This is a genomic window from Stenotrophomonas sp. GZD-301 (assembly GCF_049310345.1).
Taxonomy (GTDB): Bacteria; Pseudomonadota; Gammaproteobacteria; order Xanthomonadales; family Xanthomonadaceae; genus Stenotrophomonas.
Window position 1 is genome coordinate 57021 of sequence record NZ_JBMOWY010000029.1, and the last position, 49424, is coordinate 106444.

Genomic DNA, 49424 nt, shown 5'->3' on the forward strand with positions numbered 1-49424 from the left:
TCGACCGAGACATTGGTGACGTTGCCGTTGGCATCGACATCAATGATCAGGATGACTTCACCCTGGATACCTGCGCGGAACGCGGCCGGCGGGTAGCGCGGGGGGTTCATGTTCTTCGACGAGATGTCGACGCTTGCCTCGATCGACGTCGGCGGAGCCGGCGGCGAGGGGGGCGACGGCGGCGTGACGATGTCGTTCGGACGCGGTTCCGGGACGTCGACCACAGGCGCCTGCGGCGGCGGCGGCACCGGCGAGGGCTTCGGCGGCGACAGGTTCTTCACCGGCGGCGGCGGCGTATCCTGCGGCGGCGGCGGCGGCGGCGGCGGTGGGGGCGGCGGCGGAGCGTCGACCAAGGTCACCATGATGTTGCGTTCTTTCTCCGCAGCGGCCTTGGGAGCCACAGCCGGGATCAGAAGCATCATGAAGGCGGCGAGATGCAGTGCGATTACAAAAGCGATACCCACGATCCGCGGCCAGCTGAAGCCGGTGTCATCGCGTTGTTCGTACCTGTGAACGACTAGTTGTTCCGTCATGCGCCAAGAGCTCATTAGTGGGGCCGGGATACCCGGGGACAGGTAGCCCATGATCAGCGGTGCATGACACCGCAGGAACCTCCAAGCTTATACCAATCCTGAGCGCCTGCGCATCAATCGCGCGGGCGTTCAGGCGTTATTCCTACTTACTTCAGGTTGATGATTTTCTTGGCATCCGCCTGGTTCTTCACACCCTTCGCCAGCGCCTGCTGGGCGGCCTGCTTGGCCTCCGGGATGCGACCTTCACTGTGCAAAACGCGTGCCAGATTCAGGTAGGTTTCACCGTCCTTGGAAAGCGGGGCGGCCTTCTGCCACGCCTCGATGGCCTGCGGCACCTGGTCGGAGTAGTAGTAGGACTGGGCCAGCGCCAGGTAGACCTGGTAGTCCGGCTTCAGGATGCCCTTCTGCAACCCTTCGTTGATGACCGCGATGACATCCTTTTCCTTGTGTTCGGTGTTGGCATAGATCGAGTACAGCTGCTTGTACTCGCGCTCTTCGGTGAGCTGGCCAGAGGCGCGCAGCTTGTCCATCACCGAGGCGGCCTTGTCCATCTGGTCGGCCTGCATGTACATGCTGGCCAGGTTCAGCTGGGCTTTCTTGTCGTTCGGGTTGCGCGCAGCCAGACCTTCGGCCTGCTTGACCGCTTCACCGGTCTGACCGGCTTCGGACATGGCGGCCATCAGCAGCTGGTTCCAGCTGTCCTTCGGTTCGGTGGCGCCGGCGATGGCCTGCTGCAGCACCGGGATGGCATCGGCGTAGCGCTGCTGCTGGTACAGGGCCTGGCCCTTGATCACCAGTTCTTCCGGCTTGGCCGACTTGCTCTCGGCGAAGTACTTGTCCAGCGTGGCCAGGCCTTCCTGGAGCTGGTCGTCCTGCAGCTGCAGCTGGCCGAGCATCAGCATCGACTGGAAGTAGCCGTTGTTGTCCAGGCCGTTGAAGTCCAGCGCCTGCTGCAGGTACTTCTTGGCCGCGGCGTTGTCTTCGGTCTGGTAGGCGGCCTGCGAGGCCAGCTGGGCGGCCAGCGACTTGTCGTAGGCATTGGCGTCGGCGTTGGCGAGGATCTCGTCAGCCAGAGCGCGCGTTTCCGGGAACTTCTGCTTGTTGTAGTTGTCTACCAGCTTCTGCAGCTTGCTGCCCATCTTGGCGGAGGCCTTGACGGTCGGCTCCTGACGGGTCGCGTTCGGGAAAAGCACTTCGGCCTTGGCCTGCTTTCCACCGCGGCGATCACTGGAACGATCGGTCGAACGCGTCTGGGCGACGGCATCGGTGACGACCACGCCACCGAGTGCGGTCGCGATGAGGACGGAAAGCACGGCTTGCTTGTGGTTGCTGAAAATCATCTTTCACCTCGATCGGAACCGCCGTGGCGGCATCAAAACGGACTGTCAGAAAAATCTGAGCCGCCAAACGTATCAGAAACCGATGGCGTGAGAAATCGTTTCCGATGCTGCAATACAGCATCCTTTAGTCGAATCATCCGCACCGTGGACGCCGCCCGGCCGCCTGGGCCTGCTGGTACACGCCTGCGAGGGCGGGCGCATCGCGCTGCAGTTCCCGGATCCGGTTGCTGGGATCGGGGTGGGTGGACATCCACTGCGGCGAGCGCCCACTGCTGGCCGCCATCATGTTCTGCCACAGATTGACCGCCTGCGCCGGGTCGAACCCGGCCTCGGCCATCAGGCGCTGGCCCAGCACGTCCGCCTCGGACTCCTGGGTGCGGGAGCCGGGCAGCAGGAAGGCGGTCTGCGCGGTCATGCCGCCAAGCTGGTTGACCGTACTGGCGGCCGCGTCGCCGTATGCAGCGCCGGCCAGCATGCCGAGCACGCTCAGGCCGGTCTGCGCGCCCATCTGGCGGGTGATGCGCTCCTCGTGGTGGCGGGCGATCACATGCCCGATCTCGTGGCCGATGACGGCGGCGAGCTGGTCCTGGTTCTTGGCCACGGTGAGGATGCCCGAGTTCACCCCGACCTTGCCGCCCGGCAGGGCAAACGCGTTGGGCTCGTTGTCGACGAACACCGCCGTTTCCCACCGTACGCCACGGTACTGAGGCGGCAACTGCGCGACCAGCGCATCGACCACGCACTGCACGTAGCCATTCTGCCGGCCGTCGGTGCTGACTTTTTCCTTCTGCTTGGTCTGGGCGAACGCCTGGGCGCCGAGCTGGTCCAGCTCGGCCTGGGACACGCCGCCCACCATCTGACGCCGACCGGTCGGCGAGGTGGTGGTCGCGCACGCGCTGACCAGCAGCGCGATCGCAAGTCCCAACAGAACTGGTTTCATCAAAGCGTCCCCCGTGTTCATGTCCGCAGTGTCGTATGCGACGGCTTAATTTTTCGTCAATCGGCCCAGCGGTTTCAATGCACGCCCAGGAATACCAGCGCGGCCAGGGCGATCGCGTTGTTCAAACCGTGCGCGACGATCGGTGCCCACAGGGTGCCGGTCCGCTGGTACAGCCAGGCGAACGCCGCGCCCATGCCACCGTAGACCAGCCACAGCTGCGCGATCTCCAGCGGACCGTTGGCGCTGGTGCCGGGAATCTCATGGACCAGGGCGAAGGCCAGGCTGCTCAGCACCATGCCGAGCAGCGGCCGGCCCGCCTGCCACAGGCGCCCGAACAGCACCCGGCGGAACAGCAGTTCTTCATAGGCCGGCGCAAGCACGACGGCGAACAGCGCCAGGAACATCGGGAAGCGCGACAGCGCCTGTTCCATCAAGCCGAGGTTGGTCGGGACCGGTTCGATGCCGGCCTGCTTGGCCAGGAAGGCGATGCCGTTGCTGCCGATCACCACGCCGGCGGCAACCAGGACGGTCCAGCCCCAGGTGCCGGGGCGGCGGGCGGCGCTACGGGAGGCGGCCTGTTCCACGGGGGTGGCGCGACGGCGCCAGAAGTACAGCAGCAGGGCGGCACCGCCGGTGGCGATGAGCGCCATCAGAATCTGCGCGAGTGCGCCGGGTTGGCCCAGCTGTGCGGTGAGGTCGGCGGCAGAACCAACGGTGTCGCCGCTCTTGGCGGCGGTATAGCCGACCTCGATGCCGCGGTACACGCCCCAAGCCAGGCCGGCCATCAGGCTCAACCCGAACAGTACGACCGCGGCGATGCCCAGGTCGATGAAGAAGCCGGCCAACGGCGAGCCGGGCTTGCTGGCCACCGGCGGAACCGGCGGCGGCAGGGGAGGCGTCATGGACGCCGGGGCGGTAGCGGACATCGGATTCCTGGCATCGGGAGACGATGGCCGGCCAGGGTGCAGGTCGCACCCGGCCGGCCTTGCCCCGATTGTGTCAGATATCCAGGTTGGCGACCTTCAGCGCGTTGTCTTCGATGAAGTCACGGCGCGGCTCGACCACATCGCCCATCAGGGTGCTGAAGATCTGGTCGGCGGCGACCGCGTCTTCGATGCGGACCTGCAGCAGGCGACGGGTATCCGGATTGACCGTGGTATCCCACAGCTGTTCCGGATTCATTTCGCCCAGGCCCTTGAAGCGCTGGATCTGGCGACCCTTCTTGGCTTCGTCCAGCAGCCAGTCGCGTGCCTGCGAGAAGCTCTCGACCTCCACCGACTTGGCGCCACGGCTGATCTTCGCACCGGCACGGACCAGGCCGTGCAGCAGCAGCGAGGACTGGTGCAGCGCACGCAGTTCGCCGGTTTCGAAAGCACTCAACGGCAGCACCTGGATCAGCTCTTCGCCCATGTGGCGACGCGTGACCAGCACGGCGGCCGGACGCTCGTCGGTGGGTTCCTGCAGCAGCAGGCTGTACCGCGGCGAGCCCAGGCTGCCCTGGTTGAGGCGGGTGGCCAGCGCGGCCAGGCCTTCATCGGCACCGGCCTTGCGCAGGTGTTCCAGGTCCATCGGGGTGAAATCGATCAGTGCTTCGAGCAGCTGGCGATCGTAGCGATGGGCATTGCGGCTGATCGCTTCCTGCGCCGAGGCGTAGGTGAGCAGCAGCTTTTCCAGGCCCAGCCCTTCGATGCCCGGCTCACCATCGGCCGGTACCAGCGACGCGTTTTCCACGGCGCTGCTGGCCAGGTAGGCGTCCAGCGCGGGATCGTCCTTCAGGTACAGCTCCTGCTTGCCCTGCTTGATCTTGTACAGCGGCGGCAGGCCGATGTAGACGTGCCCACGCTCGATCAGCTCCGGCATCTGACGGTAGAAGAACGTCAGCAGCAGGGTGCGGATGTGCGCGCCGTCGACGTCGGCGTCGGTCATGATGATGATGCGGTGGTAACGCAGCTTGTCCGGGTTGTACTCGTCGCGGCCAATGCCGGTGCCCAGCGCGGTGATCAGCGTGCCGACCTGGTCGGACGCGAGCATGCGGTCGAAGCGGGCGCGTTCCACGTTGAGGATCTTGCCGCGCAGCGGCAGCACCGCCTGGTTCTTGCGGTTGCGGCCCTGCTTGGCCGAGCCACCTGCCGAGTCACCCTCGACGATGAACAGTTCGGACAGCGCCGGGTCCTTTTCCTGGCAGTCGGCCAGCTTGCCCGGCAGGCCGGCGATGTCCAGCGCGCCCTTGCGGCGGGTCAGATCGCGCGCCTTGCGGGCGGCTTCGCGCGCACGGGCGGCGTCGACGATCTTGCCGGCGATCGCCTTGGCTTCGTTCGGGTTTTCCTGCAGGAATTCTTCCAGCCGCTGGCCGAAGGCACTTTCCACGGCCGGACGCACATCCGAACTGACCAGCTTTTCCTTGGTCTGGCTGGAGAAGCTCGGATCGGGCACCTTCACCGACAGCACCGCGATCATGCCTTCGCGCATGTCGTCGCCGGTCAGGTTGATCTTGGCCTGCTTGGCGATGCCGTTCTGCTCGATGTAGTTGTTGAGCACACGGGTCAGCGCACCGCGGAAACCGGCCAGGTGGGTACCACCGTCCTTCTGCGGAATGTTGTTGGTGAAGCAGTACATCGTTTCCTGGTAGGAATCGGTCCACTGCAGCGCCACTTCCACGGTGATGCCGTTGGACTCGCCGGTCACCGAGATCACGTTCGGGTGCAGCGGGGTCTTCAACTGGGCCAGATGCTCCACGAAGCTGCGGATGCCGCCTTCGTAGTGGAAGTCGTCGCGACGGCCATCGCCGCGCTCATCGATCAGGACGATCTTGACGCCGGAGTTAAGGAACGAGAGTTCGCGCAGGCGACGGGCCAGGATCTCGTAGTGGAATTCCACGTTGTCGTGGAACGCCTTCACCGACGGCCAGAACCGCAGAGTGGTGCCGCGCTTGCTGCTGGGCTCCACCTGGGTGAGCGGGACCAGCGCCGCACCGTCGCTGTATTCCTGCTGGTAGTGGAAGCCGCCCTGGTAGATGTCCAGCAGCAGCTTCTGCGACAGCGCGTTGACCACGCTGACACCGACGCCGTGCAGGCCGCCGGAAACCTTGTAGCTGTTGTCGTCGAACTTGCCGCCGGCGTGCAGCACGGTCATCACGACTTCGGCCGCAGAGACCTCGCGATCGAGCTTCTTGCTCATCTGCTCGTGCTTGCCGGTCGGGATGCCGCGGCCGTTGTCGGACACCGAGACCGACCCGTCGGCGTGAATCGTCACCGCCACGTGGTCGGCATGGCCGGCCAAGGCTTCGTCGATCGAGTTGTCGACAACCTCGAACACCATGTGGTGCAGACCGGTGCCGTCATGGACGTCACCGATGTACATGCCGGGACGCTTGCGAACCGCCTCCAGGCCTTCCAGGGCGGTGATGCTGTTGGCGTCGTAGTTGCCGGTAGTTGCCGGGGTGTTCTGTTCTTCAGTCATTGCGCTTGCCGTAGGCTCCGCAGGTCGGGCCGCCACCGTGAGGCGGGGCGCCGAGAGATAAGGGGTTGCAACAGCAATTATACCAGTCGGGGGACGGGCCCCCTTGCCGACCACTATGGCACAGGCTGGACCTGCCCATGTTCCACGTGGAACCGGGCGATGTCCGCAACGTCCGCAAGCGCCGCCGGCGTCTCCGTTGCGGTGATGAAGATCTGCGCCGGGCCGGCGCGCAGACGATCGAGCACCCGTGCCTGGTGGGTCCGATCCAGCTCGGATGCCAGATCGTCCAGGGCGATCACCGGCCACTCGCCGCGCTGCTCGGCGTAGTCCTCGGCCTGCGCCAACAGGCAGGTGAGGGCGGTGAGCTTGGCCTGACCGCGCGACAGGGCATCGCGGCCGGGAATGCTGGCGAACCCCACGCTCCAGTCGGCGCGATGCGGTCCCACCGAGGTATAGCCGGCCATGCGATCGCGCTCCCGCGCCAGCAGCAGGGCATCGGACAACGACATGTCCTGCTTGCGCCAGCCCGGGCTGAGGCTCAGTGACTGGATACCCAGCTTGGGCGCCAATGCCTGGGCCAGTTCAACGGCGCGGTCCTGCAGCCGCTCCAGATAGTGCTGGCGCCGGGTGGTCAACGGCTCGCCGGCCTCGGCCAGCTCGTGATCCCAGGCATCCAGGGCATGGGGGTTGCCGCCTTGCTTGAGCAGGGCGTTGCGCTGCTTCAGCGCCCGCGAGTAGCGCCGCCACAGCGCCAGAAAATCTGGTTCCACGTGGAACAAACCCCAATCGAGGAACCGACGGCGCGGTTCGCCACCGCCACTGACCAGTGCATGGCTGCCGGGCTCGAAGGTCACCACCGCCAGCGCGGCGCACAGATTACCCAGCTGGGCGACAGCTTCGCCGTCCAACCGGCCCTTCCACTCCTGGCCGCTGTGGCGAAGACCGGCCTTACGGCGGGTGGGCGATGTGGCGCTGCCCCGGTGTTCGTCCCACTCGACGAAGACCTCCAGCGCATCCTGCCCCTGTCGCACCAGGCCATCGCGAACGCGGCCCCGGAAGCTGCGCCCGTAGGCCATCACGTGCAACGCCTCCAACACACTGGTTTTGCCCGCGCCATTGTCGCCGGTGATCAGATTGATGCCCGGTTGCGGTGCCAGTTCCACGCTGTCGAAGCGACGGATCTGGTGCAGGGACAAACGACGGATGTGCATGCGGACGATCTCGGCCGACGGCCGGGGAGGGAGGGGGAATCGATCAGCTTACTGCATCGGCCGGGTTCCACGGATCTGCGCCCAGGTGTGCCCCCTGGACCGGCGATCCGGCGGCACCGACCACGTGGAACACCCTCGAATTCTTTGAAATCTGCGCAGCGGCCGGGGGTGTAGCCGTGCAGATTTCAAGGAATTCGCGTCGTCTGGACGCGTCGATTTCTTGAAATCTGAAGGTGGGCGCAAGGGTTCAGTGCGCAGATCGGAAGGGATTCACGGGTACCGGATTCCGCTGTCCACAGGGTCTCTGTATGACTTATGCACAATCTCTGTGCAAGCTGTGGATAAAAAGAGACCCTAGCGACCCCCTTAAAGATATCCACAGGTTCAACCCCAGGCTCAGGGCCTGTTTTACCGGGGGTTTCGATGTGATATTTCCCTTGTATTTCAACAAGATAAGGTACTTTTCAACCAAATCTGGCCCTACCATCACCACCTAGCTTTAGATTTATATACAGTTTTTAAAGCTTAGAGCTGTGATCCAGGGGCTGGAAAAAGCGCTGCTTCGGCAGCGACGGATCTGTCGGCTCGAGATCAGCGAACAACGTGGAAATACGCAGAATCCCGGGACGTGGATCTCGCCGTTCCTCTTCGCAGCCAGCGCGGATGGCGCAGGCGGCAACGCGATCGTGAAACGGGGCAGCCCAGCCGACTCACGGTCGAATCGCGAATGCTCCACGAGGAACCGGATCGCAGCCAAAAGAAAACCCGGCACGTGGCCGGGTTTCCTGATTGCCTCGGTTCCACGTGGAACCATGCGCCGGTCAGAGGCGCAGCGGCATCACCACATGACGCGACTTCTCGCTGCTGGCTTCACGCACCAGGGCCGACGAATTGGAATCGCGCAGCTGGATCACAACGTGTTCGTCGCGCAGAGCCGACAGCGCATCCAGCAGGTAGTTCACGTTGAAGCCGATGGCCAGATCGCTGACCGTGGTGTCGGCCTCGATCTCTTCCTGGGCTTCTTCCTGCTCGGGGTTGTGCGCGCTGATCTTGAGGTTGCCCGGCGAGACTTCGACGCGGATGCCGCGGTACTTCTCGTTGGACAGGATCGCGGCACGCTGCAGCGACGCACGCAGGGCTTCACGATCAACCTTCACTTCGCGGTCGGCGCCGATCGGAATCACGGCCTCGTAATCCGGGAAGCGACCGTCGATCAGCTTGGAGGTGAAGGTCACATCGTCGCGCTTGACGCGGACGTGGCTACGGCCAACTTCCAGCTCGATCTCGCGATCGCCGCTTTCCAGCAGACGCTGCAGTTCGGTCACGCCCTTGCGCGGCACGATGATCTGACGCTTGGCGCCGCTGGCTTTTTCCAGCTCGGTTTCGCACAGCGCCAGGCGGTGACCGTCGGTCGCCACGGTACGCAGTGCATCGCCACGCAGGTCGAACAGCAGGCCGTTGAGGTAGTAGCGCACGTCCTGCTGGGCCATCGCGAACGCCGTGCGCTCGATCAGTTCCTTCAGGGTGGCTTCGCCGATGGCGACACGCTCGGTGGCTTCGACTTCGTCTACCGACGGGAAGTCGTTGGCCGGCAGCGTTGCCAGGGTGAAGCGGCTGCGGCCTGCCTGCACGGTGATCTTGTCACCGGTCTGCGAGACGGTGATCCGGCTGCCGTCGGGCAGGGCGCGGATGATCTCGAACAGCTTGCGGGCGGGGATGGTGGTCTCGCCGTCCTGGGCATCTTCCACCGCGATCCGCGACACCATTTCCACTTCCAGGTCCGTGCCGGTCAGCGAGAGCTGTCCGTTCTGGACCTGGACCAGGAAATTAGCCAGAACCGGCAGGGTCTGGCGGCGTTCGACCACGTTGACGACTTGTGCCAACGGCTTGAGAAAGGCTTCGCGCTGCAGTGTGAAACGCATGTGGTTCCGTGCCCCTATGCTTTAAAAAAATGTGGAATAAATCAAAAGCTTGGTGGTGCTGGTAGCGCCAGAATCGCTGGAAAACACAGCTAAGTCTTTGTAAACAAAAGGGTTTCCGACCGCGAAACCCTCTGCATTACTGCCCCTCAGGGGGTGGGGAAAGCTGTGGATAATTTTGCCGCCGAATCAGCGGGCTTTTTTATCCACAGCCTGTCCCGTGCTTACTACCGGATTCTGCACCGTTTTATGCGATGACGCCTTAGCGGCGTACATGCATCATTCGCTCAACTTCCGGATCAGCTTGTCCCAGTCTTCCCTCAACTTGCCGTCGGTTTCCATCAGCGTCCGGATCTGGCGGCAGGCGTGCAGCACCGTGGTGTGGTCCCGGCCGGCAAAGGCGTCGCCGATTTCCGGCAGGCTGTGCTCGGTCAGTTCCTTGGTCAGCGCCATCGCCACCTGGCGGGGACGGGCCAGCGAACGGGTCCGGCGCTTGGACAGCAGATCCTTGATCTGCAGCCCGTAGTAGTCGGCGACGATTTTCTGGATGTTGGGAATGCTGATGGCCTGCTGCTGGGCACGCAGCAGATCGCGCAGGGTTTCCTGGGCGAAGTCGGTGGTGATCGCACGGCCGGTGAAATTGGCGCGGGCAGTCAACGTATTCAGCGCACCCTCGAGGTCGCGAACATTGGAGCGCATCTTTTTGGCAATCAGAAACGCCACATCGTCGGGGATCTCAGCACCGCGCTCGCGGGCCTTGGCCAGCACGATGGCCGCGCGGGTCTCGAAGTCCGGCGGCTCGATGGCCACCGACAGGCCCCAGGCCAGCCGCGACTTCAGCCGTGCTTCCAGGCCCTCGACTTCGCGCGGGTACCGGTCGCAGGTCAGGATGATCTGCTGCTTGCCGTCGAACAGGGCGTTGAACGTGTGGAAGAACTCTTCCTGGGTCCGATCCTTGCCGGCGAAGAACTGGATGTCATCGATCAGCAGCGCGTCCACCTGCTGGAACTGGCGCTTGAACTGATCCATGGTTTTTTCCTGCAACGCACGGATCATGGCGCTGAAGAACTGCTCCGAACGCAGGTAGAGCACCTTGGCGGCCGGGTTGGCCTGGCGCATCGCATTGCCGGCCGCGAACATCAGGTGGGTCTTGCCCAGACCGGTGCCGCCGTACAGCAACAACGGGTTATGGGCGCGATCGCCGGGTTTCTGCGCTGCCTGGAACGCCGCAGCCAGACCCAGCTGGTTGCTGCGGCCTTCCACGAAGTTGGCGAAGGTGTAGTGCGAATCCAGGTTGCCGGCGAACGGCACCAGCGGCTCGGCCGGCACCACCGGGGCGGTGAAGCCCGAAATCGGCGCAATCTGCGGCTCCACCGGGCGCGGACGCGAGCCGATTTCAAGAAAAACGTCGCCGAAACCGGCGAAGTGCGCCAGCAGTTCCTTGATGCGCGCCAGGTACAGCTCGCGCACCTGGTCGACGATGAAGGCGTTTGGCGCATAAAGCACCAGGCTGTCCGCGCGCAGATCTGCCTGCAGCGGCTTCAACCAGGTGTGAACATCCTCTGGCGGAAACTCCGCTTCAAGGCGTTCGAGACAACGGGACCAGGCATCCATCGGCAATAATCGTCTGGGGCCAGCGTATAGGCGTAAAAAACCGCCGCACCGCAGGCCGGAAGGGGGGAAGAATGGATGGCGCAGACTACCACCGACGAGGGGGGCCGGGAATGGTTGTCCCGAAGTTATTCACAAAATGATCCACAGCTATTGCACAGGCCGATGAAATCCCGTAGTGGGCAGCACTTGACGGGACCGCAGCCAGGTCTATAGAATTTCCGGTTCTTTCCGTCCCCTTCATATAGAGGCCCGCATGGCCACCAAGCGCACTTTCCAACCCAGCAACCTCAAGCGTAAGCGCGACCATGGCTTCCGTGCCCGTATGAAGACCGCTGACGGCCGCAAGATCCTGTCGCGTCGCCGCGCCAAGGGCCGCAAAGTCCTGAGCGCTTGATTGCAATGCCGCTTCCCGCGGCAGACGCAATCCAGACTGTGAGCAGTTCCGACCCGCGCAAGCGATTTCCTCGCTCTGCGCGGGTTCGTACGCGTGCCGAATATACAACGGTCTTCAACGGCGCCCGCCGTGTGTCCGATCCGCTGATGACCCTGCACTGGCTGAAGAGCGATTCTCCGGCCAGGCTGGGTCTTGCGGTGTCGCGCAAAGTCGACCCCCGAGCCGTGGGTCGCAACCGAGTGAAGCGTGTGCTGCGCGATGCCACACGCCATCTACGGCCGTGGATGAGTGCCGGCGATTACGTCGTCGTCGCCCGTAGCGCTGCCCGTACCGCCAGCAATGCAGACATCCGCCAGGCCTTCGAGCGCCTGTTGCGCCGCCTTGGCACATTGCCCATGCCGGGCGCGGACGGCACAATGCCGCCGCCCCTGGGCGTTGCATCCCTTTCCCAGTCCGAGCCGGCATCGCGTGCCGGCCACGCCGAGCCTCCACGCTGATGAACCAGACCCGCGTTTTCCTGATCTTTGCCTGGCTGATGGTGGCCGTGTTGCTGTGGATGGAGTGGGGCCGCGACAAGGCCGCCCCGGCGACCCCGCCGGTGGCCGCCCAGACCCAGGGCCCCGTGCCCGCCGCCGGCGCCGTACCGGGCGCCACGGTGCCGCACGCCCCGGGCAGTGCCCCGGCCCCGGCCACCGCCCAGGTGGATGCCGGCGCTCCGCGCGTCACCGTCACCACCGACGTGCTGCGCCTGGTGCTGGATGGCGGCACGGTGCTGGACGCCGAGCTGCTGCAGTTCCCGCAGACCAAGGACGACGGCAGCCCGCCGGTACGCCTGCTGACGGAAGAAGCCACCCACCCGTACCGCGCGGTGAGTGGCTGGACCAGCCAGGACAAGAGCATGCCGGTGCCGGAAGCCAACGGCTTCACGCTGGTCGGCGATGCCAAGACCTTCGAACTGGCCAAGGGCCAGAACGAACTGCAGATCCCGTTCGTGTGGAATGGCCCGAACGGCGTGAGCATCCGCCGTACCTACACGGTCAGCCGCAACGAGTACGCGGTGAAGATCAAGGATGAGGTCATCAACGCCGGTACCACCCCGTGGAACGGCTATGTCTACCGCACCCTGGACCGCACCCCGACGATCCTGTCGCGCAGCATGACCAACCCGGACTCGTTCAGCTTCAACGGCGCGACCTGGTTCGATGCCGAGAAGAAGTACCAGCGCCGCGCCTTCAAGGACTACCTGGAAGACGGCCCGCTGAACCAGCAGGTCACCGGTGGCTGGATCGCGATGCTGCAGCACCACTTCTTCACCGCGTGGATCCCGCAGGCCGACCAGGCCGCGAACTACGCGCTGTCCCAGCATGACGGCCGCGACCAGATCCAGGCCACCGGCCCGGCCTTCACCGTCGCGCCGGGCCAGCAGGTCAGCTCCGAGGCACGCCTGTGGGTGGGCCCGAAGCTGGTCAACCAGATCGCCAAGGAAGACGTGCCGGGTCTGGACCGCGTGGTCGACTACAGCCGCTTCTCGCTGATGGCCATCATCGGCCAGGGCCTGTTCTGGGTCCTGAACCAGGTGCACAAGGTCGTCAACAACTGGGGCTGGGCGATTGTCGGCCTGGTGATCCTGCTCAAGCTGGTGCTGTACCCGCTGTCGGCCGCGCAGTACAAGAGCGGTGCCAAGATGCGTCGCTTCCAGCCGCGCATCGCGCAGCTCAAGGAACGCTATGGCGATGACCGCCAGAAGTTCCAGACCGCGATGATGGAGCTGTACAAGAAGGAGAAGATCAATCCGATGGGCGGCTGTCTGCCGATCCTCATCCAGATGCCGATCTTCTTCGCGCTGTACTGGGTGCTGGTGGAGTCGGTGGAACTGCGTCAGGCACCGTGGTTCGGCTGGATCCAGGATCTGACCGCGCGCGACCCGTACTTCATCCTGCCGGTGATCAACGTGGCGGTGATGTGGGCCACGCAGAAGCTGACCCCGGCACCGGGCATGGACCCGATGCAGGCCAAGATGATGCAGATGATGCCGCTGATCTTCGGCGTCATGATGGCCTTCATGCCGTCCGGCCTGGTGCTGTACTGGGTGGTCAACGGTGGTCTGGGCCTGCTGCAGCAGTGGTGGATGACCAAGCGCCACGGCAGCGACCCGGTCCCGGCCACCGCCGCACCCGCCAACAAGAAGTAACCGGGCAACCGACCCAGGAAACCCGCCGCAAGGCGGGTTTTCTGCATCTGCGGCCCGCGCACCGGTGCGATCCGTAGAATGCCCCGATCCACCGCACACGGCAGCCCGCCCCATGTCCCCAGCTCCCGACACCATCGTAGCCATCGCTACCGCACCCGGCGCCGGTGGCGTGGGCATGCTGCGCCTGTCCGGCCGCGACGCGGCGACCATCGCCGAGGCGATCGGGGTGCGCACGCTGCGCCCGCGCCACGCGCATTACGCGCGCTTCCGCGATGCGCAGGGCGAGGTGATCGACGACGGCATCGCGCTGTGGTTCCCGGCCCCGCACAGCTTCACCGGCGAGGAGGTGGTGGAACTGCAGGGGCATGGCAGCCCGGTGGTGCTGCAGCAGCTGGTTGCGCGCTGCATCGCGCTGGGCGCGCGGCAGGCGCGGCCCGGGGAGTTCAGCGAGCGCGCCTTTCTCAACGGCAAGCTCGATCTGGCCCAGGCCGAGGCCATCGCCGATCTGATCGCGGCCGGCGATACCCGCGCAGCGCGCGCGGCTCGGCGCTCGCTGGACGGGGTGTTCTCGCGCCGCGTGGAGGAGGTCGCAGAACAGCTTGTTCTGCTGCGCATCCATGTGGAAGCAGCCATCGACTTTGCCGACGAACCGCTGGATACCCTCGGCGGCGAGCAGGTCCGTGGCGGGTTGGGCGAGGCGCTGCGCGCGATGGGGCGGCTGCGCGACGACGCCGAACGCGGCCGCAAGCTGCGCGACGGCCTGCACGCGGTGCTGGTGGGGCCGCCGAACGCCGGCAAGAGTTCACTGCTCAACGCGCTGGCCGGCAGCGAACGCGCCATCGTCACCGACATCGCCGGCACTACCCGCGACACCCTGCGCGAAACCATCCGCATCGACGGGCTGGAACTGACCCTGGTCGATACCGCCGGCCTGCGCGACGGCGGTGACGCGATCGAACGCGAAGGCATGCGCCGCGCACGCGCGGAGATGCAGCGCACCGACCTGGCGATCATCGTGCTGGATGCGCGCGATCCGCAGGCCGGACGCGCGGCGATCGGCGATGCCATCGACGCGGTGCCGCAGCAGCTGTGGATCCACAACAAGAGCGACCTGCTGGACGAACTGCCCGCCTATGCCGGGCCGGATGTGGTGCATGTGTCGGCAGCCACCGGCCTGGGGCTGGACCGCCTGCACGCGCGGCTGCGCGAACTGGCCAGCGGCGGCGCCGGCGACAGCGTGGACGGGGAGTTCTCCGCACGCGCGCGCCACGTGGAGGCGATCGTCCAGGCCATCGGCCATGCCGAGCGCGCCGAGGCCGAGCTGGTGCACGAGCACCTGGAGCTGGCCGCCGAGGAACTGCGGCTGGCGCACGAGGCCTTGGGCGAGATCACCGGGCGGATGAGCGCGGACGATCTGCTGGGGCGGATCTTCTCGAGCTTCTGTATCGGGAAGTAGGCATGTCAATGGAGCTCTGTGGCTCGAGTGCGGTCGAGCACCGCAAGCTCAGTCAACAGAGAACTAAATCAGAGACCACACAGCTCCCTACTGTTGCCGAGCTACACTTTGACGGGCGATATAGGACCGTCAAGTCGAACTAGAAGAAAAGGAAAACCGAGATGGCAAACGCAAAGGAAGCGCAAGCAAGGATCAAGATCAACAAGTTGTTAGAGAACGCCGGCTGGCGCTTCTTCGGTGACGGCAAGCAAAAGGCCAATGTGGCGTTGGAGCCGAACGTAAAGTTGAGCCGTGAAGAAATAAATGGCCTCGGTGAAAACTTTGAATCAACCAGAAACGGTTATGTCGACTTCCTGCTGTTGGATGAGAAGAACTTCCCACTGGTTGTTCTGGAAGCAAAATCGGAAGATAAGAATCCGCTCGTAGGTAAGGAGCAGGCACGCAAGTACGCGCGCTCTCTCAACTGCAGATTTGTCATTCTTTCCAACGGAAATCTCCACTACTTCTGGGACTTGCAGCAGGGCAGCCCCCACGTCATCACAGCGTTTCCCACACCGGATTCACTTAAGAGCTATCAAAAATTCGAGCCTGACCAAAAGCGCATAGTGATGGAGGTTGTGAGCACCGACTATATCGTTCAGACACAGTTTGCGGATTACGAAAAGGAAGCGGGATGGGTCAACGGCAACGAGCGATCCTCCTTCTGCGCAAAAAATAAGCTCCGCTTCCTGCGCAGCTATCAGAAGCGTGCCGTCAACGCCATCCAAGATGCGATTGCACAGGGTTCTACGCGCTTTCTGTTCGAGATGGCGACCGGAACGGGAAAGACATTGACGTCCGCAGCCGTTATCAAGCTCTTCCTGCGCACCGGAAACGCGCGCCGCGTCCTCTTTCTGGTTGACCGGTTGGAACTTGAAGACCAAGCGGCAAAGGCATTCAAAGACTACCTTAAGAATGACTATGCAACAGCTGTGTACAAGCAGCGCAGGGATGACTGGCGGAAAGCCGAGATCGTTGTTACTACAATCCAGTCCCTACTCTTCGATAACAAGTATCGCCGCCTTTTCTCACCCACGGACTTTGATCTTGTCATCTCGGATGAAGCTCATCGTTCGATCGGCGGAAATGCGCGCGCAGTCTTCGAGTACTTCGTTGGCTACAAGCTTGGTTTGACCGCTACGCCGCGAGACTATCTCAAAAGCTCCCACGAAGGTAGCCAATCCGTTCGGGATTCGCGTGAGCAGGAGCGGCGACTCTTGTTGGATACCTATCGAACCTTTGGTTGTGATTCGGGACAACCAACTTTCCGTTATTCGCTGCTGGACGGTGTCAAAGACGGATACTTGATCAACCCAGTAGTCTTAGACGCTAGAACTACCGTCACCACACAATTACTATCCGAGCAGGGGTATGCCGTCGTTGCTTCCACAAGCGAAGACGGTCACGAAGAGAAGAGTTTCGTATCCAAGGATTTTGAGAAAAAATTCTTCTCACCAGCTACCAACGAACTCTTCTCACAGACATTAATTAAGAATGGTCTGCGCGACCCAGTAACGGGGGAGTTCGGCAAGAGCATCGTGTTCGCTGTCAGCCAGAACCATGCAGCCAAGATCTCTCAAATCCTTAATCAGATAGCAGATGCCATGTGGCCTGGAAAGTACCAGTCCGACTTCGCCGTGCAGGTCACCTCAAGCGTACCGGACGCCCAGCAGTACACCACCAATTTCACCAACAACAAGCTGCTGGGCTCGGCAAACTTCAGTCCACTCTATAAGACGAGCAAAGCGCGTGTGTGCGTCACCGTGGGGATGATGACGACGGGGTACGACTGTCCAGACCTACTCAATCTCGCATTCATGCGTCCGATCTATTCCCCATCAGACTTTGTCCAGATGAAGGGAAGAGGGACGCGTAAGCACAATTTTCTTGAGCAACTGCTTGACGAAGAATCCAAGCCTTTGATCAAAGAGCCAGAAAAAAAACAATTCAAACTTTTGGATTTCTTTGCGAACTGCGAGTACTTCGAGGAGAGGTTCGATTACGACGAAGTGCTAAAGCTACCACAACAGAGCTCCGAGGCTCTTGGTCCAGCCGATGCGTCGCCAGCAACGGAACCTACATTGCTGGCATACGAGCACATTGGAGCTGATGTCTTACATCATGTAGCCGAACAGCAGATCGGCTACGATGGAATGAAGATTGACCGGATGCTCTTCGAGCGGTTCGAAGATCAGGTCAAGGTCAATCCCACCTTGCAAGAACATGTAGAAGCCGAAAAATGGGATATGGCCAGCGACTACGTGCTCACTCATCTGTTCGAAAAGCCCAACGACTACTTCACTCTGGAGAAGCTTCGACGCGCAGCTGGAGTGGACCGACGTTTGAGTCTCAAGGAGATCCTGCAGAAGATCTTTGGATTGATTCCCCACTTCAAGAGCAAGGATGAGCTGGTTGAGGATGAATTTCAGGAGTTCTTGCTGGCTAACCAAAAGAAGCTAACCGAAGATCAGGGCGCCGCTGTCTTGGCAATGAACTATTTTTTCAAGGCATATGCGACCGATGCTTCGTTACGAGCCATAATCGACAATAAAAGCTTCGGCGAACTGAACGTCAATCCGTCCTTTGGAGTAGGGGATCTTCGTGCTGTGCCCACCCAGTGGCGCGAGGGGATACCTGAGTACATTAAAGACTACGTTCAACTCAACCAATTCATGTAACCAATCTTGTAACCGTCCCGGCGGTCCAGTGAGAACAGAGACACCATGTTGGATTCCGACACCAAGCGACGTATTGACTCCTGCCGCGATATTCTCGTTGGAAAGGTCCCAGACCCAAAGAGTCAGGTCGAGCAGATCACGATCGCGCTCATCTACAAATTCATGGATGACATGGACGCTCAGTCCGAGGAGTTCGGTGGGAACCGGAGCTTCTTCGTTAACGGGTTCGAGAAGTACAGCTGGAGCAAACTGCTCGCACCGAGCATGGGCGGCCAAGCGACGTTGAACCTATACTCCGAAGCGATCAGCAAGATGACGTTGAACACGCATCTGCCAGCGCTGTTCCGGGATATCTTTAAGAATGCCTACCTGCCCTACCGAGATCCGGAGACTCTCAAATCCTTTCTAAAAGAAATAGATGGGTTCTCGTACGATCACTCCGAGCGACTGGGCGATGCATTCGAGTACCTGCTGTCAGTACTCGGAAGTCAAGGGGATGCTGGCCAGTTTCGAACGCCAAGACACATCATTGATTTCATTGTTCGGGTCATAAATCCGCAGAAGCACGAACGCATCCTGGATCCAGCATGCGGCACTGCAGGCTTCCTGATTTCGGCGTGGAAGTACATTCTCGAAAAGAACAAGAAGCTTAAGCCGGGCGACACACTCACGCCGACTGAGCGTAGGAAGCTAGCCGCAAACATCCGTGGATATGACATATCTCCGGATATGGTGCGCCTGTCACTTGTGAATCTGTATCTGCACGGCTTCACCGATCCTCACGTAGATGAGTATGACACTCTTACAAGTGAAGAAAAGTGGAACGAGACGGCCGATGTGATACTTGCGAACCCTCCCTTCATGTCACCAAAGGGAGGCATCAAGCCGCATAAGCGATTCTCTATTCAAGCAACGCGGTCGGAAGTGCTATTCGTGGACTTCATTCATGAGCACCTCAGTGCGAATGGGCGCGCCGGCATCATCGTTCCCGACGGAGTAGTGTTCCAAAGCGGAGCCGCGTACAAGGCAATCCGAAGGCTGTTGGTTCAAAGCTCCCTAGTGGCGGTCGTGTCACTACCTGCAGGGGTCTTCCAACCGTACAGTGGGGTTAAGACTTCCATTCTAATTCTCGATAAGCGCCTGTCCAAGCGGACCGACAAGGTGTTGTTTGTAAAGGTAGCCAATGACGGATTTGCACTTGGAGCTCAGCGCCGCCCTATCGAAAAGAATGATCTTCCCCAAGCAGAGGTTGCGCTTAGCAGTTTCTTTTCGGATCCAACGCAACTGGAGGGCCACAATGTCGCAGAGCTAGTTGAGCGGCAGCACATCGCGGAGAACGGTGACTGGAGTCTAAGTAGCGATCGGTACGTGAAGCAGGATTCCGCAATGTCGCGGTATCAGCAAGTTGAGCTTGGCGCTGCGATCAGTACCGTCACTCCCCCAGTAAAGCTGCAGAAGTCGAAATATCTTGAAAAGGGTCGGTATCCGATCATTGATCAGTCTCAGAATGATATCGCTGGCTGGACCGACGAGACCAATGCGCTAATTCACCCGGACAAGCCATTCGTCATCTTTGGTGATCACACTTGCGCGGTCAAGCTTATAGAGCAGCCATTCGCCCAAGGCGCGGACGGAATCAAGATAATTCGAACCGCGGATGACTTGCTTCCTGAGTTCCTCTTCCATTACTTGAAAACTTACCCTCTCGAGACCGATGGTTACAAGCGGCATTTCACTGATCTCAAGCGCCGGACCATACCGCTTCCTCCTATTGAAACTCAACGCGCGATCGTCGGGGAGATCAGTGGCTATCAGAGCATCATTGATGGTGCTCGGATGGTGTTAGCTAGCTACACACCGCGCATTCATAGGGATGCGGATTGGCCACTACGAAGGATCTCTGAGATCGCCGAAGTCAACCCAAAGAAATCCCAACTCACGATCTCTGACGAAAGCATGTTGGTGTCTTTCGTTCCAATGGCCGATCTACGCGAGAACGAAATGTTCTTTGAGCCTAAGGAGGAGCGAGCGATTGGCGAAGTGCTTAAGCAGTACACGTACTTCCAGGATGACGACGTACTGATCGCGAAGGTCACGCCGTGCTTTGAGAACGGGAAGGCTGGCATTGCCAAACGCTTGGTTGGCGGGGTCGGATTCGGATCCAGCGAGTTCTACGTAGTTCGTGCTGATAAGCGGCAAGTGCTGCCTGAGTGGGTGTACATGCACCTTGCAACATCATCGTTCAGGGCGCACGGTGCCAACCGTATGACAGGGACTGGCGGTCTACAGCGGGTGCCGCGAGACGTCCTATCGGAATGGCTCATTCCTGTTCCACCAACGATCAATGAGCAACAACTTATCATCGATGAAATCCTTGTCGAAGAAGCACTAATCAGCGTTAACAAGAAGGTGGTCACTCGCTTCGAAGCCAAAATTAAGGCAGTCATAGATCGCGTTTGGATGAATTGAGTATGGATGCTGCGCTGGAGATTCACGAATACCTACCACTGACCTACCCCTCCGCTTCCGAAGGGGACTATGTGCGATTTCTGTGGGAGTCATTCGAGAGCAATTATATGAATGGCAAGTATCAGTTCGCTATGCTTGCCTTTCATATGCTCTATATGAGTCACGTGTATTTTTCGGTGTGGCAGATAAAGAACGAGAAGGAGTCAGACTTCCAGCACGCCCTTACATTTCTTGAGGAAAGGCGTCGAAGGCAACTATTGGAAGCATCCAGCCCATTTACGTTTCATGTAATTAACGAGAGCGGCATCTTTGGTTTCCTACGTATCATAGGATGCCAAGATGAGCAGCTCGTGAGGTTCAAGAGACTCGTGAGGCTTCGCAACGAGAGCGCCCATCCGAACGGGGTGATCGCCCTCCCGGATCAAGCGGCGGCGGATTCACGGATTGAGGAGGTGATGCGGCAGATACAAGATATCCAGACTCATAGATCATCAATTCTTCAGGGCTGTTTGCTCCAGTTTCTGCGAGACAGCGCAAACTCGGACGAACGCGAGATCGCCGATAGAGAGGTACACATCGAAATAAATCTCCTTCACAGAAACTATCTGTCTAGGAAAGATATTGCGACTTGCCTTTCCGTTGATGTTGCCGAATTTGACCGTAGCCCCTTCAAAGAGGAGGTGACTGCCCTAATGGACGTGCTTAGAAGTCGGTCAGAAGAGTGATCGAGACCATCGATTACTTGGAGCCGAACGCGGGAGTGCTGCTATGCCGCCGGCGAGGTCAAGCCAATCGAACACAGAAGTGAGTCGAATTGTCCCAAAAACTGTTGGACAATTGTTGTGTGGCGTACGTAAGTACCACTTCATCGGAAGTTTTTCTTTTCCGTGTGTGCAGACTAGAACGTGACCTCTGGTTAGAAGGGATACTGTTGCATAGCCGGCTGTTAGTCCCAGCGGCCCATTCCACATCGGGAGGGTTCCTGGAGCCAGGCAAAGCATTTGTCCGTCTTGTTTCTTCCCGCTGTAACACCGTCCCGGCAAACTGGCGCACGTCTTTTCCGGCCCCAGACGAATGCGTGGGGTGGGACCAACAGGGGTTTGCAGTGTCGAAGTCGTTGTGGGGTAGTGCCTTGCTGTTGTCGTTGGCCGTGGCACCATCGGTGGCCATGAGCGCTGAATCCTCTCCCGCGCCGCGCAAGGCGGCCGTGTACGGCCACCGTGGCGCCAGCGCGCTGCTGCCCGAGCACACCCTGGCGTCCTACGCCCAGGCCATTGCCGATGGTGCCGACTACATCGAACCCGACCTGGTCATGACCAAGGATGGGGTGATGGTGTCGCGGCATGAGAACGAGATCGGCGGCACCACCGATGTGGCCGCGCACCCCGAGTTCGCCAGCCGCAGGACGGTCAAGACCATCGACGGCGAGCGCATCGAGGGCTGGTTCACCGAAGACTTCACCCTGGCCGAACTGAAAACGCTGTACGCCCGCGAGCGGCTGCCGCAGCTGCGCAGTACCGCGTTCGACGGGCAGTTCCGCATTGCCACGCTGGACGAGATCATCGCGTTCCTGGTGCAGCAGGCCGGCCGCGCCAACCGCGGCATCGGGCTGGTGCCGGAGATCAAGCACGGCACCTACTTCGCGGGCATCGGCCTGCCGATGGAGGACACGGTGCTGGCCGCGCTGCAGGGCAACGCCTATACGCGCGTGGGGCCGGTGACGATCCAGTCGTTCGAGGTCGGCAACCTGCGTTACCTGCGCGGCAAGATCGGCCGCGACAGCAACATCCGCCTGCTGCAGCTGCTGGGCGATCCGGCACAGCACCCCGGCGATGTGCTGGCCGCCAAGGGCAGCCAGCGCTATGCGGACCTGATCACACCGGCCGGCCTGCGCGAGGTGGCGACGTATGCCGACGGCATCGGACCGAACCTGCGCATGGTGATTCCGCTGGATGCGGCCGGAAAGCTGGGCACGCCGACCGCGCTGGTGCGCGATGCGCATGCGGCCGGGTTAATGGTGATCCCGTATACGTTCCGCCCGGAGAACGCCTTCCAGGCCGCCGACTTCCGCGCCGGCGAGCCCAATGCGCGCAATGCGGACGGGTCGGTGGCGGAGATGCGCGCGTACTTGGCCACCGGCATCGATGCCTTCTTCACCGACGATCCGGCGCTGGGCCGCCAGGCGGTCGACACCCCGCGCTGACGCAGGGGACACCCTGTTATGCGTGGAGCCGGCCAGCGGCCGGCACTACTGAAGGAATCCCATGTCGTGCCGGCCGCGAGGAACACCCTGTAGTGCCGGCCGCTGGCCGGCTTCTCGTTGATACCTGGAGCCGGCCAGCGGCCGGCACTACCTGGTTGATCCGGGATACCGGGAGCCGGCCAGCGGCCGGCACTACCCGTCAGCGGATGACCAGCACCGGCACGGTGCTGCGCGCCAGCACTTCGGCGGTCTGGCTGCCCAGCAGCACGCGGGTGACGCCGCGGCGGCCGTGCGAGGTCATCACGATCAGGTCGCTGCCACGCTCGGTGGCCGTGTCGATGATGCCGTCGGCCGCGTAGCGGTCGAGCACGTGCACGGCGGTCGCGCGCAGTCCCTGCGCCTCGGCGGTGGCTTTGGCCGGCGCCAGCACCTTCTGCGCGGTCTCCTCGCGGTCGGCCTTGTACTCGGGGCTGTTCATGTAGCCCACGCTCCAGCCCATCGCGTCATACATGCCCACCGCCCACGGCTCGGACACGGTCACGATATCGACCTCGGCATTGAGGTCCTTGGCCAGCTCCAGGCCTTTGAGCAGCCCCTTTTCGGCCAGCTCCGACCCATCGGTGGCAATCAGGATTCGCTTGTACATGACAGGGCTCCAGGGAGGGGGCAATGGAAGGGACACCATTGCACACCCGGTGTGGAGATCATGCCTTGAGCAGGATCAATCGCCGTGCGGGCGCGCCACCATGCGCGCCGGATTGCCGACCACCGTGGCCCCGGCAGGGACGTCGCGGGTCACCACGCTGCCGGCGCCAACCACGGCGTCATCGCCGATCTCCACGCCGGGCAACACGATGGCACCGCCCCCGATCCACACATTGCGTCCGATCCGTACCGGCCGCGCCGACTCCAGCCCCGCGGCGCGCTGCTGTGGATCGCGCGGATGGTCGGCGGCGTAGATCTGCACGGCCGGCCCGATCTGGGTGCCGTCGCCGATGCGGACCTCGGCCACGTCGAGAATCACGCAGTTGTAGTTGAGGAACACATCGCGGCCCAGATGGATGTGGCTGCCGTAGTCACAGTGGAAGGGCGGACGGATCACCGCGCCCTCGCCGACCGCTCCCAGGCGCTCGCGCAGCAGCTCGCGACGCGCCGCCGGCGAGGCCGCCAGGGCCGCGTTGTAGCGCACCATCCACGTCTTCGCCGCGGCCATCTCGGCCTGCAGCTGCGGGTCGCCCGGCCGATAGGGTTGGCCGGACAGCATCTTGTCCTTTTCAGTCAGGGGCATGGCGGTTCCTCAGGGCAGACCGCCGATGATGCACTGCCCGGCGCGTTCGGGACACGCCGCCGTCAGGCCGCGTGCCGCGCGCCCGGCCACATGCCCGGGCGCGTGGCCAGGAGGGCGGCCACTGCGACGGCCGCCGCCGTCGCCCAGAAGGGCCAGGTCGTCAGCGCAGCACACAACCCGGTGGGCTGCGCCTCACAGCGCAGGCGGACCAGGTCCAGGCCACCGCCGCCCTCCAGGCAGGCATAGGCATGCTGGAACAGGGCCAGCACCGGCGCGCCCCAGTCGGCCGACAGCGTCAGCGCGACCAGAACGGCAAGCAGGTACGGGATTCCCTTGTTCATATGCGCGCTCCCAGCGGACAGCGCCAGACTCTGGGCGCGCGCCGGGACCCGGGCAAGCGGCACGCGACGAAGCGCGTGAAATCCGGGATGAGTCGGGGGCGGGGGCCGATGAGTCGGGGGCAAACACCCCCTCAACGGGCCCGCCAGCGCCGGTTTCTCAGCCGCAGACCGTAACTTTCCAGCCGCCCTCGTGCGGCTGCCAGTCGAACGCCACCGGCAGGAACGACTCGATCAGGCGGGCATTGCTGCGCAGGTGATCGCTGATCACCCGGGTGGTGAAGGTGCCGCCCCCGGCCAGCGCCATCGGCAACAACAGCTGGTCGGACAGATGTTCGCCCACGCAGCCGGCGCCCTCCAGGTACTGGCGGACCTGGCCGGCCAGACGGGCGCCCACCTGCTCGGCCGAGAGGCCGCGCTCGCCGTGCCCGCTGAAGACCTCCACGTGCCCGGCGTGGCGTACATGCACCAGCGCCACGTTGCCCGGCCCAAGTGCGGGCCGTACAGAGTGCACGTGGCGCGGGTCCGGGTCCACGCCCAGCCGGTCGGCCAGGACCTGCAGTTCGCGCAGGCCGATGCCACTGGAGAGCCCGGACATCAGCACCTTGGCCTCGACCGACGCCAGCGCGCCGCGATGGTTGAAGTCGCAGGTCCGCAGCGTCGTGCAGGGCGCCACCTCGACGTCCAGCACACCGCCGCCGGCAGGATGGAAGCCGTACTGCTGCAACTGCAGCGTCGCCTGTACACCCATCTTCGCCAGCGCCGGCAGGTAGCTGTCGGCAATGAAATCCGCGCTGGGGGCCAGTGGATTGTGGGTGCCGCCCTCCAGCCGCAGCCGCGACGGTGCCCCGGCCTGCCACAACGCCGGCAGCACGGTCTGCAGCACCAGGGTGGCCGAGCCGGCGCTGCCGGTGGCGAACTGGTACTCGCCGGCGCAGACCGGGCCCGGTTCGAAGCGCAGTGTGGTGGCACCGATCTCCGCACCGTGCGTGCAGGCGTTGCCGACCCGCGCGGCCGCATTGACGGCAGTGAGGTGCTGGCGCATCAAGCCGGGACGGCGACGCCTGGCGCGGATGTCCCGGATGTTGAAGCCGATCCCGGTGCACAGACTCAGGGTCAGCGCCGAGCGCAGCAGCTGGCCGCCCCCCTGGCTGCCGTCGATATCGATCATGTCCATGTGTGTCCTTCTCCTGCCTTTATCCCTTGACGCATACCACCTGGCGCAGCGTATGCATGATCTCCACCAGATCGCGCTGGGCCGCCATCACCGCCTCGATCGGCTTGTAGGCGGCTGGCGACTCATCGACCACCTCAACGTCCTTGCGGCACTCCACGTGCGCGGTGGCCCTGGCATGGTCGTCCACGCTGATGAGCTTGCGCGCCTGGGTGCGGCTCATCACGCGGCCGGCGCCGTGGCTGCAGCTGTGGAAGCTGTCCTCGTTGCCCAGGCCGCGCACGATGAAACTCTTGGCACCCATGCTGCCCGGAATGATCCCCATCTCGCCCTTGCGCGCACTCACCGCACCCTTGCGGGTCAGCATCACGTCCTTGCCGAAGTGGTGCTCGCGGCTTACGTAGTTGTGGTGGCAGTTGACGGCTTCGGCCTGCGCCTCGAACGGCTTGCTGATCACCGTGCGCACCGCGGCCACCACGTTGCGCATCATGATCTCGCGATTCATGCGCGCAAAGCGCTGCGCCCAGTCCACCGCGAACACATAGTCGCCGTAGTGCTGGCTGCCCTCGGGCAGGTAGGCCAGGTCCTGGTCCGGCAGGTTGATCATCCAGCGACGCATCTCCTGCTTGGCCAGTTCGATGAAGTAGGTGCCGATCGCATTGCCCACGCCACGCGAACCGGAGTGCAGCATGAACCACACGCGCTGGTCTTCATCCAGGCAGATCTCCACGAAGTGGTTGCCGGTGCCCAGCGTGCCCAGATGCTTGAGGTTGTTGGTGTTCTTCAGCTTGGGATGACGCTCGCAGATCAACGCGAAGTCATCCACCAGCTGCGTCCAGCCGTCCACCGCCAGTTCCGGCGGCGTGTCCCAGCTGCCCTTGTCGCGGCCACGGCCCACGCTGCGGCCGTGCGGCACGGCGCGTTCGATCGCACTGCGCACCGCCGACAGGTTGTCGGGCAGATCGCTGGCGGTGAGCGTGGTGCGGGTGGCGATCATGCCGCAGCCGATGTCCACGCCGACCGCAGCGGGGATGATGGCCCCGATGGTCGGCACCACCGAGCCGATGGTGGCGCCCTTGCCGAGGTGGACGTCGGGCATCACGGCGATCCAGCGATGGATGAAGGGCAGCTGGGCGATGTTCTGCAGCTGCTCGCGCGCGGCATCTTCCAGTGCCACGCCACGGGTCCACAGCTTGATCGGGACCGCGCCGGGCTGCTGGATGACGTCGTAGTTGTTGGTCATGTCGGTGTTCCTTGTTCGATTGTTCCGGGGAAGCAGGGCGGCGCACGTGCCGGTCCAGCCCGGCTGGCCCCATTGCCAGCCGGGCAGTGCCTTGCCGCATCCCTGCGGCGTGCACCTCTGCAGCGAGGGGCCGACCGGCGGCCCGCATCGCGTCCTGGCCGTAACAGAGCAATCGGCGTGCCAACTTTTCCTTCCTCACCTCAACGTATTGTTTGTAAAAGCATTTACCCGATTTCGCCGAACCCCGCTTCGCTACGCGCCTCTTGTTTGTATATATTCTGCGCGCGCTCTTTATAGGAATGGATATGCGTAAGCGACAGGTCGTCTTCGGCATGCTCGGCACCCAGCTCGACGCGGGCACCGGGCCAGGGCGCTGGCAGAAATGGCGCCCCACGGTTGCGCTGGGCATGCACGAGGACTTCGTGCCGGACCGGATCGAACTGCTGCTGGATGAGCGCCGTTTCGGCAGGCTGGCCACGCAGGTACGCGAGGACCTGGCGCTGGCCGCCCCGGAGATGGCCGTGCAGGTCCACGACACCTACATGGCCGACCCGTGGGAGTTCGAGGGCGTGTACGCGTGCCTGCACGATTTCCTGGCCGGCTATGCGTTCCAGCCGGAGGAAGAGGACTACTACATCCACATCACCACCGGCACCCACGTCAGCCAGATCTGCTGGTTCCTGCTGGCCGAGAGCCGCCACTTCCCTGGCCGGCTTCTGCAGACCTCCCCGCCGCGCAAGCAGACCGCGCACGATCCGGGCACCTACGCGGTGATCGATCTGGACCTGTCGCGTTACGACCACATCGCCCAACGCTTTGCCCGGCAGCAGCTGCAGGACCGGGAGCTGCTCAAGGGCGGCATCGCCACCCGCAATGTCGCGTTCAACCGGATGATCGAGCAGATCGAGATCGTGGCCACCCGCTCGCGCGCACCGATGCTGCTCACCGGGCCGACCGGCGCGGGCAAAAGCCAGCTGGCCAAGCGCGTATTCGAGCTGAAGAAACTCAAGCACCAGCTGCCGGGACGCTTCGTCGAAGTGAACTGCGCCACGCTGCGCGGCGATGGTGCGATGAGCACGCTGTTCGGGCATACCAAAGGTGCCTATACCGGCGCGGCCAGCGACCGTGCCGGCCTGCTGCGCTCGGCCGACAAAGGCCTGCTGTTCCTGGACGAGATTGGCGAGCTGGGCCAGGACGAGCAGGCCATGCTGCTGCGTGCGCTGGAGGAAAAGCGCTTCCTGCCGGTCGGCAGCGACCGCGAGGTGGAGAGCGACTTCCAGTTGATCGCCGGCACCAACCGCGACCTGCAGCAGGCGGTGCGCGAAGGCCGCTTCCGCGAGGACCTGCTGGCCCGGCTCAACCTGTGGACCTACCGTCTGCCCAGCCTGGCCCAGCGCAGCGAGGACATCGAGCCCAACCTGGACTTCGAGCTGGAGCGCTGGTCGCGCGAGCAGCACGAGCGGGTGCGCTTCAACGTGGAGGCACGCGCGCGCTACCTGGCCTTCGCCACCAGCCCGGAGGCGGTCTGGCGGGGCAACTTCCGCGACCTTGGCGCGTCACTGATGCGGCTGGCCACGCTGGCCAGGGCCGGTCGCATCCAGACCGAGGGAGTCGACGAAGAAATCGCGCGGCTGCGTGCACAGTGGTCCGGGGGCGACGCACCGTCGCTGCTCGACACACTGCTGGGCGAGGATGCCGGGGCGCTGGATCGCTTCGATCGCGTGCAGCTGGAGGAGGTGGTACGCGTCTGCGCGGCGGCCCGGAGCCTCTCGGCGGCCGGCCGCGAACTGTTTGCGGTGTCGCGCACGCAACGGGCCAGCACCAATGATGCCGACCGCCTGCGCAAGTACCTGGCCCGCTTCGGCCTGGACTGGGACACCATCCGCCGGAGCGGTGGCCCCGGCGATTGACCCGGTAGCAGCGCCAGCGGTTGGCCGGCGCCCTCCGCGCCGGTCAGGCGATCCGCACCACGCGCGCGCCCTGGCACAGCGGGTAGCTGGCGAGCAGATCGGCAATGCGGTCGCGCAGCGTGTCGAAGCTGGCGCCGTACAGATACAGCGCCGTTTCGCTCGGCCCCTGCCACCAGCTGCAGATTTCACCGTGGCCGTCGATGCGCTCCACGATCTGGTCGAACACGTAGTTCGAATCGCACTGTTCGTAGACCTCGTCCGGCAGGTTCACGCCATCCAGGTACAGCCCCAGGCCTTCGGTGATGCCGAACGGCAGGTCATCCTCACCGTCACGCTGGATCAGCGAGCCCTTCGGCGCGCCGAGCTGCTCGAGCAGTTCGATCACCTGCGGCAGTGCGGCCGCGTCGTGCAGCTGGATCTCCAGATCGCCGTACTCGACCTCGCCGTCATCGGACAGCGCCGTTCCGCCGCCCAGAATTTCGCCGATGCCGACGCCGTCGAGCATCGCATCGAGCGGATCTTCGAACAGCTGCAGGCGATGCTCGGGCTGGAGTCGGGCATTCAGCTTGACGTTGATGTGCAGCGGCGAATCGGTCATGGGGGCGATCTGCGCAAAAAGGGGGCCCCATTGTAGTGCCGGCCGCTGGCCGGCTGCTCAGCGCAGCAACGGCGGTACCTTGCGCTCCAGCAGCGCGACCAGGGCCGGCTCCATGAAGTCGTAGTCGTCCGGAATATCCAGGCACACCACGCGCTTGCCACCCAGCCATGAGCGGAACCGGCTGGACAGGCGGCTGCGGTGTGCGCGCTCCATCACCACGATCAGATCGGCCCACTGCAGCAGCTCCGGGCTGACCGGCACGTCCGCATCCGGCTTGAGACCGGCCGATGCGGTCTCGATGCCAGGCCAATCGGCGAACACCTGCTCGGCCGTCGGGCTGCGCAGGCGGTTCTGGCTGCAGATGAACAGTACGTGGCGCGTCATCCGTGGCGCGCCTCCCTTACAGTACCGTCAGATTGGCGTACGCCATCACCAGCCACTTGCTGCCGGCCTCGGCGAACTCCACCTGCACGCGCGCGTGCTGGCCGCTTCCTTCGTAGTCGGTGACCATGCCTTCGCCGAAGCGGGCGTGGGTGACCATCGCCCCCAGCTTGAGCGGCGGCGCTTCCAGGGCGGCGTGGCCCATCACGCGGTTGGCACCGAGCGAGGCGCTGCGCGACACCTGCACCTTGGGGCGCACTTCGTTGAGCAGCTCGCGCGGGATCTCGCGCAGGAAGCGCGAGGGCACGTTGTAGTTGTCCTGGCCGTGGATGCGCCGCGATTCAGCGTAGCTGAGCACCAGCTTCTGGCGCGCGCGGGTGATGCCCACGTAGGCCAGGCGGCGCTCTTCTTCCAGCCGGCCGCTTTCTTCCAGTGAACGCGCACTCGGGAACAGGCCGTCTTCCATGCCGGCCAGGAACACGATGGGGAATTCCAGGCCCTTGGCCGAGTGCAGGGTCATCAGCTGCACGCCCTCCTCGCCCGCCTGGGCCTGGCCTTCGCCGGCCTCCAGCGAGGCGTAGGACAGGAAGGCGACCAGCTCGCTCATCGTCTCGCCGGTTTCTTCGATATCGTCCTCGCGGCGTACGAAGCGCGAGGCCACCGACACCAGTTCGTCCAGGTTGTCCGCACGCGATTCGGAATCCAGCGCGTTGCGGCTTTCCTTGGACCAGTGCTCGCGCAGGCCCGAGCGCACCAGCACATGGTCGATGCGCTCGGCCAGGGTCATCTCGCCGGCTTCGGCATGCAGCTGGTTGACCAGGGTCAGGAACCCGGCCAGCGCATTGCGTGCACGCGCGGCCAGCTCACTGCCCTGCGAGGTCAGCATGGTCGCCTCCCACAGGGAGATCGACTGCATGCGCGCCAGGCGGCGCACTTCGTCCAGGGTGCGGTCGCCGATGCCGCGCGTCGGGGTGTTCACCGCACGCTCGAACGCCGCGTCATCGTCGCGGTTGGTCATCAGCCGCAGGTACGCCAGCGCGTCCTTGATTTCGGCGCGCTCGAAGAAGCGCATGCCACCGTACACCCGGTACGGCACCTGCTCGGACAGCAGCGCTTCTTCGAACGCGCGTGACTGCGCGTTGCTGCGATAGAGCACGGCGGCATCGCCGTAGCTGCCGCCATCGCGCACCCACTGCCGCGCGCGCTCGACCACGTAACGCGCCTCGTCCATTTCGTTGTAGGCCGCGTACAGGTCGATCGGCTCGCCATCGCCGCTGTCGGTCCACAGCTCCTTGCCGATGCGGTCCGGGTTGTGCGCGATCACCGCGTTGGCGGCGCCGAGGATGTTGGCACTGGACCGGTAGTTCTGCTCCAGGCGCACGGTCTGCGCGCCGGGGAAATCCTTCAGGAAGCGCTGTACGTTCTCGACCTTGGCGCCGCGCCAGCCGTAGATGGCCTGGTCGTCGTCGCCGACCACGAACACGTGGCCGCTGTCGCCGGCCAGCACGCGCACGAAGGCGTACTGGATGGCGTTGGTGTCCTGGAACTCGTCGACCAGAATCTCGCGGAAGCGCGAGCGGTAGTGGGCCAGCAGCGCCGGGTTGTCGCGCAGCAGTTCATGCGCGCGCAGCAGCAGCTCGGCGAAGTCGACCAGCCCGGCGCGGTCGCAGCGTTCCTGGTAGGCGGCGTAGGCCTGGCGCATGGTTTCCAGCCAGGCGTCATGCGGCTCCGGCTGGATGTGCTGCGGCCGACGGCCCTCGTCCTTCTGCTCGTTGATCCACCAGGCGATCTGTTTGGGCGGGAACTTGCCGTCGTCGATCTCCAGCTGCTGCACGACCCGCTTGACCAGCCGCAGCTGGTCGTCCGAATCGAGCACCTGGAAGCTGTCGGGCAGCTTGGCGTCCTGGTAGTGCAGGCGCAGCAGGCGATGGGCCAGGCCGTGGAAGGTACCGATCCACGCGCCGCGGCTGCCCTGCGGCAGCTGCAGGTCGATGCGGTGACGCATCTCGCCGGCGGCCTTGTTGGTGAAGGTCACCGCAAAAATGCCGTGGGTCGGCACGCCGCAGACTTCATTCAGCCAGGCGATGCGGTGGATAAGCACGCGGGTCTTGCCGGAACCGGCACCGGCAAGCACCAGATGGTGGCCGGGCGGCGCGGACACAGCTTCGCGCTGGGCGGGGTTGAGCCCGTCGAGCAAGTGGGAGACATCCATGCCCCATTTTACCCCGTGCAGCGCATTGCGACCGCCACGACCTGCAACCGGTTCAGACCAGCGCGGCGCGCGCGGCCTGCTGGGCCTGGCCGCGCAGTTCGGGAACCGCCAGGCTTTCCCAGAGCGTTCCGATGCGCAGGCTGCCAACCACCTGCACCCCCGTCTGCGGTTGGCCTTCAGCATCGAGCAGGTGCCCCTGCTCCACCGAGGTATCCAACCCAAGCCCGTGCGGCCCCGGGCGGGCCAGCCCGTCGGCCAGCAACTGCCGCACCAGCGGATTGCGCATCGCGGTGGCGCGGGTTTCCACGCCGGTGGCGTTGATCAGCGCGCCCACGCTCAGCGGCGGCAGCACGCCGGCGGCGCCATGTGCGTGCACCTGCAGGGTGTTGTCCAGCACCAGCACGGTGTCCAGACGGGCACGATGCCGGTGCAGCTGGCCGCTCTGCTCCAGTGCGGCGACCTGCGCCTCGACCGGTTCGGCGATGCGATGGCGGTGCACATCCCAGTAGCGCACCACGTGGCGCAGGAAGCGGCGCTGGTCGGCCGCATCCAGCCCCCGCCACAGCGCCTGGCCCAGCGGACGGATGCGGTCCATCACCGCCTGCCAGGGCAGGCCCTGTGCGATGGCATCGCGGGCATGCAGGCGCAGCGCGCGCAGCGCCTGCCGCAGCGGCATGCCCGGCAGCGGCTGCGGATCGAAGGTGGCCGCGCCGCCGTGCGCATGTGGCAACGGCAGCAGCGCATGGCGCGACAGCACATGGATGCGCCCACGGTGGCCGGCGTTGGCCAGCGCGACCACGCTGTCGGCCATGCTCAGGCCGGAGCCGATGATGGCCAGGTCGCCATCGCCCGCCAGCAGGCGCACGCCGTCGTAATCCCACGCATCGACCACCTTGCCCGAGGGCAGCGCCTCGGCGCCGGGCACCGGCAGCGGCCGCATGCTGTTGCCACAGGCCAGCACCACCTGGCGTGCCTGCCAGAGGGCGCCACTGGCCAGCGACAGACGCTGGCCGGCGGTGCCCGGATGCAGACCAACGACCGCCTCATGCACCACCTGCAGCCGTGCGGGGCTGTCGGCCTGTGCCTGCTCCAGGCGTGCCTGCAGGTACGCGGCGTAAAGGCGCCGCGGCACGTACGCTGCCGCCAGTGCGTCACGGTCCAGGGCCGGGAAGGCCTCCACCTGCAGGAGATACGCGAGGAAGTCGTCGGCGCTCTCGGGGAGACCGCTCATCCTGCCGGCCGGCACGTTGAGCAGGTGCTCCGGCCACGGCGTGGCATAGGCCACGCCCTGGGCCAGCACGGAGGCCGGCTCGAACAGGACGATGCGGGCCGCGCCGGTAGCGGCGCGCAGCGCGTGCAACGCGACCAGCACGCCGGCCGCACCGCCGCCGACGATGGCCAGGTCGCACTGGCGGGAAGATTCGGTGGCAGTCATGCAGCGATTGTAGGCGATGCGCGCGATGCCCTCTGTCGGGCGACGCCGCAGCGCTACATCAGGGCGTCGGCCAACCGGGCGATGCCTTCCCGGCTGCGTCGCCACGCCGGCCGGCCGCGCCAGGTCTTCAGGTCGAGCTGGCGCGACTGCAGCAGGTAGTCGTTCTCGATGCGCAGCAGCTGCGCCACGATGCCGGCGTCGTAGCAGAGCATGCCGATTTCGGCGTTGAGCGCGAACGAGCGGATGTCCAGATTGATCGAGCCGACCAGCGCGATGTCCTCGTCCACGGTCAGGTGCTTGGCATGCAGGAAGCTGGGCTCGTACAGGGCGATGCGCACACCGCAGCGCAGCAGCTCGTCGTAATAGGCCTCCTGCGCCCACGCGGTCAGCCGCTGGTTGCTGCTGGCCGACAGGATCAGCTGCACCTGCACGCCGGACAGCGCAGCGATGCGCAGCGCACTGAGGGTGGCCTCGTCAGGCACGAAGTACGGCGTGACCAGCACGATGCGCCGGCGCGCGAGGTGGATCAACGCGTTGACCGCATCGCGTGCGTTGCTGAACGGGTAGGCCGGGCCGCTGGGCAGCAGCTGGGTGGCCACGTCGGCCGAGCACACCGGCACGGCGGTCATCACGTCCAGGCGCTGCCCGGTTTCCATGTACCAGTCGCTGGCGAACACCGCCTCCAGGTGGGCCACGCCCGGGCCGCGCACCCGCGCCACCAGCTCCCTGTTGGGGAAGCCGGGCACGAACTGCGGCTGGGCCAGGTTCTGCGAACCGATGTAGCCGACACGGTTGTCGATCACCGCGATCTTGCGGTGGTTGCGCAGGTCCATGCGCCCGCTGCGCCGCCAGCGCAGGCCGCCGGGCAGCATCGCACGCACATCCACGCCCAGCGCCTGCAGGCGGCGCCGGTAGCGCCGCAGGCCGCGCTTGGCGCCCACCGCATCCAGCAGCAGCCGGCAGTGCACGCCGCGCGCGGCGGCGCGCTGCAGCGCCTGCACGATCGCCTCACCGACCGCATCGTCGAACATCAGGTAGTACAGCAGGTGTACCCGGTCGCGGGCCTGGTCGATATCGGCGATCAGCGCCTGCAGCGAGGCGTCGTAGTCGCTGAGCAGTTCAACCGCGTTGCCGTGGATGGGCATGAAGTCGCCCTGGCGCTCGATCAGCGGCACGATCTCGGCGGTGGCCGTATCCGGCGCTGGCGTCCAGCGCAGCGGGGGCTGCAGGGCCTGCTCCTCGCGGATGACCTGGGACGCCTCGGCCTGGCGCTGCACGCGCTGGCGCGACAGCCACGGGTGGCCGAACAGCAGGTACAGCGGCAGGCCCAACAGGGGCACGAAGCCGACCAGCAGCAGCCAGCTGCGCGCCGCCCCCGGGGTGGTCCGGGTGGGAATCCAGAACAGCGCGGCCAGCCGGATCAGCCAGTCCAGCATCAACAACCAGGAACCCAGCAGCCACTCGAACAGCATCGCGTCGCCCGTCGGGGGTGGAACCGCATTCTGCCACGGGTGCCGTGTGCGGCCAGGGGCGACGCACGGCCAACAAAAAACCCGCCTCTCGGCGGGTTTTTCGCGGGACATCAACCAATCCGGTGACGGATTACTTGATCTTGCCTTCCTTGTACAGGACGTGCTTGCGCACGACCGGATCGTACTTCAGGAATTCCATCTTCCCGGGGGTGTTCTTCTTGTTCTTGTCCGTCGTGTAGAAGTGGCCAGTGTTGGCCGTCGAAATCAGACGGATCTTGTCGCGCTTGCCTGCCATGATCGTTTACTCCTCAGACCTTTTCGCCGCGCGCACGCAGCTCAGCCAGAACGGAATCAATGCCGTTCTTGTCGATGGTGCGCAGGGCATGCGCGGAAACACGAAGCTTGACCCAGCGGTTCTCGCTGGCAACCCAGAAGCGGCGCTCGTGCAGGTTGGGCAGGAAACGACGACGGGTCTTGTTGTTGGCGTGCGAGACGTTGTTACCCGTCTGCACTCGCTTGCCGGAAACTTGGCATACGCGGGACATTGCGCACCTCGATGAAAGTAAGTGTCAGCCCATAGCCCGGGCGACGGCGGCCTCGACGGTTTCCCGCCACACGTCATGAGAATCAAAGGGTTACGCTGACGAGGGCGGACCGGATGACGTGTTCCCGGCCGCCGATCCAAAGGTTTTTGGACACAGCGAGCCGCGCATCATGCCCTAGTTGGCAAGAGAACGCAACATCCCACGCCGCATGCTGCCGGACTTACGGGCTCATGGACTCAGGCGGCTCTTCACAGCCGATCGAGAAGTCCCCGCGCCCTACTTCATTGAAGCTAGCGTCCAGGAAAGCGAACAACTTCTCCGTCCACTCCGAATATGCCACGGCGTAATTGTTCCCGCATACAACTCGATCAAGAGCCTTCTCGAATCCGAAAGTTCGAATCTTTCCGCCGAACTCTCGCCAGTACAAACCAAACCGCCTTTCATCGAGCCCCCCTACGACACCTTCTCTCGTCAGGGTCAACCCATCAACACCCTCATCATTGTAATCAATGGAGAGATTTCTCAAACAGTAGTCCAAGAACGATTTCGCCCCACACTCGCTTGTAACATCAAAGCAAACATCGAACACGTAGGAATTCATCATCGACGCAATCCCGCCACCATCCCCTGATCCTTCTGCATCGTATACGCCGCAGCCAATACCTGAACCACCAGGAGGTGATTTGGACGCCAGCTGATAGATAACAAATGCCTTAACGGATGTACGAGCTAGTTGCAGAAGGATATCAAGTTCATCCGAACCGACATTCAAACCATCGGAGGCATCTACGGCGCTCACTCCGTAATAATTCTGCGCAGGCAGGTCATCGACAGCACTAAAGAAGTTTTTGGATGGGGCAATAAACTGGGAGTGAAACAACTTGAAAACAAGCTGACTCACTCTGCGCATACTATGCTGAGTGAATTCTGCAACATCCCTCCTTCTATCCGGCGAAGGAGCGTCCCGCAATAGCGCTTCTGAGATAAATCTAAAACTACTGCCTCGATCGGGATTGAGGAGAATCCGGAACATCAGGAGGTCATTGTATTCCAATGGATCAGCACTTCCCGATACCATTTGACGAAGCAATGACCCATCCTCCGAATCATCCACTCCAAAAAGAACACTTCTCACAAAACCGTATCCATCTCCGGAGCTCCTCTCTCCCCTGTCGATTCCTTGACCAGCCAAATCCAGGATTCGCGCAGCTGACATGATGCAGCGTGATCTAGCGGCGATGACGCCATTCGATATCAACGAATAGTTTGGCAAACCAGACACCAGCTTCATCAAGGCAGCACGAACCAGCTTTGGATCCTTTCTTGCAGAGTAGCTGGCGAACATATCCCAGAACTTAAGCCGATCTTCAGTAGCTCTTAGAAGCTCGCTTTCCAGAACACGATTGATATCAGCCTCACTCACAATACTCACCACTGCACGCTCAAACGCGGCCACTGTTTCATTCGGCGGCGGCGGCTCAAACCTTATCAGCAACTTCAAATAGGCAGCCAGGTTCCGTCGCTTCCCAAAATTAAAACATGCTCGCGTGTTCAAGACATCATCACTGATGTAGGAGGCACCAGCACTGTGCACAACGCTAATGTCGAACAACTGCCGCAAGATGAATTTTGAGCATTCATCCGGGCACCGGTCGATCACGCCCTGTAAGCCAACTGAATTTACATATGTAGTGGATCCACCTGAGACTGAATGCCGCACCGAGAAGGATCCGGCTCGAGCCTCACCTTCGTCGTTATATATTTCTCTAAACAAGCCCGGGTAGCACATACCCAGCAAAGCAAGATGAACTACATCCAACCTAAAGAAATCAGTCTGATGGAAGTCAATAACCTCAAGGCGTACGTAGAGCAAATAGTTTATGAATCTTTTGAGCTTCCTCATGTTTCCAATAATTGGAGCATACCTCCCGGAGCTTTCGCCATCGAGAATATCTGCCACCACCGTCAGTAAAGACGCCAGTGCAATGATGCGCGCAGAGGATACACCCAGCTTGACCTCTGACTCCTCACCCCAGTGGCGCCGGGCAAATCCTGACAAACTCGAGAAATCAACGAACAACGGCACGCGTACATTGACGAACTTCTCAAGATACTCACGGGCTATTGACGAGTTTGGCTGTGCAATCAGTCGCTCAGTGTCGTACGAAAGAACATAGTTCACACGGGTCAGGTTTAACGCCCGCCTTACCATGAATAGTATGTTCTCAACGCTCTTTGGATCTATTCGATCAAGATCATCGATGACCGCAATTACTTTGATGCCAAGCCTGCCCAGGACCTCATCCATTTCATCGATTAGCTCGTCAACAGTCTCGACCTCCGTGTTCATGGATATTTTCAACCCGGGAAGAGAGTAGGCTGCCTCCGCTTTGATCATGCGAGAGTAACGCGATGCAATCGGTCGAAATTCAGGTGCGTACACGGCGCCGTTGAGGGAATTTGAGAGCTCCCGGACAAATGCCATGACAATATTTGGCTCACTTGCGTGCCTGATCGGCTCGAAGCGGAAAACGAATATTTTCTTTGGATACTGCTCCCATACCCGCTGAGCCATGTTGAGAAAGCTGCTCTTGCCCACGCCCCAAGGTGCATCGAGTCCGAAGACCATTCCTTTTTGCGTGCCGCTCTTCATCACTTGATCAGCAAATGTCTCTGCATGCTTGGAGTTCGAAAGAAGATCCTCTCCTTCGCCGTCTATCTCCTGATCTGATATGAATTCGCCATCATATTCATGCTTCGCGTCGACCCTAATGCCCCTCCAGACGGCAGCACTGAAGATCAGTGTTAGCGAGAAGAATGTCAGTGCGGCCCATTCGAAATCAATTCTCGATGTCAACTCAACGTTGGCACCCAGGCTATCCCAGAGAATGTAGCCTCCCGCCATCCCCGCTACGAAGAAGGCGCAGATGTCAAATCGCCAACTTGCGATAAGTCTCTTGGCATGAGATGCAGCACCACGTCCTATCAAATACAGAAGGACCACCAGCGGCACCAAATAGCTGACGACAAGCGCGGCAAGAAGGCGTTCACGATAGACGGTCCCTGCCAGCACCTCCCCAAGATCATAGAATAATCTCGCAACGATGCAGAGGAGCCCGCCCGCAATAAATGCTTTAACGAAGACTCCCAGCTCGAAGATCTTGATCTTCCCTTCCTGCCTTCGTTCCGTTGATATCATCTGAGACATCCCTGTGAGCAAGCTGCAGTTCTGATTTCTGCTCTGAAGCTTAGTGTTTTGGCTTCGAAGCTGCATTTCGATCATTTAGCACAGTCGCCCTGTCGCCAGCCGAAGGCTCAAAGCGGCAGCGCCAGGGTGAACGCTGAAGAGCAGCGCCATGCGATCACCAACCGCTAGCCGAACGGGGTCGACCGCTCGAAAGTAGTCCTGCCGGGGTCGCTGTTGGCCAGCCTGAGCAGGCATAAGTGCAAAGCGCGCGCCCACGACTCCGCTGGCGGATGAGGACCTGTGCCCGAGTTGCGAGGGCAGAGAAGGATCCCCGTCACTCGCCATAAAGATCAGTTAATCACGTGGCGCCGGCTCAGGTCAGCACGGCGCGGCGCGGGCGGCCGCTGGTCAGCGGGGTGCCGGCGATCGCCTCGCCGGAGGCAGGCACGGCCCGCTCCCGGCCCCAGGCACGGATGTTCTCGATCTGCTCCGGGGCGGTCCGCGACAGCGGCACCACGTTCTGGAAGCTGCGCCGGAACAGGTCATCGGTGACCACCGCGTCGCCCTTCAGGTAGGCCTCCTTGACCACCTCGCGCACGGCCGACTCCAGGTCCGAGCCGGCAAAGCCCTCGGACAGGTCGACCAGTTCGTCGAGCAGCGCCGGGGCCAGCTCGCGCTGCTGGAGGCCGCGCCGGGCGTAGATGCCGATGATGTCGCGGCGTTCCGGTGCGGTCGGCAGGTCGACGAAGAACAGTTCGTCGAAGCGGCCACGGCGCAGCAGCTCCGGCGGCAGCTTGGAGACATCGTTGGCGGTGGCCACCACGAACACCCGGGTGCGGGCTTCCTGCAGCCAGTACAGGAACTGGCCGACCAGCCGGGTCGAGGTGCCGCCATCGCCGCCGCCGGTCGCGCCGGCCAGGCCCTTCTCGATCTCGTCGATCCACAGCACACACGGCGCAACGTGGTCGGCGGTGGCCAGGGCTTCCTTCAGCCGGCCCTCGCTCTGCCCGAGGTACTGGCCGTGGATCGTGGACAGGTCCAGCCGGTACAGCGGCAACTGCCAGTCCTGCGCGATGGCCTTGGCCGACAGCGATTTGCCGCAGCCGGGCACGCCCACCAGCAGCACGCCGCGCGGCGGGCGGATGCCGCGTTCGCGCAGGTCGGCGGTCAGCAGCGGGCGCTCGCGGGCCAGCCAGTCCTTGAGCCCGCCCAGGCCGCCCACGCTGAGGTCGCCGCCGCGCACGGGCACCCGCTCGATGCCGGAAATGTCGGCGAAGATGCGGTCCTTGGCGTGCATCAGCTCCACCAGGTCGTTCTTGTCGATGCGGCCGTTCACCAGCAGCGTGGCGATGATGTTCTCCGCTTCCAGGCGCGAGATGCCGGCGAGGATGGCGGCGGCCTGGCGGATGTCGGCATCGTCCCAGGCGATCTGGAACTGGCTGCGATACGGGTCGATCTGTTCGTGGATGATCACCGCCATCTCGTCTTCGGTCGGCGGCGACAGCACCAGCGACATGCCCAGCCGCTGCAGCTGGCCGAAGATCGGCTTGCTGGTCACCACCACCACCGAACCGCCGTGGTCGGCGGCCAGCATCGCCACGTCGATCAGCTGCCGTGCCGAGGGCGTGTCGTCCTCCAGGTCGGACACTTCGGTGAGCACGAAACTCAGGTTCTGGCGCTGGGCCATCTGCTGGCTGGCGAAGTCGACCGCACCGACCACCGACCTGTCTTCGTTGACGATACGGCCCGTGGACAGCTCACGCGTGCCCTGCGACAGGGTGTGCACGTAGAACGGGGCGTTCAGCGCGCCGGCAACGTCGCGCAGGATGTCCAGCACCCGCGCCCGCTCGGTGCTGCGGATGGAGATGAAGGGCACGCGTGCCTTCAGGTAGCGGGTCAGGGTGGCGTGGAACTCGCGGGTATCGCTCATGGGGTCAGATCATCAGGGTACGGCGGCGCGCCGGCAGTGCCGGCGATTCCGCGGAAGGGGCGCCGGGCACCAGGGCGGGCGCGACGGCATCGGTGGCGGTGGGCCGGTAGTGGCACAGGCTGTTGTGGCGCAGCGCGCGCAGCGAACGCTCGCAACGGGCGCGTTGTGCGCCCTCCTCCAGCCCGCGCTGCATGTCCGCGGCGATGCGTTCCAGCTCGGTACGCAGATGCGCGCGCAGCGGTTCCGGCAGCGTGGCCAGGGTGGCCAACTGGTAGAGCACGGCGAAGTGGCGGCGCGCATCGAGCAGCGCGCGCACCAGGGTGACATCGTCGCCGCGCAGGCCGAGGTCACGGGTCAGGCGTGCACCGCAGCGCTGCAGGCGGCGGTCGAGCAGCGCGCAGACACGCTGGCTGAACAGCGTGGCCACGCCGGGCGTCCAGTCCAGCTGCCCGGCCGCCATCGCGGCCAGGGCCTCGGCATCGTGCTGGCCATCGTCGAAGGCCTCCAGCACCTGGCTCCACTGCGCGTAGGTGCGGGGAACCGGCAGGGTCATCCGGCCGTGGCGCGCTTGCGCCGCACGAACCCGGTGGCCGGCAGCAGGTCCCAGCCCGGCAGGGCGCCGGCGAGGGCGTCCGGGGCGGCGGACACGGCCGGAGACGGTGTGCGCTCGACCGGCGACGGCGGCAGGGAGGGCGCGTCGACCGGCAACGGCGGCGGCGCGGCAGTGGCATCCAGCAGGGATCGGGTCATGGCGGGCCTCAGGCGGTGGCGGCAAGAATGCGGCGGGTGTTGTCGTGGCCGCTCAGGGTGAACTGGTCGGGCGTGATCGATTCCAGCAGCGCGGTCACCGACTCGGACTGCGCATCGCGCGCGGCCAGGTCGCGGCGTACTTCGACCACTTCGGCAACACAGGCCTTCAAGGCCTGCTGGGTCTGCTCGCGCAGTGCGGCGAAATCGGCGCGGACCTTGGTGCGCTGCTTGTCCAGGTTGCGGTACGCCATATACACCCACAGCAGCATCACCGCGGCGATCACCATGCCCACGATGTTGCCCAGGGCCAGCAGCATCAGCAGGATGCCCAGGCCCATCACCAGCCAGTGGTGGATGCCCAGCTTCACCGATGCCAGCGCTTCGGCCAGGCGGCCGTCGATGTGCTGGCCCAGCGAGGTTTCCAGCTCGGCCTGGTTGCCACCGTCGGTGGTGGTTCCGTCCCAGCCATCCAGGTGCAGCTGCACCTGCGTCGGCACCGCCAGGCGGATGCTGGCGGTGAGGTCGTGGTGCGCTTCCAGGATCCAGGCGCGCGACTGCGCGGTGGCGAAGCGCTGGGTGGCGCGCGAGGCGTGTGAGGTTTCCGGGTGCATCGCCGCGTTGGTCAGCAGCTGGGTGAAGCTGATGCGGTGCTCCAGCGCGGGATCCTGCAGCTGGAAGCGCGACGTGGCGGCAGCGCGGTCGCCGTTCTCTTCGATGATCAGGCGGCACAGCTCCTCATCACGACGCAGCGGCAGCTCCTCCACATCGAAATGGGAAACCAGCTTGGTCAGCAGCGCATCGACGTCGGCCGTCAGGCCGGCGGTCGCGCGGACCTCGCCAGTGAACACGTTCTGGAAATGCTGGGCCACCGCACCGTGCGTGGCGGTGGCATTGAGCGAGGCCTGCAGGGCCGGCCAGGTGGGGCTGTACTGCTGCAGGTGCGGATAGCGGGCGCTGTCGTCGCCATGCGGCGTCTTCGAGCGCAGCGCATCGATCCACTGGCTGCGCTGGCTCTCGATGAAGCCGGCCCGCTGGGACAGCTCCTCGATCCAGTCGCTGGTACGCGCCACGCAGGCCAGCGCGGTTTCCACGCCGAACACACCGGCGGCGATCGCATCGATCAGCACCACGGTCTGGCGGTCCAGTTCCACCGGGTTCTGCATGCCCAGGTAACGGTCCATCCACTGCTGCGACGCGGCCAGACGGCCGGCACGGCGGCTGACCAGCGCGAACAGCAGGCTGGTCTTCTCGTCGTCGCGGCGGATCGCCTCGGCCAGCGCGCGCTCGGCCAGGTCCTTGTGGTCGTTGAGCCAGGCGGCCAGCGCGACCAGCGCCGGCGCCAGCCAGTACCCCGGCGCGGCGAGCATCAGGTTCTCGCTGGCAGCACGGATGGTGTCCTGGCGGACCAGCGAGATGTCGGCGGCCTGCAGGATGCCGGTGGTCTGGCGACGCACCTCGCCGTAGTGGCCGAAGCGGGTTTCCAGTTCCTGGCGGATCTTGACCTGGCGGGTCTCGGCGAGCGACAGCTCTTTGGCCTTGACGTCTGCGGCGACGAAATCCATGAACGCCTTTTCCAGGCGCGCCAGTTCGCTGCGGGTTGCGCCGACATCGTGCTGGACCGCGCCGACCTGCGAGTTCAGGGAGTCCAGGTCGCGGCCCAGCGTGCGCAGGCTGTTGCTGATGGCGGAGAGGTCCGCCATATGGATGATGCGTTGGGTACTCATGCCGTTCCTTCAATGATCGCGGTCTGCCCGGAGTCGCTCACCGCCACCATGCGCGTGGCGTACACCTCGATGAAGGCATACGACGGATGCGTGGCCAGGACGCGGGCCCGTTCGAGCGTTAGCGGCAGCGGGTGGCCTTTCTTGAAATGCTCGGTGATGCGCCCGCCGAGGTCCAGGGTATGCACTTCGTAGGGATGCCCCAGGTAGCAACGCCCGACAATGCCCAGCAGGCGCTCCTGGATCTCGATCTTGCCCAGTTCCTGGTCGATCTGCGCGAGCAGCGCATCCAGTGCCTGGCGGTCGTGCACATGGCCGCCGGCATCGAGTTTGGCCATCGCCTGCATATACGCCGGCGAGCGCTTCTGGCGCAGGCGGGTGTCCAGCGATGCGGAGGCCAGACCTGTCGCGGCCTGTGACCGCGTAGTGGCCAGGGCCGGGGTGGTGGTTGGAGGGGTACCCAACAGTAGATTGCGCGCCATGTCGCTGCGTCCTGCATTGCCGCGGCCGCGGCGTAACGACGCAGAAAGGTACCAGACTCGGGCAGGCTCCGCGCGCCATCCTCTGGTAGAGCCGACCGTGGGTCGGCTGCTCTCCCTTCCGTCACCGGAAAACCCGCGCTGCGCGCGTGAGCCGACCAACGGTCGGCTCTACCGACGGTGCCGTCATGTTGCAGCAGCGACGCGGCCATGCATCAGCCCGCGCCGGCGTCATGCCGCAGCAGCGACGCGGCCATGCTCATGCCGGTGGCGCGTCGCGACGATGCAGCCAGCGGTACAGCACCGGCAGCACCAGCAGGGTCAGCAGCGTGGACGACACGATGCCGCCGATCACCACCGTCGCCAGCGGGCGCTGCACTTCCGAACCGGCACCGACATTGAACGCCATCGGCACAAAGCCCAGCGACGCTACCAGTGCGGTCATCAGCACCGGGCGCAGGCGGCCCAGCGCGCCGTCGCGCACGGCGTCGGCCAGCGGCAGACCACCGTCGCGCAGGCTGCGCACGAAGCTGATCATCACCAGGCCGTTGAGCACCGCCACGCCGGACAGCGCGATGAAGCCGACGCCGGCCGAGATCGACAGCGGAATGCCCCGCGCGGCCAGGGCCAGCACCCCGCCGGTCAGCGCCAGCGGTACGCCGCTGAACACGATGGCCGCGTCCTTGATCGAGCCGAAGGCCCAGAACAGCAACGCGAAGATGATGACCAGGGTGAGCGGCACCACGATCGCCAGGCGCTGGCTGGCCGAGATCAACTGCTCGAAGCTGCCGCCGTACTCGATCCAGTACCCGTTTGGCACCGCGACATCGCGACCGATGGCCTGCTGCAGATCGCGCACGAAGCCGCCCAGGTCGCGGTCGCGCACATTGGCGGTGACCACGATGCGGCGCTTGCCGTTCTCGCGGTTGATCTGGTTCGGGCCCTCACTGTTGGCCAGCGTGGCCAGTTCACGCAGCGGCACCGTGCGTGCGCCGGTACTGCCGCTGCCGCCACGGCTGGATTCGTCGGCATCGCCGCCGGCCAGCGCGCTTTCCAGCGATACCGGCAGGTCGGCCAATGCGGCCGGGTCCTGGCGCAGGGCTTCCGGCAACCGCACCACGATGTCGAAACGGCGGTCGCCTTCGAACAGCTGCCCGGCCACCTGCCCGCCCACCGCCGTGGCGACGGTGGACTGCACCTGGCCCGGATTGAGCCCGTAACCGGCCAGCGCGGTGCGGTTGGGGGTCACGGTGAGCAGCGGCAGGCCACTGGTTTCCTCGACCCGCACGTCGGCCGCGCCCGGCACCTTGCCGGCTACCGCGGCGATGCGTTTGCCCACCGACAACAGCGTTTCCAGGTCGTCGCCGAACAGCATCACCGCCACGTCCGCGCGTACACCGGAGATCAGCTCGTTGGTGCGCATCTGGATCGGCTGGGTGAACTCGTAGTTGTTGCCCGGCAGCTGCTCGACCGCCGCCTCCAGTTCACCCAGCAGCGTCGCACGCGACTTGCGCGGGTCCGGCCACTCCCTGCGCGGTTTCATCATGATGAAGGTGTCGGCCACCGACGGTGGCATCGGGTCGGAGGCGACCTCGGGCGTACCGATCTTGGAAAACACCTTGCTCACCTCGGGGAACTGCACCAGCCGGTTCTCGATGTGCTTCTGCATCTCGATGGACTGGGTGAGGCTGGTGCCGGGAATGCGCATGGCATGCATGGCCACATCGCCTTCGTCCAGGTTGGGCACGAACTCGCTGCCCAGCCGCGTGGCGAGCAGCCCGCAGCCGACCACCAGCACCAGCGCACCGGCCACCATCCAGCGCCCGCGACGCAGCGAGAACGCCAGCAGCGGCTCATAGCGCCGGCGCACCCAGGCCATCAGGCGGTTTTCCTTCTCCTGCACGCGCCCGCCAAGGAACAGCGCGATCGCGGCCGGCACGAAGGTCAGCGCCAGCACCATCGCGCCGGTCAGGGCCAGCACCACGGTGATCGCCATCGGGTGGAACATTTTTCCTTCCACGCCGGACAGCGCGAAGATCGGCAGGTACACCGCGGTGATGATGCCCAGGCCGAACAGGCTGGGTCGGATCACCTCGGCGGTGGCGCTGGCGGTTTCCTGGAAACGCTCCTGGCGGGTCATGTCGCGGCCGAGCGCGTGCTGGCGTTCGCCGAAGCGACGCAGGCAGTTCTCGATGATGATCACCGCACCGTCGACGATAAGGCCGAAATCCAGCGCGCCCAGGCTCATCAGGTTGGCCGACACGCCCCCGCGCGCCATCCCGGTGAGAGTGAACAGCATCGCCAGCGGAATCACCGCGGCGGTGATCAGCGCCGCGCGGAAATTGCCGAGCAGCAGGAACAGCACCACGATCACCAGCAGCGCGCCCTCGACCAGGTTCTTGGCCACGGTGGCGATGGTGCGGTCCACCAGCGCGGTGCGGTCATAGCTGGCGGTGACGGTGACGCCCTCGGGCAGGCTGCGCTGGGCCTGCTGCAGGCGCGCGGCGGCCGCCTGGGCCACGTCGCGGCTGTTGGCGCCGATCAGCATCACCACCGTGCCCATCACCACTTCGTGGCCGTTCTGGGTCGCCGCGCCGCTGCGCAGTTCCGGGCCGTCCTTGACCTCGGCCACGTCATGCACGTGGATCGGCACGCCCTCACGGCGCGCCAGCACGATGTTGCCGATCTCCTCCAGGTTGGCCACCTGCCCGGGGATGCGCACCAGGAACTGCTGGCCGTTGCGTTCGATGTAGCCGGCGCCGACGTTCTGGTTGTTGGTCTCCACCGCCTGGGCAACGTCTTCCAGGGTGAAGCCCAGCGCACGCAGCCGGGCCGGGTCCGGCGTGATGTGGACCTGGCGCTGGAAGCCACCGATGGTGTTGACCTCGGTCACCCCCGGCACGTTGCGCAGCTGCGGCCGGATCACCCAGTCCTGCAGGGTGCGCAGGTCGGTGGCGGTGTACGGGGTGCCATCGGCTTTGCGCGCCTTGGGATCGGCGTCGATGGTGTACATGAAGATCTCGCCCAGACCGGTGGAGATCGGGCCGAGCTGCGGATCCAGTCCTGCGGGAATCTGCGATTTGACCTGTTGCAGGCGTTCGGCCACCTGTTGCCGCGCAAAGTAGATGTCGGTGCCGTCCTCGAACACCACGGTCACCTGCGACAGCCCGTAGCGCGACAGCGAGCGGGCCTGCTCCATGCGCGGCAGGCCGGCCATCACCGTTTCCACCGGATAGGTGATGCGCTGTTCGGTCTCCAGCGGCGAGTAGCCCGGCGCGGCGGTGTTGATCTGCACCTGGACATTGGTGATGTCCGGGGTCGCGTCGATCGGCAGCTGGGTGAAGCTCCAGATGCCCACCGCGATCAGCACCGTGGTCAGGCTCATCATCAGCCAGCGATGGGCGATGGACACGCCAATGATGCGCTCAAGCATGACGGCATCCTCCGCGGACGGTCGGCGGCAGCGCGCGTTCAATGTTCATGCGACGCCCCTGCCTTGCCGATATCGGCCTTGACCACGTAGCTCTGCTCGACCACCACGTCTTCGCCGGGCGTCACGCCCGACAGGACTTCGACCTGGGTGGCATCGCGTGCGCCCAGGGTGACCGGGCGCGCAGTGTAGGTGTCGCCGCTGCGCACGAACACCACATCCTTGCCGTCCATGCTCTGCAGTGCCGACAACGGCACCACCTGCGCGGCCGGCGTGGTGGCCACCACGATGCGCGCCTTGACCGCCGCACCGGGCCGCCACAGACCGTCGTCGTTGCGCAGCGTGGCGCGCGCCACGGTGCTCTGGCTGGCGGTGGCGGTGCCGGGCAGCACGCGTTCGAGCGTGGTGGTCTGGCTCACGCCATCGGTCATGCGCGACACCGTGACCGGCACGCCGGCGGTGATGTGCTGGGTATCGTTGCCGAAGATGTGCAGGTCCACCCACAGCGTGGACAGATCGCCGATCTCGAACAGCGGCGTGCCCTCCCCGGCCACGCCGCCGACCTGGGCCTGGCGCGACAGCACCACGCCGGCAATCGGCGCGCTGACGGTGTAGGTGGTCAGGCTGAGATTGCTCTCGATGCTGGCCAGGACCTGCCCGGCCGCCACGCGGTCGCCGACGTTGGCGCGCAGCGAGCGGATCGGGCCGGGGAAGCGCGCCATCACCTGCGCCACGCGTCCATCGACCGGGGTCAGCAGGCCCTGCACATCGTGTTCGTCGGCAATCGTGCCGGCGGCCACGGGCGCCACGCGGATGCCGGCCTGCGCGGCCATCGCTGCGGTGATCGTGGTGCTCTCCGGTGCGTCGTGGTCGTCCTCGCCGTCCTCGTGGCCGGGCTCGCCGTGGCCCGGGTCTTCCGCGGCGCTGGGCGTGGTGGCGGTCGACGCTTCTTTGCCACACCCGGTCAGGGCCAACAGGGCCAGCAGCAGGCTGGCCGCCCAGGCGGTACGGGTTGCGATGGCGGTCATGGGCGGTCCTCCGTGGACACTGTGGAAAGCGCCGGATCGGCGGTAGCGACCATGCTCTGGCCGGTGAGTCGCTGGATTTCGATCAGCGCGGTCTGCGCGGCGATGGCGGCGGCCAACTGGCGCTGACGCGCCTCGATGCGCAGGGCCTGCAGCTGCGCCCATTCCATGTAGCTGATGGCACCGGCACGCCATGCCTTCTCGGCGGCGTTCTCGGCGCGCTTGAGCTGCGGCAGCACGTCACTGGCCATGCGCGTGACTTCCAGCCGCGCGGTCAGGTAACGGCCGTGCGCCTCGGCCAGGGTGGCGTAGAGCTGCAGTTCGCGTGCCTCGCGCTCGACGCTGCTCAAGGCCAGTTCGGCCTCGGCGGCACGGATGTCCGGTTCGGCGCGGCGCACGCTGCCCAGCGGCAGGCTGAAGCCGGCCACCAGCGCGGTATCGCGCGTGTCGCGGCTGTTGCGCACACCGACCTGCCAGCTCACATCCGGCCGCGCCTGGGTCCGGGCCAGGGTCAGCTGGGCCTCGCGCAGGCGACGTTCGCCCGCCAGCACGGCCAGTTCGGGGGTGCGCTGCAGTTCCTCGGCCAGCACGGCAAAGGCCTGCAGGGCCGGCAACCGCATCGGATCGCCGGTGACTACCTCGAAGCCGGGATCGCGCGCGCGCCACAGGGCGGACAACGCCGCACGCGCGGACTGGTCCATCTGTTTGGCACGGTCGCGGTCCAGTTCGGCCTGGGCGAGCATCGACTGGGCGGTGAGCAGCACCGATTCCGGCGACGCACCGGCCTGCAGGCGCAGGCGTGCGGCGGCAACCGCACGGCGGCGCTGCTCGATGTCGGTGGTGGCGATGGCCAGTTGCTGGCGCGCCTCGGTGACCGCCAGGTAGCGCCGGGCCACCTCGGCCATCAGGTCCAGCCGCGCGGTTTCGCGTTGCGGTGCGAGGGCATCGATGTTGGCCTGGGCCACTGCACGACGGGCGTCCAGCTTGCCGCCGCGCTCGAGCACGCCGGCCAGGGTGACGGTCAGTTCGGCGGCCTGCAGGCCGCTGGCGTCGCCACTGCCGAACGCGTTCTCCAGATCGACGCCAAGCGTCAGCGGGGGACGCAGTGCCGCCGCATCGCGGCGCGCTTCCCAGATCGGGCGCTGCGCATCGGCCAGGCGCAGATCGGGGTGGTAGCGGGCAACGCGGGCAATGGCGTCATCCAGGGTCAACGCGGTGGGAGGTGAAACAACAGCCGCCGTACCCTGCGCAGACACGCACGGCACGAACGCAAAGGCAGCCAAGGCTGCCAGACGCATCCACATGGGGGGTTCTCCAGAAAGCGGTTCAGATGGCGAACGGCGGCACAGGGCCGCGTGGCATCAGACCGCTATCGGGGGACGCAGCAGGCTCTCGGGCGGCTGGGTACGCAGCTGCGCGGTCAGGCTGGACGGCAGCGCGTGGGGCGGCGCGGACGGCAGCGTCCACGGCAACGCCGCCATCGGCAGTACGCCGCCGTGGCCGTGACAATGGCCGCAGTGGACCAGGGTGTGCAGCAGATCGTTGCCGTCGTGGTCGGGACCGTCGGCGGCGGCATCATCGGCCAGGTGCGCGGCATCGGCATGCAGGCTGATATGGATGTCGGCGAGGGCCGACGCCGTGGCGCTGCCGAACACGCCCAGACCCACCGCGACCAGCATCAGCAGGCGCAGCAGCAGGGACGGACGCGGGCGGGCACGGCGGAACATGGCCGCAGGGTAGCGGTCGGCTTGCCCGTTACACAATCGCAGTGCGCGGCGAAGGTTCACGTTGGCGGGGGGGGGGGGGGGGGGAAGGGGGCCCCCCCCGTTCTGGGAAGAATCGTCGCCTTTGCGCGGTGAT

39 protein-coding genes and 1 pseudogene (1 of these 40 only partly in view) are annotated in these 49424 nt (G+C 64.4%); 10 read left to right on the plus strand and 30 right to left on the minus strand.

Going from position 1 to position 49424, the window contains the following annotated elements; all coding sequences use genetic code 11:
* The 8 genes from ACO6VK_RS08170 to dnaA all read right to left on the minus strand — a co-directional run.
* Positions 1 to 533, minus strand: partial view of an energy transducer TonB gene (locus tag ACO6VK_RS08170; protein WP_411849331.1) — the 5' portion only. Its footprint begins 136 nt before the window's first position; the window shows 533 of its 669 coding nt (coding positions 1-533); it begins with the start codon at positions 531 to 533; its stop codon lies off the left edge, out of view.
* Between the two features lie 146 nt (positions 534 to 679).
* Complete coding sequence (locus tag ACO6VK_RS08175) at positions 680 to 1873, minus strand: tetratricopeptide repeat protein (protein ID WP_422506389.1); 1194 nt, start codon at positions 1871 to 1873, stop codon at positions 680 to 682.
* Positions 1874 to 2006: 133 nt separating this feature from the next.
* The gene (locus ACO6VK_RS08180) at positions 2007 to 2813 is read right to left on the minus strand and encodes a M48 family metallopeptidase (protein ID WP_422506390.1); all 807 of its coding nucleotides are present in this window, start codon (positions 2811 to 2813) and stop codon (positions 2007 to 2009) included.
* 74 nt (positions 2814 to 2887) lie between these two features.
* Entirely contained in the window at positions 2888 to 3739 is an 852-nt protein-coding gene (locus ACO6VK_RS08185; RefSeq protein WP_422506391.1) for a CPBP family intramembrane glutamic endopeptidase, read from the minus strand.
* Positions 3740 to 3812: 73 nt separating this feature from the next.
* Positions 3813 to 6272 carry a DNA topoisomerase (ATP-hydrolyzing) subunit B gene (gene gyrB / locus ACO6VK_RS08190; RefSeq protein WP_422506392.1) on the minus strand — a complete coding sequence of 820 codons (2460 nt, stop codon included), beginning with the start codon at positions 6270 to 6272 and terminating at the stop codon, positions 3813 to 3815.
* Between the two features lie 113 nt (positions 6273 to 6385).
* Entirely contained in the window at positions 6386 to 7483 is a 1098-nt protein-coding gene (gene recF, locus ACO6VK_RS08195) for a DNA replication/repair protein RecF (protein ID WP_422506393.1), read from the minus strand.
* Positions 7484 to 8304: 821 nt separating this feature from the next.
* Positions 8305 to 9405 (minus strand): DNA polymerase III subunit beta, encoded by a 1101-nt coding sequence (gene dnaN, locus ACO6VK_RS08200; RefSeq protein ID WP_019184048.1) that lies wholly within the window; start codon positions 9403 to 9405, stop codon positions 8305 to 8307.
* 276 nt (positions 9406 to 9681) lie between these two features.
* Positions 9682 to 11016, minus strand: coding sequence for a chromosomal replication initiator protein DnaA (gene dnaA / locus ACO6VK_RS08205; RefSeq protein WP_422506394.1), 1335 nt, complete (start codon positions 11014 to 11016; stop codon positions 9682 to 9684).
* 253 nt (positions 11017 to 11269) lie between these two features.
* Here dnaA and rpmH point away from each other — a divergent pair, with 253 nt between their 5' ends.
* The 9 genes and pseudogenes from rpmH to ACO6VK_RS08250 all read left to right on the plus strand — a co-directional run bounded on the left by rpmH (position 11270) and on the right by ACO6VK_RS08250 (position 22446).
* A complete protein-coding gene (gene rpmH, locus ACO6VK_RS08210; RefSeq protein ID WP_006404565.1) occupies positions 11270 to 11410 on the plus strand; it encodes a 50S ribosomal protein L34 in 141 nt (46 codons plus the stop codon).
* Between the two features lie 5 nt (positions 11411 to 11415).
* Positions 11416 to 11907: a ribonuclease P protein component gene (rnpA, locus tag ACO6VK_RS08215; protein ID WP_422506395.1), complete on the plus strand. Its 492-nt coding sequence runs from the start codon at positions 11416 to 11418 to the stop codon at positions 11905 to 11907.
* Positions 11907 to 13601, plus strand: a complete 1695-nt coding sequence (yidC, locus tag ACO6VK_RS08220) for a membrane protein insertase YidC (protein ID WP_422506396.1) — start codon at positions 11907 to 11909, stop codon at positions 13599 to 13601. Before rnpA ends, yidC begins: the two co-directional genes overlap by 1 nt.
* Positions 13602 to 13713: 112 nt before the next feature.
* Complete coding sequence (gene mnmE, locus ACO6VK_RS08225; protein WP_422506397.1) at positions 13714 to 15057, plus strand: tRNA uridine-5-carboxymethylaminomethyl(34) synthesis GTPase MnmE; 1344 nt, start codon at positions 13714 to 13716, stop codon at positions 15055 to 15057.
* A gap of 161 nt (positions 15058 to 15218) precedes the next feature.
* Positions 15219 to 15569, plus strand: a pseudogene (locus tag ACO6VK_RS08230) (type I restriction endonuclease); the annotation flags it as partial.
* Complete coding sequence (locus tag ACO6VK_RS08235) at positions 15570 to 17774, plus strand: DEAD/DEAH box helicase family protein (RefSeq protein WP_422506425.1); 2205 nt, start codon at positions 15570 to 15572, stop codon at positions 17772 to 17774.
* A 45-nt stretch (positions 17775 to 17819) separates the two neighbouring features.
* The gene (locus tag ACO6VK_RS08240; RefSeq protein ID WP_422506398.1) at positions 17820 to 20243 is read left to right on the plus strand and encodes an N-6 DNA methylase; all 2424 of its coding nucleotides are present in this window, start codon (positions 17820 to 17822) and stop codon (positions 20241 to 20243) included.
* Between the two features lie 2 nt (positions 20244 to 20245).
* Complete coding sequence (locus tag ACO6VK_RS08245) at positions 20246 to 20968, plus strand: hypothetical protein (protein ID WP_422506399.1); 723 nt, start codon at positions 20246 to 20248, stop codon at positions 20966 to 20968.
* A gap of 443 nt (positions 20969 to 21411) precedes the next feature.
* Positions 21412 to 22446 carry a glycerophosphodiester phosphodiesterase gene (locus ACO6VK_RS08250; protein ID WP_422506400.1) on the plus strand — a complete coding sequence of 345 codons (1035 nt, stop codon included), beginning with the start codon at positions 21412 to 21414 and terminating at the stop codon, positions 22444 to 22446.
* A 199-nt stretch (positions 22447 to 22645) separates the two neighbouring features.
* Here the strand turns inward: ACO6VK_RS08250 and ACO6VK_RS08255 are convergent, their stop codons facing one another.
* From ACO6VK_RS08255 to ACO6VK_RS08275, 5 genes are all read right to left on the minus strand, one after another.
* Entirely contained in the window at positions 22646 to 23092 is a 447-nt protein-coding gene (locus tag ACO6VK_RS08255) for a universal stress protein (RefSeq protein WP_422506401.1), read from the minus strand.
* A 75-nt stretch (positions 23093 to 23167) separates the two neighbouring features.
* The gene (locus ACO6VK_RS08260) at positions 23168 to 23734 is read right to left on the minus strand and encodes a sugar O-acetyltransferase (RefSeq protein WP_422506402.1); all 567 of its coding nucleotides are present in this window, start codon (positions 23732 to 23734) and stop codon (positions 23168 to 23170) included.
* Between the two features lie 62 nt (positions 23735 to 23796).
* On the minus strand, positions 23797 to 24075 hold the full coding sequence (locus tag ACO6VK_RS08265; protein WP_422506403.1) for a hypothetical protein: 279 nt from the start codon (positions 24073 to 24075) through the stop codon (positions 23797 to 23799).
* A gap of 157 nt (positions 24076 to 24232) precedes the next feature.
* Positions 24233 to 25249, minus strand: a complete 1017-nt coding sequence (gene rtcA, locus ACO6VK_RS08270) for an RNA 3'-terminal phosphate cyclase (RefSeq protein ID WP_422506404.1) — start codon at positions 25247 to 25249, stop codon at positions 24233 to 24235.
* 19 nt (positions 25250 to 25268) lie between these two features.
* Positions 25269 to 26489, minus strand: a complete 1221-nt coding sequence (locus tag ACO6VK_RS08275) for an RtcB family protein (RefSeq protein ID WP_422506405.1) — start codon at positions 26487 to 26489, stop codon at positions 25269 to 25271.
* A 305-nt stretch (positions 26490 to 26794) separates the two neighbouring features.
* Between ACO6VK_RS08275 and rtcR the strand changes: the two genes are divergently transcribed.
* Complete coding sequence (gene rtcR, locus ACO6VK_RS08280) at positions 26795 to 28399, plus strand: RNA repair transcriptional activator RtcR (protein ID WP_422506406.1); 1605 nt, start codon at positions 26795 to 26797, stop codon at positions 28397 to 28399.
* Positions 28400 to 28442: 43 nt separating this feature from the next.
* Here the strand turns inward: rtcR and ACO6VK_RS08285 are convergent, their stop codons facing one another.
* The 17 genes from ACO6VK_RS08285 to ACO6VK_RS08365 form a co-directional block, all read right to left on the minus strand.
* The gene (locus ACO6VK_RS08285) at positions 28443 to 28997 is read right to left on the minus strand and encodes a hypothetical protein (protein ID WP_422506407.1); all 555 of its coding nucleotides are present in this window, start codon (positions 28995 to 28997) and stop codon (positions 28443 to 28445) included.
* Positions 28998 to 29054: 57 nt separating this feature from the next.
* The gene (locus ACO6VK_RS08290; protein ID WP_422506408.1) at positions 29055 to 29381 is read right to left on the minus strand and encodes a low molecular weight protein tyrosine phosphatase family protein; all 327 of its coding nucleotides are present in this window, start codon (positions 29379 to 29381) and stop codon (positions 29055 to 29057) included.
* A 16-nt stretch (positions 29382 to 29397) separates the two neighbouring features.
* Positions 29398 to 31590 carry a DNA helicase II gene (gene uvrD / locus ACO6VK_RS08295; protein WP_422506409.1) on the minus strand — a complete coding sequence of 731 codons (2193 nt, stop codon included), beginning with the start codon at positions 31588 to 31590 and terminating at the stop codon, positions 29398 to 29400.
* Positions 31591 to 31642: 52 nt separating this feature from the next.
* The gene (locus ACO6VK_RS08300; RefSeq protein ID WP_422506410.1) at positions 31643 to 33025 is read right to left on the minus strand and encodes an FAD/NAD(P)-binding protein; all 1383 of its coding nucleotides are present in this window, start codon (positions 33023 to 33025) and stop codon (positions 31643 to 31645) included.
* 53 nt (positions 33026 to 33078) lie between these two features.
* On the minus strand, positions 33079 to 34497 hold the full coding sequence (gene cls / locus ACO6VK_RS08305; RefSeq protein WP_422506411.1) for a cardiolipin synthase: 1419 nt from the start codon (positions 34495 to 34497) through the stop codon (positions 33079 to 33081).
* Positions 34498 to 34627: 130 nt separating this feature from the next.
* Positions 34628 to 34795 (minus strand): 50S ribosomal protein L33, encoded by a 168-nt coding sequence (gene rpmG / locus ACO6VK_RS08310; RefSeq protein WP_172407465.1) that lies wholly within the window; start codon positions 34793 to 34795, stop codon positions 34628 to 34630.
* A gap of 10 nt (positions 34796 to 34805) precedes the next feature.
* Positions 34806 to 35042 (minus strand): 50S ribosomal protein L28, encoded by a 237-nt coding sequence (rpmB, locus tag ACO6VK_RS08315; protein WP_005411638.1) that lies wholly within the window; start codon positions 35040 to 35042, stop codon positions 34806 to 34808.
* A gap of 220 nt (positions 35043 to 35262) precedes the next feature.
* Positions 35263 to 38325 carry a P-loop NTPase fold protein gene (locus tag ACO6VK_RS08320; protein WP_422506412.1) on the minus strand — a complete coding sequence of 1021 codons (3063 nt, stop codon included), beginning with the start codon at positions 38323 to 38325 and terminating at the stop codon, positions 35263 to 35265.
* Positions 38326 to 38602: 277 nt separating this feature from the next.
* A complete protein-coding gene (locus ACO6VK_RS08325; protein WP_422506413.1) occupies positions 38603 to 40159 on the minus strand; it encodes an AAA family ATPase in 1557 nt (518 codons plus the stop codon).
* A gap of 4 nt (positions 40160 to 40163) precedes the next feature.
* Positions 40164 to 40712: a hypothetical protein gene (locus ACO6VK_RS08330; protein WP_422506414.1), complete on the minus strand. Its 549-nt coding sequence runs from the start codon at positions 40710 to 40712 to the stop codon at positions 40164 to 40166.
* The gene (locus ACO6VK_RS08335) at positions 40709 to 40909 is read right to left on the minus strand and encodes a hypothetical protein (protein ID WP_422506415.1); all 201 of its coding nucleotides are present in this window, start codon (positions 40907 to 40909) and stop codon (positions 40709 to 40711) included. The genes ACO6VK_RS08330 and ACO6VK_RS08335 overlap by 4 nt, the downstream gene beginning before the upstream one ends.
* A gap of 8 nt (positions 40910 to 40917) precedes the next feature.
* Positions 40918 to 42633 carry a hypothetical protein gene (locus ACO6VK_RS08340; protein ID WP_422506416.1) on the minus strand — a complete coding sequence of 572 codons (1716 nt, stop codon included), beginning with the start codon at positions 42631 to 42633 and terminating at the stop codon, positions 40918 to 40920.
* Complete coding sequence (locus ACO6VK_RS08345) at positions 42630 to 43112, minus strand: hypothetical protein (RefSeq protein ID WP_422506417.1); 483 nt, start codon at positions 43110 to 43112, stop codon at positions 42630 to 42632. Before ACO6VK_RS08345 ends, ACO6VK_RS08340 begins: the two co-directional genes overlap by 4 nt.
* Positions 43113 to 43368: 256 nt before the next feature.
* Positions 43369 to 46542 (minus strand): efflux RND transporter permease subunit, encoded by a 3174-nt coding sequence (locus tag ACO6VK_RS08350; protein WP_422506418.1) that lies wholly within the window; start codon positions 46540 to 46542, stop codon positions 43369 to 43371.
* Positions 46543 to 46580: 38 nt separating this feature from the next.
* Positions 46581 to 47567, minus strand: coding sequence for an efflux RND transporter periplasmic adaptor subunit (locus ACO6VK_RS08355; protein ID WP_422506419.1), 987 nt, complete (start codon positions 47565 to 47567; stop codon positions 46581 to 46583).
* A complete protein-coding gene (locus ACO6VK_RS08360) occupies positions 47564 to 48868 on the minus strand; it encodes a TolC family protein (RefSeq protein WP_422506420.1) in 1305 nt (434 codons plus the stop codon). Before ACO6VK_RS08360 ends, ACO6VK_RS08355 begins: the two co-directional genes overlap by 4 nt.
* Before the next feature lie 57 nt (positions 48869 to 48925).
* A complete protein-coding gene (locus ACO6VK_RS08365; protein ID WP_422506421.1) occupies positions 48926 to 49291 on the minus strand; it encodes a DUF2946 family protein in 366 nt (121 codons plus the stop codon).
* Positions 49292 to 49424: the final 133 nt, after the last annotated feature.

Excerpts from the sequence above, each read along its gene's own strand:
- ACO6VK_RS08175 (WP_422506389.1), bottom strand. The coding sequence starts at position 1,873 with ATGATTTTCAGCAACCACAAGCAAGCCGTGCTTTCCGTCCTCATCGCG.
- ACO6VK_RS08180 (WP_422506390.1), bottom strand. The coding sequence starts at position 2,813 with ATGAAACCAGTTCTGTTGGGACTTGCGATCGCGCTGCTGGTCAGCGCG.
- ACO6VK_RS08185 (WP_422506391.1), bottom strand. The coding sequence starts at position 3,739 with ATGTCCGCTACCGCCCCGGCGTCCATGACGCCTCCCCTGCCGCCGCCG.
- gyrB (WP_422506392.1), bottom strand. The coding sequence starts at position 6,272 with ATGACTGAAGAACAGAACACCCCGGCAACTACCGGCAACTACGACGCC.
- recF (WP_422506393.1), bottom strand. The coding sequence starts at position 7,483 with ATGCACATCCGTCGTTTGTCCCTGCACCAGATCCGTCGCTTCGACAGC.
- dnaN (WP_019184048.1), bottom strand. The coding sequence starts at position 9,405 with ATGCGTTTCACACTGCAGCGCGAAGCCTTTCTCAAGCCGTTGGCACAA.
- dnaA (WP_422506394.1), bottom strand. The coding sequence starts at position 11,016 with ATGGATGCCTGGTCCCGTTGTCTCGAACGCCTTGAAGCGGAGTTTCCG.
- rpmH (WP_006404565.1), top strand. The coding sequence starts at position 11,270 with ATGGCCACCAAGCGCACTTTCCAACCCAGCAACCTCAAGCGTAAGCGC.
- rnpA (WP_422506395.1), top strand. The coding sequence starts at position 11,416 with ATGCCGCTTCCCGCGGCAGACGCAATCCAGACTGTGAGCAGTTCCGAC.
- yidC (WP_422506396.1), top strand. The coding sequence starts at position 11,907 with ATGAACCAGACCCGCGTTTTCCTGATCTTTGCCTGGCTGATGGTGGCC.
- mnmE (WP_422506397.1), top strand. The coding sequence starts at position 13,714 with ATGTCCCCAGCTCCCGACACCATCGTAGCCATCGCTACCGCACCCGGC.
- ACO6VK_RS08240 (WP_422506398.1), top strand. The coding sequence starts at position 17,820 with ATGTTGGATTCCGACACCAAGCGACGTATTGACTCCTGCCGCGATATT.
- ACO6VK_RS08245 (WP_422506399.1), top strand. The coding sequence starts at position 20,246 with ATGGATGCTGCGCTGGAGATTCACGAATACCTACCACTGACCTACCCC.
- ACO6VK_RS08250 (WP_422506400.1), top strand. The coding sequence starts at position 21,412 with ATGAGCGCTGAATCCTCTCCCGCGCCGCGCAAGGCGGCCGTGTACGGC.
- ACO6VK_RS08255 (WP_422506401.1), bottom strand. The coding sequence starts at position 23,092 with ATGTACAAGCGAATCCTGATTGCCACCGATGGGTCGGAGCTGGCCGAA.
- ACO6VK_RS08260 (WP_422506402.1), bottom strand. The coding sequence starts at position 23,734 with ATGCCCCTGACTGAAAAGGACAAGATGCTGTCCGGCCAACCCTATCGG.
- ACO6VK_RS08265 (WP_422506403.1), bottom strand. The coding sequence starts at position 24,075 with ATGAACAAGGGAATCCCGTACCTGCTTGCCGTTCTGGTCGCGCTGACG.
- rtcA (WP_422506404.1), bottom strand. The coding sequence starts at position 25,249 with ATGGACATGATCGATATCGACGGCAGCCAGGGGGGCGGCCAGCTGCTG.
- ACO6VK_RS08275 (WP_422506405.1), bottom strand. The coding sequence starts at position 26,489 with ATGACCAACAACTACGACGTCATCCAGCAGCCCGGCGCGGTCCCGATC.
- rtcR (WP_422506406.1), top strand. The coding sequence starts at position 26,795 with ATGCGTAAGCGACAGGTCGTCTTCGGCATGCTCGGCACCCAGCTCGAC.
- ACO6VK_RS08285 (WP_422506407.1), bottom strand. The coding sequence starts at position 28,997 with ATGACCGATTCGCCGCTGCACATCAACGTCAAGCTGAATGCCCGACTC.
- ACO6VK_RS08290 (WP_422506408.1), bottom strand. The coding sequence starts at position 29,381 with ATGACGCGCCACGTACTGTTCATCTGCAGCCAGAACCGCCTGCGCAGC.
- uvrD (WP_422506409.1), bottom strand. The coding sequence starts at position 31,590 with ATGGATGTCTCCCACTTGCTCGACGGGCTCAACCCCGCCCAGCGCGAA.
- ACO6VK_RS08300 (WP_422506410.1), bottom strand. The coding sequence starts at position 33,025 with ATGACTGCCACCGAATCTTCCCGCCAGTGCGACCTGGCCATCGTCGGC.
- cls (WP_422506411.1), bottom strand. The coding sequence starts at position 34,497 with ATGCTGTTCGAGTGGCTGCTGGGTTCCTGGTTGTTGATGCTGGACTGG.
- rpmB (WP_005411638.1), bottom strand. The coding sequence starts at position 35,042 with ATGTCCCGCGTATGCCAAGTTTCCGGCAAGCGAGTGCAGACGGGTAAC.
- ACO6VK_RS08320 (WP_422506412.1), bottom strand. The coding sequence starts at position 38,325 with ATGATCGAAATGCAGCTTCGAAGCCAAAACACTAAGCTTCAGAGCAGA.
- ACO6VK_RS08325 (WP_422506413.1), bottom strand. The coding sequence starts at position 40,159 with ATGAGCGATACCCGCGAGTTCCACGCCACCCTGACCCGCTACCTGAAG.
- ACO6VK_RS08330 (WP_422506414.1), bottom strand. The coding sequence starts at position 40,712 with ATGACCCTGCCGGTTCCCCGCACCTACGCGCAGTGGAGCCAGGTGCTG.
- ACO6VK_RS08335 (WP_422506415.1), bottom strand. The coding sequence starts at position 40,909 with ATGACCCGATCCCTGCTGGATGCCACTGCCGCGCCGCCGCCGTTGCCG.
- ACO6VK_RS08340 (WP_422506416.1), bottom strand. The coding sequence starts at position 42,633 with ATGAGTACCCAACGCATCATCCATATGGCGGACCTCTCCGCCATCAGC.
- ACO6VK_RS08345 (WP_422506417.1), bottom strand. The coding sequence starts at position 43,112 with ATGGCGCGCAATCTACTGTTGGGTACCCCTCCAACCACCACCCCGGCC.
- ACO6VK_RS08350 (WP_422506418.1), bottom strand. The coding sequence starts at position 46,542 with ATGCTTGAGCGCATCATTGGCGTGTCCATCGCCCATCGCTGGCTGATG.
- ACO6VK_RS08355 (WP_422506419.1), bottom strand. The coding sequence starts at position 47,567 with ATGACCGCCATCGCAACCCGTACCGCCTGGGCGGCCAGCCTGCTGCTG.
- ACO6VK_RS08360 (WP_422506420.1), bottom strand. The coding sequence starts at position 48,868 with ATGTGGATGCGTCTGGCAGCCTTGGCTGCCTTTGCGTTCGTGCCGTGC.
- ACO6VK_RS08365 (WP_422506421.1), bottom strand. The coding sequence starts at position 49,291 with ATGTTCCGCCGTGCCCGCCCGCGTCCGTCCCTGCTGCTGCGCCTGCTG.